The 57671-nt window shown below is 61.9% G+C and carries 51 protein-coding genes (2 of these 51 running past the window's edge); 32 read left to right on the plus strand and 19 right to left on the minus strand.

Features of this window, described 5'->3' with window-relative positions; translation table 11 throughout:
- The 3 genes from AC4PTT_RS04980 to AC4PTT_RS04990 form a co-directional block, all read right to left on the minus strand.
- Positions 1-500, minus strand: partial view of a carbohydrate ABC transporter permease gene (locus AC4PTT_RS04980; protein WP_113153017.1) — the 5' portion only. The gene continues 340 nt to the left of window position 1, outside the view; the window shows 500 of its 840 coding nt (coding positions 1-500); the start codon lies at positions 498-500; its stop codon lies off the left edge, out of view.
- 16 nt (positions 501-516) lie between these two features.
- On the minus strand, positions 517-1440 hold the full coding sequence (locus AC4PTT_RS04985; RefSeq protein WP_206544242.1) for a carbohydrate ABC transporter permease: 924 nt from the start codon (positions 1438-1440) through the stop codon (positions 517-519).
- Positions 1441-1623: 183 nt separating this feature from the next.
- Complete coding sequence (locus AC4PTT_RS04990; protein WP_492162216.1) at positions 1624-2880, minus strand: ABC transporter substrate-binding protein; 1257 nt, start codon at positions 2878-2880, stop codon at positions 1624-1626.
- 395 nt (positions 2881-3275) lie between these two features.
- On the opposite strand from AC4PTT_RS04990, the gene AC4PTT_RS04995 reads away from it, so the two are divergent.
- The 6 genes from AC4PTT_RS04995 to AC4PTT_RS05020 all read left to right on the plus strand — a co-directional run bounded on the left by AC4PTT_RS04995 (position 3276) and on the right by AC4PTT_RS05020 (position 10641).
- Entirely contained in the window at positions 3276-4169 is an 894-nt protein-coding gene (locus AC4PTT_RS04995; RefSeq protein ID WP_297561640.1) for a glucosamine kinase nucleotide-binding domain-containing protein, read from the plus strand.
- The gene (locus AC4PTT_RS05000) at positions 4166-4924 is read left to right on the plus strand and encodes a GntR family transcriptional regulator (RefSeq protein WP_206547859.1); all 759 of its coding nucleotides are present in this window, start codon (positions 4166-4168) and stop codon (positions 4922-4924) included. The genes AC4PTT_RS04995 and AC4PTT_RS05000 overlap by 4 nt, the downstream gene beginning before the upstream one ends.
- A gap of 27 nt (positions 4925-4951) precedes the next feature.
- Positions 4952-6112, plus strand: coding sequence for an N-acetylglucosamine-6-phosphate deacetylase (gene nagA / locus AC4PTT_RS05005; protein ID WP_492162217.1), 1161 nt, complete (start codon positions 4952-4954; stop codon positions 6110-6112).
- Positions 6113-6198: 86 nt separating this feature from the next.
- Positions 6199-8451 (plus strand): heavy metal translocating P-type ATPase, encoded by a 2253-nt coding sequence (locus AC4PTT_RS05010; RefSeq protein ID WP_492162218.1) that lies wholly within the window; start codon positions 6199-6201, stop codon positions 8449-8451.
- Positions 8452-9087: 636 nt separating this feature from the next.
- Positions 9088-9990, plus strand: a complete 903-nt coding sequence (locus AC4PTT_RS05015; protein ID WP_222473985.1) for a LysR family transcriptional regulator — start codon at positions 9088-9090, stop codon at positions 9988-9990.
- Positions 9991-10383: 393 nt separating this feature from the next.
- Complete coding sequence (locus AC4PTT_RS05020) at positions 10384-10641, plus strand: hypothetical protein (protein WP_113153011.1); 258 nt, start codon at positions 10384-10386, stop codon at positions 10639-10641.
- 32 nt (positions 10642-10673) lie between these two features.
- Here AC4PTT_RS05020 and AC4PTT_RS05025 read toward each other — a convergent pair whose 3' ends face one another.
- The gene (locus AC4PTT_RS05025) at positions 10674-11480 is read right to left on the minus strand and encodes an IclR family transcriptional regulator domain-containing protein (protein WP_492162219.1); all 807 of its coding nucleotides are present in this window, start codon (positions 11478-11480) and stop codon (positions 10674-10676) included.
- A 56-nt stretch (positions 11481-11536) separates the two neighbouring features.
- On the opposite strand from AC4PTT_RS05025, the gene AC4PTT_RS05030 reads away from it, so the two are divergent.
- The 3 genes from AC4PTT_RS05030 (at position 11537) to pcaF (ending at position 14441) form a co-directional block, all read left to right on the plus strand.
- Positions 11537-12394, plus strand: coding sequence for a CoA transferase subunit A (locus AC4PTT_RS05030; RefSeq protein ID WP_113153009.1), 858 nt, complete (start codon positions 11537-11539; stop codon positions 12392-12394).
- Positions 12391-13167, plus strand: a complete 777-nt coding sequence (locus AC4PTT_RS05035; protein WP_113153008.1) for a CoA-transferase subunit beta — start codon at positions 12391-12393, stop codon at positions 13165-13167. Before AC4PTT_RS05030 ends, AC4PTT_RS05035 begins: the two co-directional genes overlap by 4 nt.
- A gap of 68 nt (positions 13168-13235) precedes the next feature.
- Positions 13236-14441: a 3-oxoadipyl-CoA thiolase gene (pcaF, locus tag AC4PTT_RS05040; protein WP_283799815.1), complete on the plus strand. Its 1206-nt coding sequence runs from the start codon at positions 13236-13238 to the stop codon at positions 14439-14441.
- A gap of 511 nt (positions 14442-14952) precedes the next feature.
- On the opposite strand, the gene AC4PTT_RS05045 is transcribed toward pcaF, so the two are convergent.
- The 4 genes from AC4PTT_RS05045 to puuE are packed head-to-tail and all read right to left on the minus strand — an operon-like array spanning position 14953 to position 18336.
- A complete protein-coding gene (locus AC4PTT_RS05045) occupies positions 14953-15552 on the minus strand; it encodes a nucleoside deaminase (protein WP_206547852.1) in 600 nt (199 codons plus the stop codon).
- Positions 15549-16049 carry an ureidoglycolate lyase gene (locus tag AC4PTT_RS05050; RefSeq protein WP_492162220.1) on the minus strand — a complete coding sequence of 167 codons (501 nt, stop codon included), beginning with the start codon at positions 16047-16049 and terminating at the stop codon, positions 15549-15551. Before AC4PTT_RS05050 ends, AC4PTT_RS05045 begins: the two co-directional genes overlap by 4 nt.
- The gene (locus AC4PTT_RS05055; protein ID WP_206547850.1) at positions 16046-16882 is read right to left on the minus strand and encodes a bifunctional allantoicase/(S)-ureidoglycine aminohydrolase; all 837 of its coding nucleotides are present in this window, start codon (positions 16880-16882) and stop codon (positions 16046-16048) included. Before AC4PTT_RS05055 ends, AC4PTT_RS05050 begins: the two co-directional genes overlap by 4 nt.
- A gap of 17 nt (positions 16883-16899) precedes the next feature.
- Positions 16900-18336, minus strand: a complete 1437-nt coding sequence (gene puuE / locus AC4PTT_RS05060) for an allantoinase PuuE (RefSeq protein WP_206553759.1) — start codon at positions 18334-18336, stop codon at positions 16900-16902.
- Positions 18337-18521: 185 nt separating this feature from the next.
- On the opposite strand from puuE, the gene uraH reads away from it, so the two are divergent.
- From uraH to AC4PTT_RS05090, 6 genes are all read left to right on the plus strand, one after another.
- Entirely contained in the window at positions 18522-18887 is a 366-nt protein-coding gene (gene uraH, locus AC4PTT_RS05065) for a hydroxyisourate hydrolase (protein WP_206544231.1), read from the plus strand.
- The gene (gene xdhA / locus AC4PTT_RS05070) at positions 18887-20353 is read left to right on the plus strand and encodes a xanthine dehydrogenase small subunit (protein ID WP_492162221.1); all 1467 of its coding nucleotides are present in this window, start codon (positions 18887-18889) and stop codon (positions 20351-20353) included. Before uraH ends, xdhA begins: the two co-directional genes overlap by 1 nt.
- 2 nt (positions 20354-20355) lie before the next feature.
- Entirely contained in the window at positions 20356-22698 is a 2343-nt protein-coding gene (gene xdhB, locus AC4PTT_RS05075) for a xanthine dehydrogenase molybdopterin binding subunit (protein WP_492162222.1), read from the plus strand.
- A gap of 362 nt (positions 22699-23060) precedes the next feature.
- Positions 23061-23864, plus strand: a complete 804-nt coding sequence (xdhC, locus tag AC4PTT_RS05080; protein ID WP_492162223.1) for a xanthine dehydrogenase accessory protein XdhC — start codon at positions 23061-23063, stop codon at positions 23862-23864.
- Between the two features lie 38 nt (positions 23865-23902).
- Positions 23903-24208, plus strand: a complete 306-nt coding sequence (locus AC4PTT_RS05085) for a BrnT family toxin (protein ID WP_113152997.1) — start codon at positions 23903-23905, stop codon at positions 24206-24208.
- The gene (locus AC4PTT_RS05090) at positions 24177-24434 is read left to right on the plus strand and encodes a CopG family antitoxin (protein WP_065815836.1); all 258 of its coding nucleotides are present in this window, start codon (positions 24177-24179) and stop codon (positions 24432-24434) included. The genes AC4PTT_RS05085 and AC4PTT_RS05090 overlap by 32 nt, the downstream gene beginning before the upstream one ends.
- Positions 24435-24437: 3 nt before the next feature.
- Here the strand turns inward: AC4PTT_RS05090 and AC4PTT_RS05095 are convergent, their stop codons facing one another.
- Entirely contained in the window at positions 24438-25358 is a 921-nt protein-coding gene (locus AC4PTT_RS05095; protein ID WP_206544227.1) for a LysR family transcriptional regulator, read from the minus strand.
- Positions 25359-25639: 281 nt separating this feature from the next.
- On the opposite strand from AC4PTT_RS05095, the gene AC4PTT_RS05100 reads away from it, so the two are divergent.
- Genes AC4PTT_RS05100 through AC4PTT_RS05110 form a run of 3 tightly spaced genes read left to right on the plus strand, consistent with a single transcriptional unit; the run spans position 25640 to position 29466 of the window.
- Complete coding sequence (locus tag AC4PTT_RS05100) at positions 25640-26854, plus strand: urate hydroxylase PuuD (RefSeq protein WP_113152996.1); 1215 nt, start codon at positions 25640-25642, stop codon at positions 26852-26854.
- A 3-nt stretch (positions 26855-26857) separates the two neighbouring features.
- Positions 26858-28165, plus strand: a complete 1308-nt coding sequence (gene guaD, locus AC4PTT_RS05105) for a guanine deaminase (protein WP_492162224.1) — start codon at positions 26858-26860, stop codon at positions 28163-28165.
- A gap of 29 nt (positions 28166-28194) precedes the next feature.
- Positions 28195-29466 (plus strand): glycerate kinase type-2 family protein, encoded by a 1272-nt coding sequence (locus tag AC4PTT_RS05110; RefSeq protein WP_492162225.1) that lies wholly within the window; start codon positions 28195-28197, stop codon positions 29464-29466.
- A gap of 3 nt (positions 29467-29469) precedes the next feature.
- Here AC4PTT_RS05110 and AC4PTT_RS05115 read toward each other — a convergent pair whose 3' ends face one another.
- The 5 genes from AC4PTT_RS05115 to AC4PTT_RS05135 all read right to left on the minus strand — a co-directional run bounded on the left by AC4PTT_RS05115 (position 29470) and on the right by AC4PTT_RS05135 (position 33618).
- Complete coding sequence (locus AC4PTT_RS05115) at positions 29470-29859, minus strand: VOC family protein (RefSeq protein WP_113152993.1); 390 nt, start codon at positions 29857-29859, stop codon at positions 29470-29472.
- A gap of 15 nt (positions 29860-29874) precedes the next feature.
- Positions 29875-30546, minus strand: a complete 672-nt coding sequence (locus AC4PTT_RS05120) for an RNA polymerase sigma factor (RefSeq protein WP_492162226.1) — start codon at positions 30544-30546, stop codon at positions 29875-29877.
- 89 nt (positions 30547-30635) lie between these two features.
- Positions 30636-31610, minus strand: coding sequence for a WD40 repeat domain-containing protein (locus tag AC4PTT_RS05125; RefSeq protein ID WP_113152991.1), 975 nt, complete (start codon positions 31608-31610; stop codon positions 30636-30638).
- Between the two features lie 70 nt (positions 31611-31680).
- The gene (locus tag AC4PTT_RS05130; RefSeq protein WP_206547841.1) at positions 31681-32790 is read right to left on the minus strand and encodes a CobW family GTP-binding protein; all 1110 of its coding nucleotides are present in this window, start codon (positions 32788-32790) and stop codon (positions 31681-31683) included.
- 63 nt (positions 32791-32853) lie between these two features.
- Entirely contained in the window at positions 32854-33618 is a 765-nt protein-coding gene (locus AC4PTT_RS05135) for a creatininase family protein (protein ID WP_492162227.1), read from the minus strand.
- 174 nt (positions 33619-33792) lie between these two features.
- Here AC4PTT_RS05135 and AC4PTT_RS05140 point away from each other — a divergent pair, with 174 nt between their 5' ends.
- From AC4PTT_RS05140 to AC4PTT_RS05155, 4 genes are all read left to right on the plus strand, one after another.
- Positions 33793-34269: a MarR family winged helix-turn-helix transcriptional regulator gene (locus AC4PTT_RS05140; RefSeq protein WP_113152988.1), complete on the plus strand. Its 477-nt coding sequence runs from the start codon at positions 33793-33795 to the stop codon at positions 34267-34269.
- Positions 34270-34492: 223 nt separating this feature from the next.
- Positions 34493-35512 carry a LacI family DNA-binding transcriptional regulator gene (locus AC4PTT_RS05145; RefSeq protein ID WP_113152987.1) on the plus strand — a complete coding sequence of 340 codons (1020 nt, stop codon included), beginning with the start codon at positions 34493-34495 and terminating at the stop codon, positions 35510-35512.
- A gap of 47 nt (positions 35513-35559) precedes the next feature.
- Positions 35560-36528, plus strand: coding sequence for a 2-hydroxyacid dehydrogenase (locus AC4PTT_RS05150; RefSeq protein WP_283799825.1), 969 nt, complete (start codon positions 35560-35562; stop codon positions 36526-36528).
- A gap of 76 nt (positions 36529-36604) precedes the next feature.
- A complete protein-coding gene (locus tag AC4PTT_RS05155; RefSeq protein WP_492162228.1) occupies positions 36605-37012 on the plus strand; it encodes a hypothetical protein in 408 nt (135 codons plus the stop codon).
- Between the two features lie 2 nt (positions 37013-37014).
- On the opposite strand, the gene AC4PTT_RS05160 is transcribed toward AC4PTT_RS05155, so the two are convergent.
- A complete protein-coding gene (locus tag AC4PTT_RS05160; protein ID WP_283799827.1) occupies positions 37015-37788 on the minus strand; it encodes a gamma-glutamyl-gamma-aminobutyrate hydrolase family protein in 774 nt (257 codons plus the stop codon).
- Positions 37789-38056: 268 nt separating this feature from the next.
- Here AC4PTT_RS05160 and AC4PTT_RS05165 point away from each other — a divergent pair, with 268 nt between their 5' ends.
- Positions 38057-39163 (plus strand): TRAP transporter substrate-binding protein, encoded by a 1107-nt coding sequence (locus AC4PTT_RS05165; protein WP_206544218.1) that lies wholly within the window; start codon positions 38057-38059, stop codon positions 39161-39163.
- A gap of 73 nt (positions 39164-39236) precedes the next feature.
- On the opposite strand, the gene AC4PTT_RS05170 is transcribed toward AC4PTT_RS05165, so the two are convergent.
- On the minus strand, positions 39237-41093 hold the full coding sequence (locus tag AC4PTT_RS05170) for a TRAP transporter large permease (protein ID WP_492162229.1): 1857 nt from the start codon (positions 41091-41093) through the stop codon (positions 39237-39239).
- Positions 41086-41694: a TRAP transporter small permease subunit gene (locus tag AC4PTT_RS05175; RefSeq protein WP_317088809.1), complete on the minus strand. Its 609-nt coding sequence runs from the start codon at positions 41692-41694 to the stop codon at positions 41086-41088. Before AC4PTT_RS05175 ends, AC4PTT_RS05170 begins: the two co-directional genes overlap by 8 nt.
- Positions 41695-42127: 433 nt before the next feature.
- Between AC4PTT_RS05175 and AC4PTT_RS05180 the strand changes: the two genes are divergently transcribed.
- Positions 42128-43222 carry a TRAP transporter substrate-binding protein gene (locus AC4PTT_RS05180; RefSeq protein WP_113152980.1) on the plus strand — a complete coding sequence of 365 codons (1095 nt, stop codon included), beginning with the start codon at positions 42128-42130 and terminating at the stop codon, positions 43220-43222.
- Positions 43223-43352: 130 nt separating this feature from the next.
- Here the strand turns inward: AC4PTT_RS05180 and AC4PTT_RS05185 are convergent, their stop codons facing one another.
- Together AC4PTT_RS05185 and AC4PTT_RS05190 are read right to left on the minus strand one after the other, a co-directional pair.
- Positions 43353-44744: a TRAP transporter large permease gene (locus AC4PTT_RS05185; RefSeq protein WP_113152979.1), complete on the minus strand. Its 1392-nt coding sequence runs from the start codon at positions 44742-44744 to the stop codon at positions 43353-43355.
- Positions 44744-45316: a TRAP transporter small permease subunit gene (locus AC4PTT_RS05190; protein ID WP_113152978.1), complete on the minus strand. Its 573-nt coding sequence runs from the start codon at positions 45314-45316 to the stop codon at positions 44744-44746. Before AC4PTT_RS05190 ends, AC4PTT_RS05185 begins: the two co-directional genes overlap by 1 nt.
- A gap of 454 nt (positions 45317-45770) precedes the next feature.
- On the opposite strand from AC4PTT_RS05190, the gene AC4PTT_RS05195 reads away from it, so the two are divergent.
- The 8 genes from AC4PTT_RS05195 to AC4PTT_RS05230 all read left to right on the plus strand — a co-directional run.
- Positions 45771-49250 carry an indolepyruvate ferredoxin oxidoreductase family protein gene (locus AC4PTT_RS05195; RefSeq protein WP_475082322.1) on the plus strand — a complete coding sequence of 1160 codons (3480 nt, stop codon included), beginning with the start codon at positions 45771-45773 and terminating at the stop codon, positions 49248-49250.
- A 91-nt stretch (positions 49251-49341) separates the two neighbouring features.
- Complete coding sequence (locus tag AC4PTT_RS05200; RefSeq protein ID WP_206544214.1) at positions 49342-51648, plus strand: putative bifunctional diguanylate cyclase/phosphodiesterase; 2307 nt, start codon at positions 49342-49344, stop codon at positions 51646-51648.
- A gap of 165 nt (positions 51649-51813) precedes the next feature.
- Positions 51814-52599, plus strand: a complete 786-nt coding sequence (locus AC4PTT_RS05205) for an N-acyl amino acid synthase FeeM domain-containing protein (protein ID WP_206544213.1) — start codon at positions 51814-51816, stop codon at positions 52597-52599.
- A gap of 63 nt (positions 52600-52662) precedes the next feature.
- Complete coding sequence (locus tag AC4PTT_RS05210; protein ID WP_113152975.1) at positions 52663-53337, plus strand: Crp/Fnr family transcriptional regulator; 675 nt, start codon at positions 52663-52665, stop codon at positions 53335-53337.
- 319 nt (positions 53338-53656) lie between these two features.
- Positions 53657-55633, plus strand: coding sequence for an AMP-dependent synthetase/ligase (locus AC4PTT_RS05215; protein ID WP_492162230.1), 1977 nt, complete (start codon positions 53657-53659; stop codon positions 55631-55633).
- Positions 55630-56454: an ABC transporter ATP-binding protein gene (locus AC4PTT_RS05220; protein ID WP_113152973.1), complete on the plus strand. Its 825-nt coding sequence runs from the start codon at positions 55630-55632 to the stop codon at positions 56452-56454. Before AC4PTT_RS05215 ends, AC4PTT_RS05220 begins: the two co-directional genes overlap by 4 nt.
- 19 nt (positions 56455-56473) lie before the next feature.
- Positions 56474-57433 (plus strand): branched-chain amino acid ABC transporter permease, encoded by a 960-nt coding sequence (locus AC4PTT_RS05225; RefSeq protein WP_206544211.1) that lies wholly within the window; start codon positions 56474-56476, stop codon positions 57431-57433.
- A 3-nt stretch (positions 57434-57436) separates the two neighbouring features.
- A protein-coding gene (locus AC4PTT_RS05230) for a branched-chain amino acid ABC transporter permease (RefSeq protein WP_113152971.1) crosses the window boundary here: on the plus strand, positions 57437-57671 show its 5' end (the start). 842 nt of this gene lie beyond the right edge of the window; 235 of the gene's 1077 nt are visible here — the first part of the coding sequence; its start codon is at positions 57437-57439; its stop codon lies off the right edge, out of view.

Raw genomic sequence — 57671 nt, forward strand, 5'->3', positions numbered from 1 at the left:
TGTCGCATGAACTCCGACAGGATGAAGACGGCCAGCGGCAGGCCCTGCGCCGTGTAGACGAGGATCAGCGAGGTCAGTGTGTTGACGAGGCCGGAGGCGGCCATCATCTGCAGGATCGCCACGGTGCCGAGCCGGATCGGGATCATGATGCCGAGCGCCAGGTAAAGGCCCATCAGCGAATTGCCCTTGAAGCGGTATTCGGCAAGCGCGAAGGCGGCCATGGCGCCGAACAGCAGCACCATGAACAGCGACACGACGGTGACGATGAAGCTGTTCTGGAAATAGAGCAGGAAGTCGCCCTGTTTCAGAACGGTTTCGAAGCCGACCAGGCTGAAGCTTTCCGCATTGGGCAGCTCCAGCGGCGTGCGGAAGATGGCCTTGCGCGACTTGAAGGCGTTGATGACGATCACGAACACCGGGAACAGTGCGATGATCGTGTAGGTGGCCAGCACCGCATGGGCGGCGATGGAGCGGGCGGGGGAGTGTCTTGCCATGCTCATGTCTGTGTCCTCCCGCTCAGAACTGGTAGCGGCGCAGTCGCCGCTGGATGCCGAACAGATAGATCGACACGCCGATGAGAATGATGACGAACATGGCGGTGGCGATGGCCGCGCCCAGGTTCGGGTCACCCAGCTGAAGCTGGAAGCCGAAGAAGGTGCGGAACATGAACGTGCCCAGAATGTCGGTCGAGAAATCCGGTCCCGCCAGCGCGCCCTGCGTGGCGTAGATCAGGTCGAATGCGTTGAAATTGCCGACAAAGGTGAGGATCGAGATGATGCCGATGGCGGGCAGGATAAGCGGCAGTTTGACCTTCCAGAACTGGGACATGCCGGTGATGCCGTCGCATTCGGCGGCTTCCAGAAGCTCGTCCGGGATGGAGAGCAGCGCGGCATAGATCAGCATCATCGGAATGCCGACGAACTGCCACACCGAAATCAGCGCCAGCGTCGTCAGCGCGTAGGCTTCCTTGCCGAGCCAGGGCTGGAAAAGGCTTTTCAGGCCGACCATGTCGAGCAGGTTGGGGGCCACGCCCCATAACGGGCTCAGGATGAGTTTCCACGCAAAGCCTGCAATGACGAAGGAAAGGATCGTCGGGATGAAGATGGCCGTGCGATAGAAGGAGCGCATGCGCAGGCGCGGGCTTGAAAGCAGCGCAGCCAGAAGAATGCCGATCGGGTTCTGCACGATCATGTGAACGATGAAGAACCAGGTGTTGTTCTTGAGCGCGTTCCAGAACTGATCCGACCATTGCGGATCGCCGAACAGGGCGCGGAAGTTTTGCAGGCCCACATAGACCTGGCTGTTTTCCACGTCGCTGTACATGGCCAGCTGCAGTGTGCTGAACAGCGGGATGATCATGATGGCCGTGTAGATCAGCACGGCGGGCGCCAGAAACACGGCGATATGCCAGCGTATGGGCTTCTTGGTGGCTTGGGCCATGGAACGTCTCTCTGGAGCATTTCCCGTTCGGAATGAACCAATGCGAATGAAAAGGAATTGCTCAACTTATTGAATCTGGAGCCATTTCTTGCCGATCAGGTGATTTCATCTGATCGGAAAAGGCTCTATGGCGCCGGGCCCGCGCAGGTGGCGGACCCGGCTTCCTGTTCAAAGGATCAGGATTTACTGCTGCGGCTCGTACCAGCCTGCCAGGCCGTCCTGAAGCTGCTTCGCGCCATCCTCGGGCGACTGTGCGCCGCGCAGAACATTGGCCGAGACGTTCCACATCTCGTTCCAGAGGTTCGGCGTGCCGCGCGAGATGATCTGATGCGCGGGACGGATGGTGGATTTGCAGTTTTCGCGCCAGGAAACGAATTCCTGCGCCAGCGGATCTTCCATCTCGACCGTTTCGCTGGAGAGCGAGAAGAAGCCCGGCAGCGAGTTGGCGTAGAGCGAGGCGAACTCAGCCGAACCGACCCAGTTCAGGAAGGTGCGGGCGGCTTCCGCATTCTCGGTCTTGGCGTTCATGCCGATGCCGATATCCGTGTGATCGGAGATGTAGCACTCGTCGCCGGCGTTCTGCACTGGCGGTGCGAATGCGCCCAGCTTGAAGTCGGCCTGGTCGTTGAAGATCGAGATTTCCCACGAACCGGCGGGGAAGATCGCCGCGCGGCCGAGCGTGAACAGGTTCTGGCTGTCGGGATAGGCCTGCGCCTCATAGCCGTCGCCCAGATAGGGCGCCCATGCGGCGAGCTGGCGGAAGGGCTCGACCCACTGGTCGTCGGTGAGCTTCTGCTCGCCGCTGATCAGCGCCAGACGGCCTTCTTCGCCTTTCCAGTAGTTCGGGCCGATATTGGTGTAGCCCATCGTGGCGGCTTCCCACTGGTCCTTGGCGCCCATGGCCATGGGAATGTAGGTGCCGTCTTCCTTGATCTTCTCGAGAACGGCGAAGAACTCTTCATTGGTCTTCGGCGGCTCGATGCCCAGCTCTTCGAAAGCGTCGGCATTGTAGATGAAGCCGTGGATCACGGACGCCATCGGCACGCAGAAGGTTTCCGCGCCGTCATCCGTGCTCCACGCGGCCTTCGCCACGTCGGAGAAGTTCGCCATGTTCTCCAGATCCTGGATCGCCGACAGGTGACCCTTCTGGTAGAGGCTGAGCGATGCGTCGAACGGACGGCAGGTGATCAGGTCGCCAGCCGTGCCGGCGTCCAGCTTGGAATTGAGGACCGCGTTGTACTCGGTCGGCGCGCTCGGCGCGAACTTGACCTTGATGCCGGGATTCTTGGCTTCGAAAGCCGGGATGAGCTTTTCCTGCCAGATGGTCAGGTCGTCATTGCGCCAGCTTTCGATGATGAGCTCGGCATCCTGCGCCATCGCCACGCCGGACGCGCCGAGCATGGTTGCGGCGAGTAACGCCAGTTTGGTGGATTTCATCATGGTCTTCTCCCTGGTTTGCCCCGGGGCATCGCAGCCGCGCCTGCACGACAGGTCGCAACGGCGCCCGGAGCGCTGCTGAACTGTTCCTATGGAGGTTCTTTTTGGTAGCCGGCTCTTGAGCCCGGCCGGCATTTCCGGTTTTCTGGTCACGCACTGGCGCTTCTTTGTGTGCCTTGTGCGCTCCGCTCCCCGGACCCCTCTGCTCCTCCAATGGAGAAATTAAAGGCCAAAAAAATACCATTTGTCCAGAGGTGAATCGTTGCTTTCCCGACGGGTTTTTATGATGTCAGGAATTTTTGATATAAAAAACAAGGTGATGCGTTTAATTTTCGGCGTCACGTTTTTTCTTGTTTCCTAGAGGTATCTTTTTGGTATCATGATTGCGAGGAGTGATCATGAGCGAATTTGTCATTGCAATCGATGGTGGGGGAACAAGCTGCCGGGCCGCATTGGCCGACCGGCATGGCAATGTTCTCGGGCGCGGAAAACGCGGCTCCGCCAATATTTTTACCGCGTCGGACGCGATTGGCGAGAACATCGTGATGGCCGCCCGTGAGGCACTCCACGATGCAGGGCTCGATGCGCTCGATCTTTCCGGCATTCCGGCCTATCTGGGGCTTGCGGGCATCAATGTGGGTGAGCGTCAGCGGGCGCTTGCCCGGGCGCTGCCCTTTGCCGACACACAATTCGTGCATGACGGTCTGATCGCGCTTCAGGGCGCGCTGGGCGACAATGACGGCGTCATGGCCATTCTGGGCACCGGCTCCGCCTATGTGTCGCGCTCCGGCGGCGTGTTGCGCAATGTGGGCGGCTGGGGTTTCGCCATCGGCGATCAGGGCAGTGGCGCGGTTCTTGGCCGTACACTGCTACAGCAGACCCTGCTCGCCCATGACGGCATTCGCGAGCACACGCCGCTCAGCCGCGCCGTGATGGCGCATTTCCAGAACAATCCGGAAGCGATGGTGGAGTTCGCGCAGCAGAATGCGCGACCGGCCGATTATGGTTCCTTCGCGCCGATGGTTTTCGAGTACGACGATCAGGGCGACCCTCTGGCCGGGCGCATTCTGCGCGACACGGTGCGCGATATCACCGAGACGCTCGACACGGTTGTTTTTGACGGATGCGAACGCCTCTGCCTCCTGGGTGGTCTCGGGGCGCTCTATGCCGGGCGGCTTGAGCCGCGGCACCAGGCGATCCTGAAAGAGCCACTGGCCGACGCGCTGGGTGGTGCGGTGCAGCTTGCGCTGCGCGCGTTCCCGCCGGCCATGGAAGGGGAGGTGCGACGATGAGCGTATCGAAACTCTTCACCGAAGAGAGCGTTGCGGCCATGGGGTCCGGCCCGCTTTATGTGCGCCTGCGTCGCCTTCTTGAAGATGCGATCAGCGGCGGCGTGCTGGGCGAGGGCGCGGCCCTGCCGACCGAGCGCGACATTGCCGAACTGACGGGCTTGAGCCGTGTCACGGTGCGCCGCGCCGTCGATGATCTGGTGAAGCAGGGGCGTCTCATTCGCCGCCATGGTTCCGGCACGTTCGTTGCGCCCTCGGTGTCGCGCGTCGAGCAGTCTCTCTCGCTGCTGACCTCGTTCACCGAGGACATGGCGCGGCGCGGACTGTCTGCCCGCTCCGAGTGGCTGGAGCGGGTGGTTGTCGCGCCGTCTCCCGACGAAATGATGGTGCTGGGGCTTTCGGTGGGGGATACGGTTTCCCGGCTGGAGCGCCTGCGCATCGCCGACGATGTGCCCATGGCCATCGAGCGGGCATCCATCATCGGCAGCTTCCTTCCCGATCCGGCATCGGTCACGGATTCGCTCTATGATGCGCTGGACATGCGTTCTGCCCGGCCGTGCCGCGCCACGCAGCGCATTTCCGCGCGCAATGTGGATGAGCGCGAGGCCAAGCTTCTCAAGGTCGCGCCCGGTGAGGCCGCGCTTTATATCGAGCGCGTTTCCTACCTGCCCAATGGCCGGGTCATTGAATTCACCCGTTCGATCTATCGCGGCGACGCCTATGATTTCGTCGCCGAGCTGAAGATTCCGGAACGTTGATGTAATCCAGAAAATCGGAACCGAGACATGTCTTCTTTCGCACTCGTCGGCGCGCGCATCTTTGATGGAGACGCCTGGCAGGATAATCGGGCGCTGATCGTCGAGAACGGCCGGATTGCCGGGGTCGAGCCGCTGGACGCGCTTGCTCCCGGCTGCGAACGGCGCGAGGCGGGCGGTGCGATGGTCGTGCCGGGCTTCATCGATCTGCAGGTCAATGGCGGCGGCGGCGTGATGTTCGACGGCGATTGCGGGGTCGGGGGACTGCAGAAAATCTGCAGCGCGCATGCGAAATTCGGCACGACCGGGCTTCTGCCGACGCTGATCACCGATACGCGTGAATCGACCGTAGCGTCGATTGCCGCCGGTGTTGAAGCGGCGCGGATGAAGATGCCCGGCTTTCTCGGCCTGCATCTGGAAGGACCGCACCTTTCCATCGCGCGCAAGGGCGCGCATGACCCGGCGCTGATCCGTCCGCTGGAGGATGGCGATCTCGCCGCCATGATCGAGGCGCGCCGGGAGCTGCCGGCGCTGATGGTGACGCTGGCGCCCGAAAATGCGACGGCTGAACAGGTGAAGGCGCTGGTCGGGGGCGGTGTGAAGGTGAGCCTCGGGCACACGGACACGACCTGCCGCACGGCGCTGGCCTATGCCGAGGCGGGGGCATCGCTGGTAACCCATCTCTTCAATGCCATGAGCCCGCTTGCCCATCGCGAGCCGGGTGTCGTGGGCGCTGCGCTCGACAGTGGCCGTCTGTGGGTTGGCATCATTGCCGATGGTGTTCACGTCGATCCGGTGGCGATTGGCGTTGCCCTGCGCGGCAAGAATGGCCCGGCCCGCATTTTCGCAGTGACGGACGCCATGTCGACCATCGGCACCGATCTGAAATCCTTTACGCTGAACGGCCGCACGATCATGCGTGAGAATGGCCGGCTGACGCTGGAGGACGGGACGCTGGCTGGCGCGGATATCGACATGATTGCGACGGTTGCCTATCTGCACCGCACGGTCGGGCTACCGCTCGAAGAGGCCCTTCGCATGGTAAGCGTCTATCCGGCGCAGGCCATCGGGCTCGATCACGCCAAGGGCCGCCTTGGCGCTGGCAGGGACGCCGATTTCGTGGTTCTGAACGATGATCTCGGCGTTGTCTCCACCTGGATCGGCGGCGAACCCGTGCATCAGGCCGGTTGATCGAATTCGCGCATTTTTCCTCTTGAAGCTCTAGTGACTAGAGATCCTATCCTTGCAGGCGTTGAAAGTCTGTAAGGAGAATCATCGTGTCCTTGAAACAGGATGATAGCGCCGCAAACCCCTATTCCTGGAAGGTGGGCGGCATGGATTGTGGAAGCTGTGCGAACAAGATCCGCACAGCCGTGGAGCGTTTTCCCGGTGTGAGTGATGTCAGTGTTTCGGTGATGTCCGAGACGCTGGCCCTGTCGCTGGATGAAAACAAGACCGGGCGCGACAAGGTGGAGCGTGCGGTCAAGAAACTCGGCTATTCGATTGCGCCGCGTCAGCGCGGGGAAGCGGCCGAAACGGGCGCGGTTACGCAGAGCTCCTGTTGTAGTGGGCATGACCACACGCATGGGCAGGGTTCTAAAGTTGAGCGCGCCGATCCGGGACATGGCGTTGCCGGTCATGTGCACGGCGCGGATGATGGCGACCGCAGCTGGTATCAGACCGGCAAGGGGCGTCTGGTGATCCTGACCGGACTTCTTCTGGTCGCCGCCTGGGGTGCGGAATTCCTGCTGCCGGGTGAACTCGGCATGTGGGCATTCGTGGCGGCCTGTCTGATCGGCGTTGCGCCCATCGCCCGCCGGGCCTTTGCCGCGCTGAGTGCAGGCATGCCCTTCACCATCGAGATGCTGATGACGGTGGCCGCCGCCGGTGCCCTGTTCATTGGCGCTGCCGAGGAGGCGGCGCTTGTCGTCTTCCTGTTCGCGGTGGGCGAAGTGCTGGAAGGTGTGGCGGCCAACCGCGCGCGCGCCGGCATCCGGGCGCTGGGCGATCTGGTGCCCAAGACCGCGCTGCTTGAGGAAAACGGCAAGACCCGCAAGGTGCAGGCCGCAGAGCTGAAAATCGGCCAGATCGTCATGGTGCGGCCGGGTGACCGGATTCCCGCCGATGGCGAGATCGTTGATGGCATTGCCGGCATCGACGAAGCGCCGGTGACGGGCGAATCCGTGCCGCGCACGAAGGGCGAGGGCGAAGACGTTTTCGCCGGTTCGATCAGCACCGATGCGGCGATCCGTGTGCGCGTGACGCGCGCGCCGGAGGACAACACCATTGCGCGCATCATTCGTCTGGTCGAGGAGGCGCAGGATGCGCGTGCGCCAACAGAGCGTTTCATCGACCGGTTCAGCCGTTACTACATGCCGGCAGTGGTGGGGTTCGCCCTGCTGGTCGCCATCGTGCCGCCGCTTGCGGCGGGGGCTGCCTGGGATGTCTGGATCTATCGCGCGCTGGCGCTGCTCCTGATCGGCTGCCCCTGTGCGCTGGTGATCTCCGTTCCTGCTTCCATCGCCTCCGCACTCTCCACCGGTGCGCGGCGTGGCCTGCTTCTGAAGGGCGGGGCCGTTATCGAGGCTGCCGCCCGGACCGATCTCGTGACCTTCGACAAGACCGGCACGCTCACGGTCGGCCGTCCGGCGGTGACGGATGTGTGGGCGGCCGATGGCGATGAGGCGCGTGTTCTGGCGCTGGCTGCCGGCGTTGAAGCCGGTTCCAGCCATCCGCTGGCCGAAGCCGTTCTGGCCCATGCCGAGAGCCTTGGCGTTTCCTATGAGGCGGGCAGGGATGCGCGCGCCATTCCCGGCCGCGGTGTGGAAGCGCGCGTGGGTGGTGAGACCGTGTTCGTTGGTTCGCCGCGCCATGCCGAGGAAGAAGGCGCGATGACCGCGCCGGCAAGGAGCCGCATTGAGGCTCTCGAGGCCGAGGGCAAGACGGTTGCCGCCGTTTTCCGCGCCGGTGCGCTTTCAGGCGTGATCGCCCTGCGCGACGAGCCGCGCGAGGATGCCGCCGCCGCCATGCAGGAGCTCAAGGCGCTCGGCGTGCGCACCATGATGCTCACCGGTGACAATGCGCGCACGGCGGAAGCCATCGCCGGACGTCTTTCGATGGAGTATCGCGCCGAGCTTCTGCCCGATGACAAGGTGTCCGCGATCCGTGAGCTGACCGGTCGGAACACGGTGATGATGGTTGGCGACGGCATCAACGACGCGCCGGCGCTGGCCACCGCGAATGTTGGCGTGGCCATGGGCTCGGGCACCGATGTGGCGCTCGAATCGGCCGATGGCGCGCTTCTGCGCAACCGTGTGGGTGATGTCGCCGGCATGGTGCGGCTGGCGCGTGCGACGATGGCCAATATCCATCAGAATATCGCCATCGCGCTGGGGCTCAAGGCCGTGTTCCTGGTCACGACGGTGCTGGGCGTCACGGGGCTCTGGATCGCAATCCTTGCAGACACCGGCGCGACCGTTCTGGTGACGCTGAATGCGCTGAGGCTTCTGGGCTTCCGCATGGAGCGTTAGATCGTCCTGCGAGCGACCGGATGCTCAAGAGGCGGTCTGGAATATTGGTGGAGCAGCCGTCGGTTTCGACGTTTTTTCGCTCCCTTCAGAATCGGCAAAAGCCGGCCCTCGTGGCCGGCTTTTTTACGGGGTTGTATACGCATAATTATACGTGGAATTTAGCGTATAAGTTGTATTTCTTGTTTATCACTTATCGATGTTGATAACCGAGTATCCTTATGAAAAATATGGATTTTCCCGATATTGACTCCTCAAAGGTTGCATAGATATCCACATAATCCATTACAGGTTGTATATGTAATCTGAATCCGATATCGTTCAGAAGTTGTATCGAGCAGGGTACGTCGGAATTCCGGGGGTACTTATGTTTCAGCGGACATGTTTGTAGCGCCGCTTTGATCGGTTTTCCGGGCCATTCGGGTCCGGGCTGATGAGTTGGCGTCGCATCGGCAGCGCTTGGCGTGGCTGATGCAGAACGGTGCAGAGCGCATCGTGAAACTGCATTGCGCGGGTGAACCGTGTGATGCGGACGGACGGTTATTGCCGTCTTGCAGGAGCGTTGTGTGCCGCGTTCGCGGCAGCGTCTTTCGGGTCAGATTCCCACCTCTTATGAAGCGAGGCGTAGAGCATATGGGCATGCACAGACAGGATGGACTTTCATTTGCAACTTTGCGGGCTGCCGAGGCGGTCATCGACACGCGCAGCCTGACCGGCGCGGCGCAGAAGCTGGGCATCAGCCAGCCGGCAGTGAGTATGCATCTGGGGCGTCTTGAGAAGGCGATCGGCACGCCGCTGATCAAGAAACTCGGCAACCGGATCATCGTGAAGGAAGAGATTTCCCGGCTTATCCGCCAGATGCTCGATCTTGAGCGGCGGCTGCGCACGGTGGGCTATGAAAAGAATGTTTCCAAGCTGAAGGTCGGTATCTGCACCTACACCGCGCCGCTGCTGCTTGCCGGGCTCGGGCGGCTTGGCAAGATCAAGGAAAGCGTGAGTTGGCGCATCGCCGATTCCAGGCGGCTTGAAGAGATGTACGATCTGGGGCAGGTGGATGCCGTTTTCCGCGCGCTCTACCCGAATGAAATGGGGCCGGATCTGATCAGCGAATATGCGATGCGGTGGATGGGCTCGCGCGAGCTGGCCGAACAGACCAAGCGAAACAGCGGCTCCATACCGGTGGTGCTGACCAATCCGCAGTCGCCGCTCGGCATCGTCGCCCGCGAATGGCTTCGCCATCGCCGCGTTTCCTATGACGTGATCGGCGAGGTGGATGACATCACCAACGCGATGAAGCTGGTCGCCAACGGGGCTGCGGTCTCACCGCTGCCGGGTTTCGTTTTCGATGGCAATCCGGCGCTGCATGAAGACTGTGTCGAGGTCATTCCGGGCGGGCTCGAGATCCGCTACGGCATGTTCTTCGACGACAAGCGTTTCAACCTGCGGCTCGCAATGGACATTTTCGAGCTTCTGCAGGGTGAGTTGCATCGCATGACACCCCCGCCTTCTGCCTATCAGGGGCAGGGCCTGGCCCATCAATAGATAGCGCCCGCCAAATCGGCATGCCGCCGCGCAGGTCTCTGCGCGGCGCTGTTATGCCTAGGGCCAGGACCCATTAATATGACCGCAATGGCGTTCGATAGACCAAGAGATGCCAGGAGAAGCCCGCAGAGCGGGGTCTTCCCCCGGTCAAGGGATTTGACGCCGCAGGTCGCCGGTCTAACGAGCGTCCTTCGGATCGGCCTGATTTGCACGGGCTACTTTGTCGCAAGTCCTTGAAAGACGTGAAGTCTTCCTGCGGCCTTGCTTCGCGTATCCGCACAAATCAGGCCGACCATTGCGGCCATATTAATGGGGCCTGACCCTAGAAACTGTCGTCAAAATTTCACCCAGCCGCCGCTTTGCCGTCAGGTTCGGCGCGCAAGATTCCAAATTATGAGAAGACTGATTCAAAACGCCCGTTCGGACGCGCAGACTGATGCGCAAATCGATGCCCTCCTGTCTCCGCAGGATGAGGTGTCCATCGTGGATTCGCTTTTCACCATGTCAAAGGGGCATGGCCATGCCGGCGCGCGCGACGTGCTGGAGCGTGTGCTGGAGGCGCGGCTCGAAGCGCGCCTTGCACGCCGTATGCGCCAGACCATCGAGCAATCTCCAGGCAATGACGACAAACGTCCAAGGAGTGCCGCATGAACCGCTGTGTCATTCCGCTTGAGGGCGGCCGCCTATTGCAGGGCGAGAAAGTCTTCGATTTCGCGCGCGGCAGCCAGCAGGGTGGGCAGGATGGACTGCTCCATCTCGGTGCAGGTGTAGCGCGCCGACTGCGTGGAGACGTTGAGGGCGGCGGTGATGCGCCCCGCCCTGTTGCGTATCGGCACCGCAATCGAGCGCAGTCCGAGCTCCAGCTCCTGGTCGACGATGGCGTAACCGCGCGCGCCGGCCAGGGTCACCGTTTCGGCGAGTTCGGCCCGGTCCGTCACCGTTCGTTCGGTCTTGGCGCTGATCGACGCCTTCGCGAGAAAACCGGTGAGTTCGGACGCTTCCAGATCTGACAGAAGAACCCGGCCCATCGACGTGCAATAGGCCGGAAGCCGCGTGCCGACATTGAGCCTCACGGACACGATGCGCCGGCCGGCCACACGGGCCACATAGACGACATCCTCGCCCTCCAGAACGGCTGCGGAGCAGGATTCGCCAAGCGTTGCGGACACACGTCGCATGACGGGCTCTGCATAGCGCCAGAGCGCGGCGTCGCCCATCCATGTCCGGGCGAGCCCCAGCAGTTTCGCGGAAAGCAGGAAGCGCCGGTCCGTCTGGCGCGCATAGCCGCTCGCCACCAGTGTGAGGAGCAGCCGCCGCGCGCCTGCGCGTGTCAGCCCGGCCTCCGTCGCCACTTCCGTCAGCGTCATGCCGTCCGGCGCATTTGCCAGAATTTCCAGAACGCCCAGCCCCTTCTGCAGCGATCCCACGAGAACGCGCGAAGCCTGGGCTTCAGCTGTGGCAGGGGCATTTGACTCAGTTTCATTCTCCATCTACAAAGTATCGCATATAAAACTTTTGTTCGCAATACGAACTTACGAGGAGTGCCATGGCGCGTTTCGTTCCGCTGCCCCAGGCGGTTGCGGAGAACCTGAACAATGGCGACAGCGTCGCTTTTGAAGGCTTCACCCATCTCATCCCCACCGCCGCCGCCCATGAGGCGATCCGCCAGGGTTTCCGTGATCTCACGCTGATCCGCATGACCCCCGATGTGGTCTACGACCAGATGATCGGCATGGGCCTCGCCCGCAAGCTGGTCTTTTCCTATGCCGGCAATCCGGGAGTGGGGCTTCTGCGTCGCCTGCGCGATGCGGTGGAAAACGGTTTTCCGCACAAGATCGAGATCGAGGAACACTCCCACGCCGCCATGGCCAATGCCTATGAGGCGGGTGCGGCCGGGCTTCCCTGCGCGATTTTCCGTGGCTATCGCGGCGCGGAGCTCGCCCGTGTGAACCCGAACATCAAGTTCATCGAGTGCCCCTTCACGGGCGAGAGCCTGGCCGCCGTGCCGGCGCTGCGGCCCGATGTCGTCTTTATTCATGCGCAGAAGGCGGACCGGAAGGGCAATGTTCTGGTCGAGGGCATTGTCGGCATTCAGAAAGAGGCGGTGCTTGCAGCGAAACGCGCTGTCGTGACCGTCGAAGAAGTCGTCGACGATTTCTCCGACCTGCACCCCAATCTGACCATTCTGCCCCACTGGACGGTGACCGACATCGCCGTGGTGCCGGGTGGCGCGCACCCCTCCTACACGCATGGCTATTACGCGCGTGACAACGCCGAATATCTGAAATGGGACAAGATCGCCGCAGACCGCGACCTGTTCCGTGACTGGATGCAGAAGAATGTGCTTGATGCGACGCCCGAGGATTTCGCAGGCCGCGTTGAGAAGCTGAGGGACGCAGGATGAGCAAGCCCGAATTCACTCCCAATGAAATGATGACGATTGCGGCCTCACGCGCGCTGAAGAACGACGATGTGTGTTTCGTCGGCATCGGCGCGCCCTCGGCTGCGTGCAACATTGCGCGCCTGACGCATGCGCCCGACATCACGCTGATCTACGAATCCGGCACCATCGGCACCGCGCCGGACGTTCTGCCGCTCTCGATTGGCGATGGCGAGCTGTGCGACACCGCGCTGACCACGGTGCCGGTGCCGGAAATGTTCCGCTACTGGCTGCAGGGCGGGCGCATCACCATCGGCTTTCTGGGCGCGGCCCAGATCGACAAATATGGCAACATCAACACCACCGTCATCGGTGACTATGACAGCCCGAAGACGCGGCTTCCCGGCGGCGGCGGTGCTCCGGAAATCGCGACCTCCTCGCAGGAAGTCTACATCACGCTCGCCCAGTCGAAGCGGGGCATGGTGGAGAAGATCGACTTCTACACCTCCTTTGGACATGGCGATGGCGGCGACCACCGCCAGAAGCTCGGCATCGACACCAAGGGGCCGACGTTGCTCATCACCGATCTTGCGATCTGGAAGCCGGATCCGGTGACGAAGGAGTTCACCGTTGTGTCGCTGCATCCCGGCGTTACGCGCGATCAGGTGCAGGAAACCTGCGGCTGGACCGTGACGTTTGCTGACGGTGTCGAAGAGACGCCGCCGCCCACCGAACTCGAGCTTGCGACATTGCGCGACTTGAAAGCCCGCACCGAAGCGGCCCATAAGGGCGCATGATCTTTCCGTCGCGTGGCGCACGCGGCGGCCGGGCGCTGCCCGGCATTGATGGTTAGGAGACCTCACTCATGGCTGAAGCTTTCATCTGCGACTACATCCGCACGCCGATCGGCCGTTTCGGCGGCGCGCTTTCCTCCGTTCGCGCCGACGATCTGGCTGCCCTGCCGATCAAGGCGCTGATGGAGCGCAACCCGAAGGTCGACTGGGCGGCGCTGGACGATGTGTTCTATGGCTGCGCCAACCAGGCCGGTGAGGACAACCGCAACGTGGCGCGCATGGCCGTGCTTCTTGCGGGCCTGCCCATCGAGGTGCCGGGCTCCACGGTGAACCGCCTGTGCGGTTCGGGCATGGATGCGATCACCATTGCCGCGCGCGCCATCAAGGCGGGTGAGGCGGAGATCATGATCGCCGGCGGAGTGGAATCCATGAGCCGTGCGCCCTTCGTCATGCCGAAGGCCGAAACGGCCTTCTCGCGTCATGCGGAAATCTACGACACCACCATTGGCTGGCGCTTCGTCAACAAGCTGCTCAAGAAGCAGTATGGCGTCGATTCCATGCCGGAGACGGGTGAGAACGTGGCGGCTGATTTCTCTGTCAGCCGCGCCGATCAGGACGCCTTTGCCGTGCGCAGCCAGAACAAGGCTGTTGCCGCGCAGGAAAACGGGCGTCTCGCCAGGGAAATCATCCCTGTCACCATTCCCCAGCGCAAGGGCGATCCGGTGGTGGTCGACAGGGACGAGCATCCGCGTCCGGGCACCACGGTTGAAAAGCTCGGCAAGCTGCCGACGCCTTTCCGCGAGGGCGGCAGCGTGACCGCCGGCAACGCCTCCGGCGTCAATGACGGTGCGGCTGCGCTCATCATCGCTTCGGAAGCAGCGGCGAAGAAATACGGCCTGACGCCGATCGCCCGCATTCTCGGCGGCGCGACGGCGGGCGTTCCGCCGCGCATCATGGGCATCGGTCCGGCTCCGGCAACGCAGCGCCTTTGTGCGCGGCTTGGCCTGAAACCTTCGGATTTCGACGTCATCGAGCTCAACGAGGCGTTCGCCTCGCAGGGCATCGCCGTGCTGCGCGAACTGGGGCTTGCCGAGGATGCGCCGCAGGTGAACCCGAATGGCGGCGCAATCGCGCTTGGCCATCCGCTCGGCATGTCGGGCGCGCGCATTTCCGGCACCGCTGCGCTTGAGTTGCAGGCCGGCGGCGGCAAGCGCGCGCTCGCCACCATGTGCATCGGCGTTGGCCAGGGCATCGCACTGGCGATGGAACGCGTTTAATCACGATGGCGATGGGGCGGGGTAACCCGCCCTTGTGTTATTGGGCGCGCTCATTGCGGTGGGGGCCTTTATCCTCGCAGGGTGACAACATGAGCCCTCACAGCACAGTAGCGCCAACACAGCCCTCATCCTGAGCCTGTCGAAGGGCGAGGGCGGTTTGACGCGCTCAGGCGGTGACGTTGGCGCGTGCCTTCACCTCGCCCTTCGACAGGCTCAGGATGAGGTGAAAGCAGGGAGATGTGGGGCGCTTGCCTTGCCTTGCCTTGTCTCGCGTTGCGTTGCCCCGCCTTGCCTTGGGTAGCTTTGCAGCGCCTTGCAATGCCGTGAGGTGGCTGTTCGCCTCTCACATCACCAGCGCTTCCGCACCGTCTTGGTCTTCGAAGTGTTCATCCCATCGTCTCGCGCGTCGAGCTCGCCACACAGCCCTCATCCTGAGCCTGTCGAAGGGCGAGGGCGACATGACGGGCTCAGGCGGTGACGTTGGCGCGTTCCTCCACCCCGGCCATCCCCGTCAGTTCAGCGGAATGTCGTTCTCTGCCTTGCTGTCCTGATAGCGTTCGGAAAGGGCGGCATAGGCTGTGGCGAGCTTTGCGATCCGCGCTTTCACGGCTTCCACATCAGCCGCAGGCAGTGCGGTTGCCAGAGCGGGCAGGGCGTAGCTTTTCCAGAAGGCGTTTTCGGCATTGTAGCCGCCGGGCTCCAGCGTGAAGACTTCCTTGAGAATCTTCAGATCGTGCGGGATCGCGAAGGCGTCGCGCGAATCTTCGTGGCTGAACAGATAGTAGAAATTGTCGAAGCCGGTCCAGGTGATCGCCGAAAGACACAGCGAGCAGGGCTCGTGCGTGGACAGGAAAATGCAGTCTTTCGTGTCCGGGCGCGCATCCTTCGGCAGCTCGTAGAACCGCTTCAGCGTATGAACCTCACCATGCCAGAGCGGGTTTTCCAGCTCATTGTTGGTTTCGGCAAGCACCAGCGACAGGTCGCTTTTCTTCAGGATGGCCGCGCCGAAGAGCTTGTTGCCATGGGCGACGCCCGCGGCGGTTTTCGGCAGGATGTCCTGTTCGATAACGTCGAGCAGCCGGTTGATGAGGTGAAGGTCGGGAGCGGTCATGGGAGGGATGGCACTGTGATTTCATAGGGTTCCTGAAAGTGGAATTCTTCCAGATTGTTGCCGTCTCCGCCACGGTCGACCACCAGGAAATCCTGGGGTGCGGCAATGGGCGTCAAAACGCCATGCCAGGTGCCGCGCGCATAGTTCACGCCCTGTCCGGGATGCGTGATGAAGGCGCGGGGGTAGCCGGGCCGCCCGTCTTCATCCGGGCACACGATCACCAGAAAGGGGGCCGGTGAAAGCGGCATGAAGGCCTGGCTTCCAAGCGGGTGCCGCTCCACCATGGAAAGCCGCAGCGGCAGCGCATAGGGCGTGCCGCGAAAGATGTTGATCAGAACACGCGCGTTCTCACCCGCCGTTTCGACCGTCGCCAGATCGTGAAAGCGGCGGCACTTGTCGGCATTGATGAGGAAGCTTTCCGCGCCTTCGGTTTCGATCACGTCGCCGAAGGGCGCGAAGGCTGCGCGTGTCAGCTTCTCGGCTTCGATCCGCTTCATCGCGCGAAGCTGCCACCCAGCCGGGCGTGCCGGTTGACGTCCTTGTAGAGCAGGTAGCGGAAATTGCCCGGCCCGCCCGCATAGCAGGCCTGCGGACAGAAGGCGCGCAGCCACATGAAGTCGCCGGCTTCCACCTCCACCCAGTCCTGGTTGAGCCGGTAGACGGCCTTGCCTTCCAGCACATAGAGACCGTGCTCCATGACATGCGTTTCGGCGAAGGGGATCACCGCGCCGGGCTGCAGCGTGACGATGGTCACATGCATGTCGTGGCGCAGATCGGCCGGATCGACAAAGCGCGTCGTTGCCCATTTGCCATCCGTTCCCGGCATGGGAGAGGGCGCGACATCGGCCTCGTTCAGAAACAGCGGATCGGGCGTGTCGAGGCCGGCAACGGGCTCATAGGCCTTGCGGACCCAGTGGAAGCGCGCGGGCGCGTCGCCCCGATTGTGCGCGGTCCAGCCGCTCGATGGCGGCAGATAGGCGTAGCCGCCGGGCGTCATCTTGTGCGTCTCGCCTGCGATCTCGACGGTCAGCTCGCCCTCGACGATGAAAAGCACGCCTTCCGCGGTCTCATCAAGTTCGGCCCGGTCGCTGCCGCCGCCGGGCTCCACTTCCATGATGTATTGCGAAAAGGTCTCGGCAAAGCCGGAAAGGGGACGCGCAATGATCCAGCAGCGGGTTTTTTCCCAGAACGGCAGCAGGCTGGTGACGATGTCCTGCATGACGCCTTTCGGCATCAGTGCATAGGCGTCCGTCAGAACCGCGCGGTCGGTCAGGAGCTGGGTCTGCGGCGGATGCCCGCCATGCGGGGCGTAATAGGTGCGGGCGTTCATCTGGTCTCGTCCTGATTTCACACGGGGAGGATGTCGTTGAGCCGCAGCCGGGCGATCCGCTCCACCTGCCGGCAGGCGGTGGCGAATTCCTCGTCGCGGCTGTTCTCCAAGCGGGCTTCGAAGGCCTTCAGAATGCTGTCCCTGGTGTTGTCCTTGACGGCGATGATGAAGGGAAACCCGAATTTTTGCGTATAGGCGGTGTTGAGTTCGGTAAAGCGTGCGCGTTCGCTGTCGGTCAGCGCATCAAGCCCTGCCGAAGCCTGCTCTTTGCTCGATTCCTCGGTCAGCCTTTTGGCTGCCGCCAGCTTGCCCGCAAGGTCCGGATGGGCTTTCAGAACGCCAAGGCGTTCGTCTTCGCTGGCCGAACGGAAGGCGCGGGCGAGCGCATTGGCGAGGCCCCCGGCCGTGTCATGTGCGGGGCCGAGTTCCAGCTTTGCCGCGCGTTCGGCGATCCATGGCGAATGCTCATAGATGCTGCCGAACCGCTCGATGAATTCCGGTTCGCTCATGCGGCTCGGGCGCAGGGCGGGGGCTTCATAAGGGTGCTTTTCGCGCCAGTGCCGGGCGATCTCGCCGCGTGTCGCAAGCCACACATGGTCGTGGCTCTTCACATAGTCGATGAAGCGCTGGAGGGCTGCAGCGCGTCCCGGCCGGCCGATGAGACGGCAATGAAGACCGATGCTCATCATGGCCGGCCGCCCCGAGCCCCCCTCGGTATAGAGTGTGTCGAAAGCGTCCTTTAGATAGCTGAAGAACTGATCGCCGGAATTGAAGCCCTGCGCCGTGGCAAAGCGCATGTCGTTTGCATCAAGCGTGTAGGGGACGACCAGTTGCGCGCGCGTGCCGTGCCCGTGGCCGTCATGGTCGATCCAGTAGGGCAGGTCGTCGTCATAGGTGTCGGAAATCCAGTCGAACCCGCCTTCCTCGATGGCCAGTTTGACCGAATTGACCGAGGTGCGTCCGAGATACAGGCCGCGCGGGCGTTCGCCCACCACTTCGGTGTGCAGCCGGATGGCTTCCAGAAGGTCGGCGCGCTCGCTTTCTTCCGAATGGGCGCGGTAGTCGATCCATTTCAGGCCGTGCGACGCGATTTCCCAGCCGGCGTCCTGCATGGCGGCAAGCTGGTCGGGGCTTCGGGCAAGCGCTGAAGCGACGCCGAAAACGGTGACCGGCACGCCGGCTGCCGTGAACATGCGGTGGAGCCGCCAGAACCCGGCGCGCGAGCCGTACTCATAAATGGATTCCATGTTCCAGTGGCGCATGCCCTGCCAGGGCGCTGCGCCCACCACTTCCGACAGGAAGGCTTCGGAGGCCTCGTCGCCGTGCAGGATACAGTTTTCGCCGCCTTCCTCGTAATTGACGACGAACTGCACGGCTACGCGCGCGCCATCGGGCCAGTCGGCATTCGGCGGGTTCTGGCCGTAGCCGGTCATGTTTCTGAGGTAGCGGGTCATGCAAACTTTCCGATATTCTTTATTGGCAAGGATAATCGATGGAATGGGGTGTGAACTTTCCCGAAAAATTTGAAAGAGTTTAGTTGTCGATCCTTCGCCGGGGCTCTTATGCTCGCTGCGGATTTGTCCCACAATCAACCCTATATATAGGGCAAGTGGCTTTAGTGAATTTAAAGGGAGGCCGCATGAGCAATGCGGGTGAGGGCCGTCTGACGACCCATGTGCTGGACACGGCCAGCGGAAAACCGGCCGGAGGACTGGAGATTGCGCTCTATCGCCTGGAGGGGGAGGCGCGCACTCATGTGAAGACGGTCACGACCAACAGCGATGGCCGCTGCGATGCGCCGCTGCTTGCCGGCGATGCGTTTCGCACCGGCTTCTATGAACTGGTGTTTGAAGCCGGCGCCTATCTGCGTGCGCAGGGCGTTGATCTGCCGGCTCCGGCCTTTCTCGATCAGGTGCCGATCCGCTTCGGCATGGCTGAAAACACGCATTATCACGTGCCGCTTCTCATCTCGCCCTATGGCTATTCCACCTACAGGGGGAGCTGATGGGCGCGCGCGGTGAAATCCGTTTTCTTCTGAACGGCGCGCCGGTGGCGCTGGGCAATGTCCGCCCGGACGAAACCCTGCTTGACTATCTGCGCCTGCGGCAGCGCCTGACCGGCACCAAGGAAGGCTGCGCGGAAGGCGATTGCGGCGCGTGCACCGTGCTCGTCGGTCGGTTGCGCAATGGCGCGCTTTCCTATGAGAGCGTCAATGCCTGCATCCGCTTCCTGGGATCGCTGGATGCCTGTCACGTGGTGACGGTGGAGCATTTGAAGCGGGCCGATGGCAGCCTGCATCCGGTTCAGCAGGCGATGGTCGATTATCACGGCTCGCAATGCGGTTTCTGCACGCCGGGCTTCGTCATGTCGCTTTACGCGCTCTGGATGCGCGAGGCGCAGCCCTCCGACAGGGCCATCGAAAAGGCGTTGCAGGGCAATCTGTGCCGCTGCACCGGCTATGAACCCATCGTGCGGGCTGCGCGCGCGGTCTCCGACTATGGCAATGCCGCGTCTGATCCGCTGGCGCTGGAGCGCGCTGCGGTCATCGCCGCGCTGCAAGGCATGAAGGATGGCGCGCGGGTGGAGATCGGTTCCGGCCGCGAGCGTCTGCTCATCCCGGCGGATGTCGATGATTTTGCCGCGATCCTTGAAGCCGAGCCCGAGGCCACAATCGTCGCCGGTGCAACGGATGTGGGCTTATGGGTCACCAAGTTCATGCGCGACATCGCGCCGGTGGTCTTCATCGGCGGGCTCGACGGCCTGCAGGAAATCCGTGAGCAGGATGGCGTCATCAGCATTGGCGCGGGCGTGAGCTACACCGGGGCATTTGAACTTCTGGCGAAACGCATTCCCGCGCTGGGCGCACTGATCGACCGCATTGGCGGCGAGCAGGTGCGCAATATGGGCACGATTGGCGGCAACATCGCCAATGGCTCGCCCATCGGTGACACGCCGCCGCCACTGATCGCGCTTGGCGCAACGCTCACACTGCGCAGGGGCAGCGCGCGCCGCACCATTCCGCTGGAAGATTTCTTCATCGACTATGGCAAGCAGGATCGCGCGCCCGGCGAGTTCGTCGAGGCGGTGCATGTTCCGGTGCCCGATGCGGCCTCCCGTTTCTCGGTCTGGAAAATCTCCAAGCGTCGGGATGAAGACATCACGGCGGTTCTCGGCGCGTTCGATCTGCGGATCGCCGATGGCCGGGTCGAAGCCGCCCGCATCGCCTATGGCGGCATGGCCGCGACGCCGAAACGCGCAAAATCCGTCGAGGCGGCGCTGACCGGCAAGGCATGGACGCAGGAAACCGTCGAGGCAGCACTTTCGGCCTATGACGAGGACTTCCAGCCCATCTCCGACATGCGCGCATCCGCCGACTATCGCATGATGGCGGCGAAGAACCTGCTGCGCCGCTATTTCCTTGAAAGCACCGGCGCTGGCGCGGTGGACCTCTCCAGACATGAGGCGGCCTGACCATGACGCGGCATGAACCACGCACGCAGGGCAAGGCGAAGATCGATGGCGGCGTCGCCAGCGACGAGAAGCACGATTCCGCCCGCAAACATGTGAGCGGCGAGGCCATCTATATCGATGACATGGCCGAACCCGCCGGCACGCTGCATGCCTGTCTCGGTCTTTCCGAGGTGGCGCATGGCGCGATCACCGGCTTTGACCTTTCCGATGTGCGGGCAGCGCCCGGCGTTGTCGCCGTTCTGACGGCGAACGATGTGCCCGGCGACAACGATATGAGCCCGACCGGGCTGCATGACGAGCCCATTCTGGCAGACGGGCGTGTGCAGTTTTTCGGCCAGCCGGTTTTCGCCGTCATTGCCGAAACGCGCGAAGCGGCGCGGCGCGCCTGCCGTCTGGCGAAGATCGACTATGCGGAAGAACCCGCACTGATCGATGTCGCCGATGCCGCGGATGACGCGAAGCTCGTTACCGCACCGCTGAAGCTCGAGCGCGGTGACAGCGCTGCGGCGATTGCCGCTGCGCCGCACACGGTCCGCGGTCAGATGCGGGTTGGCGGGCAGGACCATTTCTATCTTGAAGGCCAGATCGCTTTCGCGCTTCCGGGCGAAGACGGCGATGTGACCGTGTTTTCCTCCACCCAGCACCCAAGCGAGGTGCAGCACATGGTGGCGCATGCGCTGGGCGTTCCCTCCCATGCCGTCACCATCGAGGTGCGGCGCATGGGTGGCGGCTTCGGCGGCAAGGAAACGCAGGCCAATCTGTTCGCCACCATTGCGGCCATTGCCGCCAAGAAGCTGAACCGGCCGGTCAAGCTGCGTCCCGACCGGGATGACGACATGACCGCGACCGGCAAGCGTCACGACTTCCTGATCGATTACACGGTCGGTTTCGATGATGAGGGCGGCATTCTCGGCGTCGATTTCACCTATGCCGCGCGCTGCGGCTATGCGGCGGATCTCTCCGGTCCGGTGACAGACCGGGCGCTGTTTCACTGCGACAACACCTATTTCTACCCGGCTGCGCGGGCCGTCTCGCGCCCGCTCTACACGAACACCGTTTCCAACACCGCGTTTCGCGGTTTCGGTGGGCCGCAGGGCATGATTGGCGCAGAGCGCATCATCGATGAGGTGGCCTTCGCGCTGGGCAGGGACCCGCTCGAAATCCGCAAGAAAAACCTCTACGGCACGGACGACCGCAACGTCACGCCCTATCACCAGACGGTGGAGGACAATGTTGCAGAACGGGTCATCGCCGAACTGGAGGAAAGTGCGGATTATGCCGCGCGTCGGCGTGAAATCGCGGCCTTCAACGCAAAAAGCCCGGTCATCAAGCGTGGTCTGGCGCTGACGCCGGTCAAGTTCGGCATCTCCTTCACGGCCACGCATTTCAATCAGGCCGGCGCGCTGGTGCATGTCTACACGGATGGCTCCGTGCATCTGAACCATGGCGGCACCGAAATGGGGCAGGGGCTGCACACCAAGGTGGCGCAGATCGTTGCCGAGGAATTCCAGATCGACATCGATCAGGTGAAGATCACCGCCACGACCACGGGCAAGGTGCCCAACACCTCCGCAACGGCGGCTTCCTCCGGCACGGATTTGAACGGCATGGCCGCGCAGGACGCGGCGCGCCAGATCAAGAACCGGCTGATCGCCTTCGCCGCCGAGGCGCATGACGTGCCGAAGGATCAGGTGGTGTTCCTCCCGGGCCGGGTGCGCATCGGCAACCGTGAAATCCCCTTCGCCGAGCTGATCGGCGAGGCCTATATGGCCCGCATCCAGCTTTCCGCAGCCGGTTTCTACAAGACGCCGAAGATCCACTGGGATCGCGACAAGGGGCAGGGGCGGCCGTTCTACTACTTCGCCTATGGCGCAGCCTGCGCCGAGGTCTCCGTGGACACGCTGACCGGCGAATACATGGTCGAGCGCGTTGATATTCTGCACGAGACGGGCCGTTCGCTGAACCGCGCCATCGACATTGGCCAGATCGAGGGCGGCTTCATTCAGGGCATGGGCTGGTTGACGACGGAAGAGCTGGTCTGGGATGGCAAGGGGCGGCTTCGGACGCATGCGCCTTCAACCTACAAGATCCCGCTCGCGTCCGACCGGCCAAAAGTGTTCAACGTGGCGCTTGCCGACTGGGCGGAAAACGCCGAGCCGACGGTGCACCGTTCCAAGGCCGTGGGCGAGCCGCCCTTCATGCTGGCCATGTGCGTGCTGCACGCGCTGTCCGATGCAGTGGCGAGCGTTGCCGGTCACACGGTCTGCCCGCGTCTCGATGCGCCGGCCACGCCGGAGCGTGTGCTGATGGCGGTGGAACGCATGAAGGCTGAAGGCGCGCGCTAGGGTCAGGACCCATTAATATGACCGCAATGGCGTTCGATAGACCAAGAGATGCCAGGAAAAGCCCCCAGAGCGGGGTTTCCCCCCGGTCAAGGGGTTTGACGCAGCAGGTCGCCGGTCTATCGAGCGTCCTTCGGATCAGCCTGATTTGCACGGGCTACTTTGTCGCAAAGCCTTGAAAGACATGAAGTCTTCCTGCAGCCTTGCTTCGCGTATCCGCACAAATCAGGCAGACCATTGTGGCCATATTAATGAGTCCTGACCCTAGCTTGCGCGCCTTCCTGCCGTTATCGTTCTGACATGCTTCTGCTTCTTCGCACTGGTCTCTGGTTCGCGTCTTCTCACCGTCATGCATGGGGGCGGCAATGAGCCATCCAGCTGAAACCCTTCAGACATTTCTGGATGCCGCGCCGTCCGCCGCTCTCGTCGAGGTGCGCGAGGCGAAAGGCTCCACCCCGCGCGAAGAGGGCGCGTGGATGCTGGTTTCGCCAGAAGCGATTTTTGGAACCATCGGCGGCGGTCAGCTTGAATTCATGGCGATTGCCAGGGCGCGCGAACTCATCTCGGACAATCTTGCAAACGGTGCTCTCGACATTCCGCTGGGACCGGAAATCGGCCAGTGCTGCGGCGGCCGGGTGGCGCTCGACATTCGCCTTCTCGATGAGGCGGAGCGCAGGGCGCTGGTGAAGCGCGTCGGCGATGAGGCGAACGCCTTCCCGCAGGTGATCCTGTTTGGCGGCGGCCATGTCGGCCATGCGCTGGCGGCAGCGCTGACCCCGCTGCCCGTGCGGGTGCTGGTGGTCGAGACCCGTGAGGAAGCGCTGGAGGATTTTCCAAGCGATGTGGAGACGCGCCTTACGGCCCTGCCGGAAGATGCGGTGCGTTCAGCCCCCGCCGGGACGGCCTTCGTGGTCCTGACCCACGATCATGCGCTCGACTTTCTGCTGGTTGCCGAGGCGCTGGCGCGCAATGACGCAGCCTATGTCGGCATGATCGGCTCCAAAACCAAACGCGCGACCTTCCGCAGCTGGTATCTGAAGAATGGCGGAGATGAACGCCGTTTCGCGCAGCTGACCACCCCCATTGGCGGGAACGCCGTCCACGACAAGCGCCCCGCCGTCATCGCAGCCATGGCGGCTGCGGAGATACTGACGGCTTTGCAGTCGTGATGTTGACATTTGTGTGTACAAACTTACATACTTCATAAATGAAGATCGCGGGCTTTGACTGGGACACCGGAAACTGGCCGAAATGCGCAAAGCATGGTGTCTCGAAGGACGAGATCGAACATGCGCTTCTTCATGACCCGTTGATTGCGCCTGATCCAGCACACTCTGGGCCCGAAGATCGCTACATCGTCATCGGACGCAACCGGCAGGGCCGCCCCATGTTCATGGGCGTGACCTTTCGCATGGTTGACGGGAAGCGTCTTATTCGTCCGATCACAGCGCGCTATATGCATGCCAAGGAGGTGAAACGCTATGAAACGCAGCGTTCCCAAACTGAAAACTGATAAGGATGCGGAAGACTTCCTCGATCAGGATCTTTCCGATCTGGATTTTGGTGCATTCAAACCCGCCGGGTTCGAGTTCGAGAACAAGGCGGCAAGGGTGAATATGCGCATGCCGCAAAGCCAGTTGGATGCCGTGAAGGCTGAGGCGAAGAAGCGTGGTGTTCCCTATCAGCGGCTCATGCGCGAGCTTGTTCAGCGCGGTCTGGAAAGTCTGCGTGCAGGCTGACCATTATTGCTCTGACAGGGTCGCGCCAATCATGCGCTGGCAGCGGCCTGCCATGAAGTCCACCAGGAGCCGCACTTTGGGGTCCTGAAACTTCTTGTGCGGGTAGAGCGCGGCGAGCTTTACCGGCACTGGCGGGGTTTCGGGCAGGACCACCTGGAGCCGCCCGTCTCGCAAGAATGGTTCGATCTCGAAGCGGGGCTTGTTGACGATGCCGCGCCCGGCAAGCGCCCAGTCGGTGATCACGTCGCCATCGTCGGAATCGAACGGTCCCCCGACCTCGAACTTTCGCGCGCCCTCCGGCGTTTGCAGCATCCAGAAATGCTCGCGCGCGCCGGGAAAGCGCAACATCAGGCAGTCGTGCCGCTCATCGATCAGCGCTTCGGGCGTCTTCGGTTCGCCGCGCCGTTTCAGATAATCAGGGGCCGCCGCCAGAACACGCTCGCAATCCATGATGCCGCGCATGCGGAAAGAGGAATTCTCCAGAATGCCGAGCTTGAAGGCGACGTCGATGCCCTCGCGCATCATGTCGACCTCATGGTCGGAGAGCCGTAAGCGAACCTCGATTTCGGGATACTGGTCGCGGAATTCGGGAATGCCGCTGGCGATCAGACGCTTGCCGATGCCGAGCGGCGCGGTGACGCGGATCGTGCCGCGCGGCTGGCCGGAAAGATCTGCGACCGAGGCTTCGGCTTCCGCCACCGCTTCGAGAACCTTGCGCGCGCCCTCATAGAAGACGCGGCCCTGCTCGGTGGGGGTGAGCTGGCGCGTGGTGCGGTTGAAGAGCCGCACGCCAAGATGCTTTTCGAGCTCCTTCACCCGGTTCGAGGCAACGGCCGGAGAAAGCCGCATGTCGCGGCCTGCTGAAGACAGATTGCCGAGTTCCACGACGCGGACAAAAACGGCGATATTGTCGAGATAGGCCATGCGGTTCCCCCAAGATTCGCGCGCATTATTTTCCATATTTTTTTGAAAGTCATCGTGATCTTCCCCGCTTTCCGTTTATACCGGGTTCCGTCACCTTGGGCCGCCAGAGCAATTCCAGGAAAAGTGGTTACCGGTTTTCCGTCTGGAATTGCGCAGGAACAATGAATGAGCAATTCCAGGAAAAGTGGTCACCGGTTTTCCGCCCGAAGTTGGGCAAAAGGAAGCGCGCAGGAACAAGGCTGGCTATTGGGGCAGGGCTGACGGGAGTTGAGGGAACGGGCATGAACGATTACGCGGTTTTGTGGGACTGGCTGTCCTTTGGCGTGCGCTGGCTGCATGTGGTCACGGCCATCGCCTGGATTGGCTCATCCTTCTATTTCATCGCGCTGGATCTGGGGCTGGTGAAGCGGCCGGGTCTGCCCGAGGGCGTGCATGGCGAGGAATGGCAGGTCCATGGCGGCGGCTTCTACCATATCCAGAAATACATGGTCGCGCCGGCCTCCATGCCCGAGCACCTGACCTGGTTCAAATGGGAATCCTACTCCACCTGGCTGTCCGGCTTCGCGCTGCTCGCCATCGTCTATTATGCGGGCGCGGATCTTTATCTGGTCGACCGCAATGTGCTCGATGTGCCGGCCTGGGGCGGCATCCTGATCTCGCTTGCTTCCATCGGGCTTGGCTGGCTGCTCTACGACCTTCTGTGCAAATCGCCGCTCGGCAAGAACGACACGGCGCTGATGCTGGTGCTCTATGTGATCCTTGTGGTGATGGCGTGGGGCTATACGCAGCTCTTCACCGGTCGCGCGGCCTTCCTGCATCTGGGCGCGTTCACCGCGACGATCATGACGGCGAATGTCTTCCTGATCATCATCCCCAATCAGAAGATCGTGGTGGCCGATCTGAAGGCGGGGCGCACGCCCGACCCGAAACTTGGCCTGCAGGCGAAGCAGCGTTCACTGCACAACAATTACCTGACGCTGCCCGTCGTCTTCCTGATGCTGTCGAACCATTATCCGCTGGCCTTCGGCACCCAGTTCAACTGGATCATCGCATCGCTCATCTTCATCATCGGCGTGCTGATCCGGCACTATTTCAACACCGTGCACGCCCGCAAGGGCACCCCGCACTGGACCTGGGGGCTGGCCGGCGTTCTCTTCATCATCATCATGTGGCTCTCCACCGTGCCGCAGGTGCTGACGGGTGAGACGAAGCTTTCGGCGACGGGGCAGACCTTCGTCGCCTCGACCCATTTTCCGGCGGTGCGCGACACGGTGATGGGACGTTGCGCCATGTGCCACGCGGTGGTGCCGGGCTATGAGGGCATTCCCTACCCACCGAAGAATGTTGTGCTCGACACGGATGCGGCTATTGCCGAGCACGCGCGTGAAATCTATCTGCAGGCAGGCCGCAGCCACGCCATGCCGCCCGGCAATGTTTCGGGCATCACGGACGAGGAGCGGCAACTGATCGTTACCTGGTTCGAGGAGGCGCGCTAGCGCATGGCACAGAAACTCATCCGCGGGCGGCTCCTGTCGTTCAAAGCCGAACCGCGGAGCATCGACGACCACGACGCCTATCTTTTTGAAGAGGATGGCGCGGTTCTGGTCGAAGATGGCGTTATCCTTGCATCCGGCAGCTTTGCCGAGGTCGCAGCAGGCGCAGAAGCGGGGCACGCGGTGGTGGATCATCGCCCGCACCTCATCCTGCCGGGCTTCATCGACGCCCATGCGCATTTCCCGCAGATGCAGGTGATCGCGAGCTATGGCGCCGAGCTTCTGGACTGGCTGAACAACTACACTTTCCCCGAAGAAACCAGGTTCTCCGACATTCAGCACGGCCGGCACATCGCCCGTCTGTTCTTCGATGAGCTGCTGCGCAACGGCACGACCACGGTTGCCGCCTATTGCTCCGTTCACAAGGAAAGCGCGGAGGCGTTTTTCAGCGAGGCGCTGGCGCGCAACATGTGCGTTGTGGGCGGCAAGGTGATGATGGACCGCAACGCGCCGGCCGCACTCACCGATACGCCGCAATCCTCTTACGACGACACGAAGGCGCTGATCGGCGAATGGCACGGCAGGGGCCGGCTCAATTATGCCGTCACGCCGCGTTTCGCCATCACCTCCAGCCCCGGGCAGCTGGAGATGGCCGCAGCGCTGATGCGCGAATTCCCCGACCTCCACATGCAGACGCATCTCTCCGAAAATCACGACGAGATCGCGCTGACGTCGGAGCTTTATCCCGACGCGCCGGACTATACCGGCATCTACGAGCAGTACGGTCTGCTTGGCCCCAGGGCGCTGCTCGGCCATTGCATTCATCTTTCCGAGCGCGAGGCGGATGTGCTTTCGGACACGGGCTCGGTTGCCGTGTTCTGCCCCACCTCCAACCTCTTCCTCGGCTCCGGCCTGTTCGACTATCTGCGTTATCGCAAGCGTGAGAAGCCGCTGCGTCTGGCCTCGGCGACGGATGTGGGCGGCGGCACCAATTACTCCATGCTGCGCACCATGGATGAGGGCTACAAGGTCATCGCGCTCAATGGCGAAAAGCTGAACCCGCTTGCCTCCTTCTGGCAGATCACACGCGGCAATGCCGAGGCGCTTTCCCTGTCGGAGCGCGTGGGCACGCTGGAACCGGGCACCGACGCCGATATCGTGGTTCTGAACGCGCGCGCAACGCCGGTGATGGCGCTGCGCATGGAGCGCATCGAAACGCTGGCCGAGGAGCTTTTCCTGCTCCAGACGCTTGCCGACGACCGCGCCATCGTGGAAACCTATGTCGCAGGAGAGGCTGCCAAAAGCGCCTTGTAAATTCCGGGGGTAAATCCAGGGGGGCGCATGTGACCGGCAGCATCGATCCGAAGGCGTTTTTCACAAGACTGTTCGACGCTGCCGTCGCCGCCGCCGACCCGGCCAAAACCATTCGCGCATTCCTGCCGGAAAAGCCCCGGGGCCGCACAATCGTGGTCGGGGCCGGCAAGGGAGCGGCCCAGATGGCGGCGGCGCTGGAAGATGCCTGGGACGGACCTCTGGAAGGCGTGGTCGTCACCCGCTACGGCTATGGCGCGCCGACCCGCATGATAGAGGTTCTGGAGGCGGCGCACCCGGTGCCGGATGAGGCCGGCCTTTCCGGCGCAAAGCGTCTCATGGAGAGCGTGAGCGGGCTCGGCCCGCATGATCTGGTGATCGCGCTCGTCTGCGGCGGCGGATCGGCGCTGCTGCCCGCCCCCGCAGGTTCCCTGACGCTCGTCGATGAGATTGCCGTCAACGAGGCGCTTCTGGCGTCCGGCGCGCCGATCTCGGCCATGAACACGGTGCGCAAGCACATCTCCGCAATCAAGGGCGGCAGGCTGGCCGCCGCGGCCCATCCCGCGCGCGTCGTCTCGCTGATTGTTTCGGATATTCCCGGCGATGACCCGGCGCTTGTTTCATCCGGTCCGACCGTGCCCGACATGGCCAGCCGCGCGGACGCGCTTGCCGTGATCGAGACCTATGGCATGCAGCTGCCCGATGCGGTGATGCAGCATCTCGCATCACCGGCGGCAGACGCACCAAAGCCGGATGATCCGCGTTTTGCAGGTCATGAGGTCCATGTCATCGCCTCGGCCGCGCGTTCGCTGGAAGCGGCTTCCGCCGCCGCCGAAGCGCAGGGCGTGCCTGCCGTCATCCTGTCGGATGCGATTGAGGGTGAGGCGCGTGAGGTGGGCCGCGTTCATGCGGCGATTGCCCGTGAGGTGGCGTTGCGCGACCGGCTTTTCAGAAAGCCGGTCGTGCTGCTTTCGGGCGGCGAAACCACGGTGACGCTGCGCAGAAGCGGCGGGCGCGGCGGGCGCAACACCGAATTCCTTCTGGCGCTTGCGCTTGGCATCGAGGGTATTTCCGGCATCTCGGCTTTCGCCGCCGATACGGATGGTATCGACGGGTCTGAGGAGAATGCCGGCGCCTTTGCCGATCACGGCACCGTCGCGCGGCTGCGCTCTGCCGGCCACGACCCGAAGGCGCTGCTTGCCGCGCATGACGCCTGGGGCGCGTTTGATGCTCTGGGCGATCTGTTCGCGCCGGGGCCAACCGGCACGAATGTCAACGATCTGCGAGCGGTTCTGCTGCGCTGATCCTTAGGCGCTTCTGCGCGGGCGCTCTTCCGACTGATAAACGGACAGGACATGCCCGTCCGGATCTGCGAATTCGGCAGACCATCCGCCGGGAGCATGGCTGACGGGCGTCACAATGGTCGCGCCTTTCTCGGCAAGGCCTTCCACGACATTGTCGATGCCACCTTCTGAGAGGTCGAACACCACAATGGGCGTGTTTCCGGGGCGGGATTCCATCTTGAAGAAGATAAGCTCGATATTGTTCTCGGTGCTGGCCAGCAGCCAGTCGCCCGTCTCCTCGTCCCCTTCCATCCTCTGGACATTCAGCCCGGCCACGTCGCGGTAGAACGCTTCCGTGCGGTCGATGTCGTTGACGTAGTAGCAGATGGTGCCGATGCGGACGTTGGAAAGCATGTGTGTCTCCTGATGTTACAATGTTGGTTCTGCTTCTTGATTGCCGCAGGAGCCAGGTTTGTGAGCTTTGGGGTGAGAAAAACTTACCGCAAAGAGGTGTCCGTCCGGATCGTGGCTTGCAAGGAATGCAGAATTGCGACCGGTCAGCGGAAGAAGGTTCTGCCGGATCGTGCCGAAGGCGAGCGTGCCCGCCAGCAACTTTCCGGGAAGGGGAGCTGCATCGGGCGGGGCATCGCGCCAACGCTTGCGAAGGCCGGCAATGCGCTGACGCAGGCTCGCATCGGAAATGCGCAGAAGGTGCCGGATTTCACTGCGCGTATGACCGCCGAGCGCGAGGAGCGCAACAATTCTCTGGCCCCTTGGCAGGCCGGCGAGAAACGCGGTCGGAACATCCCCGTCTTCCGAAGGTTCAAGAAGGCTTGCGGCGCTCTCACGGGTTGACCGACGGGCGGCGGAGCGCCGTTTCGTCGCCGCCACGTTCCGCATGACGCCCTGAAGCCAGGCGCGGCTCTCCACGCATGGCCGGTTGCCGGCATTCAGCGCTGCAATCAGCGTTTCATGCAGCAGGTCTTCCGCTTCAATCTGGTGCGATGCGTGGCGATGCGCCGTTTTCAGAAGATGGCGATAGGTCGCGGGGGTGAGTTCAAGCCGGGCAGGCATCTCCTGCACTGTGCGCCTGCTATCCACCGCTCGCTCCCCCATGCTTCCAGTCAGGTGAGGAAGCTACAGGATGCAGTGCGCGCTGCAAGCAAAGACTGAGGCACAGGGCGTGAAATTCAACCCGCGATATCCACCACGCCGCTTTCACCGGTCTCGGAGCCAAAGGCAAGGCGGCGGCCATCATCGTCCCAGGCCATGGCGGTGATCGCACCCTTGCCCTGCCGGCGCAGAAGCACCTCCTTCTGGTCGGCAAAGCGCCCGGCGAGGATCATGCCGTCGGCATAGCCGATGGCGACGATTTCCTCGGTCGGATGGCAGCAAACCTGCGTCACCATCGTGTCGCCGCGTGTTCCCAGCTCAAGTGGCGCCTTGCCCATCGGGCCGTCCTTGGCCTGGAAGGGCCAGACAATGGCGGCCGGCGCGCCGGACGTGGCGAGCCATTTGCCCTTCGCGCTCCAGGAAAAGCTCTTCACCTTGCCCGGATAGCCGGCCATGCGCATATGCTTGCCATCCGCGAGTTTCCAGCCGTGCAGGGCGTTTTCCTGCATGGTGGTGACAAGGAACTTGCCGTCCGGGGAGAAGGTAATGCCGGTGTGCGCGCCCGCCCATTCCAGCTCTGTCGGCTTGCCGTCGGTGGCCGGAAAATGCAGCGTCGCGCCATTGTAGCGGGCAACCGCAAGCCGCATTCCTTTCGGCGCGAAGGCGATGCCTTCCACCGAGCGCGGGTGCTGGAATTCGCGCTGTTTTCCATCGGCAAAGCGCACATAGGCGTTGCGCCCGACCGCAAAGCCGACCGTGCCCTGCGGACCGGCTGCAACGCTGGTCACCCATTTGCGGCCGATCTCGGCCAGCGTTTCCACCGTGCCGTCAGTCGCGAGTGCTGCGACCCGTCCATCTTCGCCGCCGGTGATAAGGCGTGCATGATCGACGTCGGGGCAGGCGGCCAGCAGCCCGTCATGAACCTCTGCCCATTTGTGGCCATTGTCGAGACGATGCACCACGCCATCGGCCAGCGCGAAATGCGGAATGTCGTTCAGCCAGGCAGTGGCAATGCAATGGCTTTCGAGGTCGAGCGGGGCGACTGTGGGCATGTGGGCAGGTCCTGGGCGATGCCGGTCTATGGATTTTCGTGTGGCGCGGCGCGTGTGGCTCTGTCAGGCCTTATGCCTGACAGGCCTCGAACGTGCGCTGCAGACGCTCGGTGTCGAGGTCGCGACCAATGAAGACGAGCCGCGTCTCACGCTTTTCGTCGTCGCGCCAGGGGCGCTGGTGATCGCCCTCGATGATCATGTGTACGCCCTGCACCACGAACCGGTCCGGATCGTCCGGGAACGCGATGATGCCCTTGAGGCGCAGAATGCTCGGCCCGTCCATCTGGGTGGTCTTCTCGATCCACGGGAAGAACTTTTTCGGGTCCATCTCGCCACCGCGCAGCGACAGTGATTTCACGCCCGCATCGTGGATCGGCGAGGCAGCGCCATGGTCATGCGCATGATCGTGGTGCCCATGCCCATGGTCGTGATCATGCCCGTGGTCATGATGATGATGATCGTGGTCGCAGTCGGGGCCGCACACATGGTCCGGATCGTCGTGATCGAGGAAGTGCGGATCATTGTCGAGCACGCGCTTCAGATCGAATGCGCCACGGTCCAGAACCTCGGTCAGCGAAACGCCGGCGCGTTCGGCGCGGTGAATGCGGGCCATCGGGTTGATCGCGCGGATCGTTGCCTCGACCGCCGCCAGTTCTTCCGGCGTCACGAGATCGGTCTTGTTGACGATCACGACATCGGCGAACGCGATCTGGTCTTCGGCCTCGTTGGAATCCTTCAGGCGCAGCGGCAGGTGCTTGGCGTCGACCAGTGCGACCACCGCATCGAGGCGGGTCTTGGCGCGCACATCGTCATCCATGAAGAAGGTCTGCGCCACGGGGGCGGGATCGGCCAGGCCCGTGGTCTCCACCACGATGGCGTCGAACCGGCCCGGACGCCGGGTCAGCCCTTCGACCACGCGCACCAGGTCGCCGCGCACCGTGCAGCACACGCAGCCATTGTTCATCTCGTAGATTTCCTCGTCGGATTCCACGATCAGGTCGTTGTCGATGCCGATCTCGCCGAATTCGTTGACGATCACCGCATAACGCTTGCCGTGGTCTTCGGTGAGAATGCGGTTCAGAAGCGTCGTCTTGCCGGATCCGAGATAGCCGGTCAGCACCGTGACCGGGATCTGGTTCGGGGTCGTTTCGCTGGGCGTCTCGGTCTGCGCGTCGGACATGGTTTCTCGCATAACTTGAAAGGTTTCTCGACTATATAAGACGGCGTTTTGCCGATTGCACGGTCAGTCTTCGAAATGGGACAGATCGAACCGGTCGACATCGACAAGCAGCTCGACGAAGCCTGCGACTGCGTTGTCGATGATGCGTTCGCCCGCTTCTGCGCTGGAAGCCGCCGCGTTGCCTGTCACGCCCTCCGGCGAGAGGTCGCGCATCATCCAGCCGAAAGCGTGTGGCCCGTAGGCGCGCAGATGCCTGAAGTCACGCCGGAAACCGGCCTGCGCGGACTGGAAGTCGGCGGCCTTCTCCATGTCGACGAGATCGGGCCGCAGCGCCAGCATGACCGAAGTTTCGATGAAGCCGCCATGGATGCCCAGCGCGCGCTCCTCGTCGGAGACCAGATCCTGCGGATAGCCGAAGCGGGTCCAGCTCGTGGCGACCGCCAGCATGCCGAATCGAAGGCGCAATTCCGTCGCCACGATGGTCAAAAGCGGTGAGTTTCCGCCGTGAGCGTTCAAAAGGACCAGTTTTTTTGCGCCGGCTTTGTTCTGCGCCTCACCGATGCCGACCCAGCGCTCAACGGCTTCATCGAAAGAAAGGCTGCGCGTTTTCGGCGAGTCCGAGTGTTCGATAGAATAGCCTATCTTCTCAACCGGAAGACACGTGATGTCGAGATTTGCGGGGCAGGCGCTTTTTGCTTTTGAAGCAATGGCTTGGGCGATGATCCAGTCGGTTTCGGGCGGCAGGTGCGGGCCATGCTGCTCTGTTGCGCCCAGAGGCAAAATGGAAATCTTTTTGCCTTGAGCAGAGGGAACTTCTTGTGTGGTCATTGCTTAATACCGACTGCCTCAAGACGAGATAACGTTGTATGCTTAGCCAAAAGTAGACCATCCCCATTGGTATGAAACTGGTCAATCTTAGGTTGCATTGAGCTTCGTTACGGCTATTTTGACCGCAGGGGCGTTCTAACTCATTCTCGAGGATGTCTAAAGGGGACTAAATATATGGCCAAAGCTGTAAGGGGCGCGACGATAGGGTTGTTGCAGTCGGCCGCCAGGCTTTCACGTACCGCTCTGGCCGAGCGGCTTCTGGCACACGGCTTCTATGCCGGCCAGGACAAGATCATGTTAGCCTTATCCATTGAAAACGGGCAAGCGCCAAGTCAGCTTGCCGGACTGTTAGGCGTCAGGCCGCCAACCATTACGAAAACAATCAATCGACTTGCAAATCAGGGGTTTTTGGAAAAGCGATTATCGGACGAAGACGGACGACGTGCCCATATTTTTCTGACCGAACAGGGCGAGCAGGCCATCAAGGCAATCGAAAAATCGGTTCGCAAAACCGAGAAGCTCGCACTGAAGGGGTTCGATAAAAAAGATCAAAAGGCCCTCGCCACGCTCCTCTTGAAAATCGAAGCCAATCTGAATGGCGAAAGCCACGACATGATTGACGAGGACGAAGATGCGGAGGTCGATGCGTAGTTAGGATCTTCGGCGTTTCCAGCGACGCCCGAGGATCGGCTTGATCAAGCTTTCTACGCAGAATGCGTAACTAGATTGACCTTTTCCCCAGCCATGGCATAAGCAACCTTAAACAGTTTAAGGTGGCTTAATCTGTCACGACCTGATTTTGGGTTGGATACGACGCATCTGTCGTTGTCCGACACCAGATGCGGGTTGGTATTGCGGGTAGGGGAGAGGTCGACTGGCGCAGAAGATCAAGCTTTCAACAATCGCCGAAGCGCTTGGTGTTTCAACGGCGACCGTGTCTCTCGCGCTTCGCGACAGCCCGCTGGTGGCAGATGCCACGCGCCAGCGCATCAAGGAGCATGCGCGGGAGATCGGTTACATCTACAACAGGCGCGCAGCCAGCCTGCGCACCTCGCGATCCGGCATTATCGGGGTTGTGGTGCACGACATCATGAACCCGTTCTTTGCCGAGATTCTCCGCTCCATCGAAAGCGAGCTGGACCGGTCGCGCCAGACCTTTCTGCTGTCGAACCATTACGACCAGCTTGAGAAACAGCGCACCTTCATCGACACGCTTCTGCAGCTTGGCGCAGACGGGGTGATCATGTCGCCGGCCATTGGCACGCCGCCGCAGGACATTCGTCTTGTGGAGGAGAACGGCCTGCCGACGGTGCTCATTGCACGTTCGGTAGAGGGCGCGCGGGTGCCCGTGTTCCGGGGCGACGACGCCTATGGCACGGGGCTGGCCACCAATCATCTGATCTCGCTCGGTCACACGCGCATCGCCATGATCGGTGGCACGGATCAGACCTCTACGGGTCGCGACCGTTATCAGGGCTATGTCGACGCCATGCAGAAGGCGGGGCTGGAGATCAAGCCGCAATGGCGTTTCCCGGGGCCGCGCACCAAGCAGGCGGGCTTCGAGATCGCCGGGGCGTTCCTTGCCCTCAAGGACAAGCCGACGGCCGCCGTCTGCTGGAACGACCTCGTTGCCATTGGCCTGATGAACGGCATTGCGCGCGCCGGTCTCGTGCCGGGCGTGGATGTCTCCGTCACCGGCTATGACGATCTGGAGGAGGCGGCCATCGCCACGCCGGCGCTGACGACGGTCTGGAACGGTCAGCGTGAAGTTGGCCGCCGCGCTGCGCGGGTTCTTCTGGATCGGCTGAACGGCGCCGATGTGAACCTTGCTCAGGAGCTGATCAAGCCGGAGCTGCACATACGCCAGTCGACGGGGAAACCGGTCGAGCGCTGACCGGTTTCGTCCTGGCCTTTACTGTTGATCTTATTGGGAGAGTGGATTTGTCGGAAACGCAGGGGACCGCCATTCTGGTGCCGGGGCGATTGCACCCGCACGCGCTGGAACGCATTGATGCAGAATTTGAACTCCTGACGCTGGAGCAGGCCGACGCCACTCTGGTCACGGAAGAGATGGCCGCGAAAGTGCGTGGCATTGCTTCAATGACGGTGGTGGACGCCGCCTTTATCGATGCGCTGCCCAATCTTGAGATCATCGCGAATTTCGGCGTGGGTTATGATGCGGTCGATGCCGCGCATGCCGCCCGCAAGGGTGTGATGGTGACCAACACGCCCGACGTGCTGACTGACGAAGTTGCCGACACGGCCGTCGGGCTCCTTCTCAACACGGTGCGCGAGCTGCCGCGCGCCGAAGCATGGCTGCGCGAGGGCCGCTGGGTGCGCGAGGGCGCTTACCCATTCTCGCGCGGGTCGCTTCGCGGGCGCACGGTCGGCATTTTCGGCATGGGCCGCATCGGCCGCGCCATTGCACAGCGTCTTGCAGCCTTTGGCCTGCCGATTGCCTATCACAACCGCCGAGCGGTCGATGATGTGCCCTATGCCTATCACGACACGCTTCTGGGGCTCGCTTCTGCCGTCGATACGCTGATCTGCGTCGCGCCCGGCGGCGAGGAAACCAGCAAGGCCATCAATGAAGCGGTGTTGAAGGCGCTGGGCTCCAATGGTGTTTTCGTGAATATCGGTCGCGGCAGCACGGTTGATGAGGCAGCTCTCATCAGGGCGCTTGAGGATGGCACGATCTTCGCTGCCGGGCTTGATGTGTTTGAGGATGAGCCAAACGTGCCCGAGGCGCTGCTTGCCGTGGAGAACGCATCCCTGCTGCCGCATGTCGGCTCTGCCTCGGTGGCCACGCGGCAGGGAATGGCCGATCTGGTGGCGGATAATCTCGTCTCCTGGTTCGTCAAAGGGCAGCCGATTACGCCGGTGCCGGAAACGGCTTCCGTCACGCGCTGAAAGGCGCTTCGTTAGCGATTTGTTAACCAGGAAAGCGGAACTTCCGATTCTACTTTGAGTTGGGGGTTCCGCCTATATGAAACTGTTTGTGTCGGGTGCATTGCTGGCCACGCTTTTGGCCTCGGGCGGCTATTTCTCAGATGCGGTTTCGGCCAGGGATGGCTCCGAAACCCCGCTGACGCAGGAAGCGCTTGCAGGAACGAACGCCTCCGAATTCACCCTGATGCGCATCGGTTTTGAAGATGTGTGCAAGGTGCGCCGCGCGGACACATCCGGCGAGGCGCAACTGACCCTCGACAGCGCCTGCGCGCAGCTTGTGCCCGCCCTTGCCGGTGCGCGGGTCTGGCAGGAACGCGCCGATGGCACGGTCGCGTTCCTCTCTGCTTCCGGGGAAACGCTGGTCGAGTTCTTCCCCGGCGACGGGGTGACATACGAGTCCCTGCGACCCAGCTCGCCCCTTCTCAGCCTCTACCGCGAAGACTGAGCCTATTCCGCCGCAATCCGCGCGCTGATGCGGGCGGTCGCGTGCCGGTGAACGGCCTCGCCGAAAGCCTTGAAGATTCGTGCCGACGCATTGTCATTGTGCGCCCAGTATTCGGGGTGCCATTGCACGCCGAGCGCAAATCCCGGCGCATCCTTCACCGAAACGGCTTCAACGGTTCCGTCATCGGCCATGGCTTCCACCTGAAGGCGCGGCGCGACAGTCGATGCCGCCTGCCGGTGCACCGAGTTCACCGCGATCTCTGACGTATCGAACAGTCCCGCCAGGCACCCGCCCGGCGTGATCTTCACCGACTGGCGGATGGCGAAACGCGCATCGAAGGCGGCTTCCTCGTCGCCGCGATGGTCGAACGCGCCGTCGCGCTCGTGGACCTCCATGGCCAGCGTTCCGCCAAGCGCCACGTTGAGCTCCTGAATGCCGCGGCAGATCGCCAGAAGCGGCACACCCTTTTCGATGGCCCGGCGAATGAGCGGCAGTGTCGTCGCATCGCGCGCATGGTCGTAGGGGCCGTTCTCGTCCGTGGCGTCTCCGCCATAGAGCGCCGGATAGACGTTGGATGCCGATCCCGTCACCAGAACGCCGTTGACCGTCTCGAGCAGGCTGTCGAGGTCGTATTTGTCGCCGAGCGAGGGCACGAGAACCGGCAGCACGCCGGCGGTCGAGATCGCCGCGTCAAGATAGGGCTGCGGCGTTGCGTGCCAGGTGTATTTCTCAAGATCCTTTGCGTCCGTCGTGACGGCGATGAGGGGCGTGGGCATTTGAATTTCCGTAGGTTGGCGGCTGTGTGTGTTGAAGCCGAATGTAGAGATTGCCGAAGCGTTTCCAAAGGGGCGTTTGAGCCTTTTCTTGGGTCTTCGACATTGGTCGTAAACGGGGGGCTCGGCGCTGGACTTAAAAACCCCTGCGTGCATTGATGCGCAAGGCTTTCGGCGCTCAAGAAAAGCAAACATATGGTGCGACGAAACCATAAACGGGTCGAAGTGCATGCGTGCTTCGGCAGACGGTTCCAGAATGGGAGGAAAACATATGGACCGCAGAACCTTCATCAAGAAGGCGGGCATGGCCGGCACGGGTGTCGCTGCCGCTTCAGCCCTGGCAACGCCGGCAATCGCCCAGTCAATGCCAAAGATCACCTGGCGCTGCACCTCGTCTTTTCCCAAGGCGCTCGACACGATTTACGGCGCAGCCGAGACCATGGCCGATTTCGTGAAAGGCGCGACGGACGGGAATTTCGAAATTCAGGTCTTTGCCGCCGGCGAGATCGTGCCCGGTCTGCAGGCAGCCGATGCAGCCGCCACCGGAACGGTCGAGATGGCGCACACGGCCTCCTATTATTACTGGGGCAAGGACCCGACATACGCGCTCGGCACCGCCATCCCTTTCGGCCTCAATTACCGTCAGCAGAATGCCTGGTTCTATTATGGCGACGGCAACACGCTGATGAACGAGTTCTACAATGAGCAGGGTCTCCATGCCCTGCCATGCGGCAACACCGGCGCACAGATGGGCGGCTGGTTCCGCAAGGAGATCAACACGGTCGAGGACCTCAAGGGCCTCAAGATGCGCATTGGCGGCATGGGCGGCAAGATCATCGAGAAACTCGGTGTCGTTCCCCAGCAGATCGCCGGCGGCGACATCTATCCGGCGCTGGAAAAGGGCACGATCGACGCGACGGAGTGGGTCGGCCCCTATGACGATCAGAAGCTCGGCTTCAACAAGGTCGCCCAGTATTATTACTATCCCGGCTGGTGGGAAGGCGGTCCGGTTCTCCACGCCATGTTCAACAAGCAGAAGTGGGACGAACTGCCGGACGCCTACAAGACCGTTGTCGATGCGGCCTGTCGCGCCGCCAATGCCGACATGATGGCGCGCTACGATTACAAGAACCCGGCAGCCCTGCGTCAGCTGGTGGCGGATGGCGCGCAGCTGCGGCCGTTCAGCCAGGAAATCCTGGAAGCCTGCTACAACGCCGCGATGGACACCTATGGCGAGATCAACGGCTCGAACGCGACCTTCAAGAAGATCTACGACAATCAGCAGGCCTTCAAGAAGGACGCCTATCTGTGGGCGCAGCTTTCCGAGTACACGTTCGATACCTTCATGATGATCCAGCAGCGGGCCGGCAAGCTCTAGCCTTCTGATTGGATGCAGATAGTGAAAACCCCGGAGCGGTCGCTCCGGGGTTTTCTTTTGGCTGTCGGTTCGGTCAGTCGAAGCTTGGCGGCTGGCTGAGATCCGGGGTCGCCGGCTTCTGCTCCTGCTCCTGCGGCGCGGCTTCCGGCGCACCGGCGGGTGCGCCGATCGGGGGCAGGCCGCCAAGGCCCGGCAATTGCAGCCCGTTGTTCTGCGCGCCGCCATCGCTGCCGCCGGACTGGCCGGGTGGCGCGCCGAAGGGCGAACTGCCGAGCCCGCCGGGCAGCCCAAATCCGGGTCCGCCATCATTGCCGCTGCCGAAGGAGGGAATGTTGATCTCCACCTCGCTGGGATTGACCGTGCTTTCCTTCTTGTAGTGGGTCACGAGGCCGGGGAAGCTGATCACAAGGATGATCATCAGGAACTGGATGATGATGAACGGGATCGCCCCCTTGTAGATCTCCGTCGTCTTCACCGCCGGCAATATCCGCCCGGACACCTCGTCCTTCCACTCCTTCATCGGCGCAATGGAGCGCAGATAGAAGAGCGAGAAGCCGAAGGGCGGTGTCAGGAACGATGTCTGCAGATTGATGCCGAGGATGACGCCGAACCAGATCAGGTCGATGCCCAGCGTTTCCGCTGCCGGCACCAGAAGCGGCACCATGATGAAGGCGATCTCGAAGAAGTCGAGGAAGCAGCCGAGAATGAACACGATCACCGTGACGGTGAGCAGGAAGCCGATCTCGCCGCCAGGCAGCGCCAGTAGAAGCTCCTCGATCCAGACATTGCCGTTGATGCCGTAGAAGGTCAGGCCGAAGACGCGCGCGCCGATCAGGATGAACATGACGAATGCCGAGAGCTTCGTCGTTGCGTCGAGAGCCTGTTTGAGAACGGTGAAGGTGAGCCTTCTTTTGACGATGGCGAGGAGCAGCGCTCCGGCGGCCCCCATCGCGCCGCCCTCGGTCGGCGTGGCGATGCCCAGGAAGATGGTGCCGAGCACGAGGAAGATCAGCGCCAGCGGCGGGATCAGCACGATCACCACCTGTTCGGCCAGCCGCGAGAGGATGTTCAGTTTGAGATAGCGATTGGCGAGGCTGAACAGCAGCGCGAAGATCGTCGCCGTGGTGGCCGCCCAGACAAGCCGCACCTCGCCGCGCATTTCGGCGAAGACGGTGTGATAGGTGGCGAAATAAATCGCCACGGATGCGGCGATCAGAAGGATGAGAGACATGACGCCGCCGCCGAGCTTGCGGGTCTCCGGCGGCAGTGCGGGCGCCCATTCCGGCTTGAAGATGGTGACCGCGAAAACCAGCAGGCAATAGGCCGCGATGATGACCAGTGCCGGCAGTAACGCGCCCACATACATGTCGCCGACCGAACGGCCGAGCTGATCGGCCATGACGATCAGCACCAGCGACGGCGGCACGATCTGCGCCAGCGTTCCGGAGGCCGCAATGGTGCCGGTCGCAAAGCCGCGATTGTAATTGTAGCGCATCATGATCGGCAGCGAGATCAGCCCCATCGCGATCACCGATGCGGCGACCACGCCGGTCGTCGCCGCCAGAAGCGCGCCGACCAGAACCGCCGCATAGGCAAGCCCGCCGCGCACCGGCCCGAAGAGCTGGCCGATCGTGTCGAGCAGGTCTTCGGCCATGCGCGAACGTTCGAGGATCAGTCCCATGAAGGTGAAGAACGGGATCGCCAGCAGCGTGTCATTGTACATGATCCCGTAAATGCGCTCGGGATGCGATTGCAGGAGCGGCCAGAAGAGGCGGATCTCGCTCGAAATGTGCGAGAGTTCGACACCGATGACGAAGAACAGCAGACCGCCCGCGGCCAGCGTGAACGCGACCGGGTAGCCGATCAGCAGCATCGCCATGACGGTCACGAACATGATGGGCGCGAGGTTGTGGGCGATAAAATCAATCATCGCGCTTTTCCTCCATCTCGATGGCGGCTTCCGCTGCCGGGTGGAGTTCATGCTGCGGATTTGGCTCGTCGATCATGCCGCTCAGAACCGCACAGCGCTTGATGATTTCGGAAACCGCCTGCGCGGTCAGAAGCACGAAGCCGGCGAGCACCATGAATTTCGCCGGCCAGATGATCAGTCCGCTCGCATTGGCCGAAATCTCGCCCGACACGAAGGAGCGCTGAAACCATGGCCAGCTCAGCCAGACGATCAGCGTGACGAAGGGCAGCAGAAAGAAGATGTGGCAGAACAGGTCTATCCAGTCGCGCGTGCGCTTGGAAAACAGGCTCGAAATGATATCGATGCGGATGTGTTCATTGCGCTGCAGCGTGTAGGCGGACGCCAGCAGGAACACGGTTCCGTAGAGATACCACTGAAGTTCCAGAAGACTGTTGGAGGCGCGGGGGATCGGCAGATAGGCGGGCAGCCCGTCGCCGAGAAAGCGCACGATGGCGTTGTAGGCGGAGACCAGCACCGCGAACAGGATGAGCCAGGAAACCTGTTTCCCGATGAAACGATTAATAGCGTCTATGAGGCGCGAAAGGCCAAGGAGCCCCGCCATGCTTTCCTCCCAGCAATGTGTTCCCCCCGGATCGTTTTTTTATGATCCTCGGGTGTTTGCTTTGTGTTGCATATGCAGCGTGGCTTCAAGTGAGCCAAAAGTCGACATTGCGCGGGCCGCCCTGGGTGTGCGTGGACGTTTTCCTGTTGAAAATGAGGGGTAAGGGGGCGTTTTGAGGCGTTTGGGGAAGATTCACCCGGGTTCGAAAAGGGGTATTTTCTTTGAAAGCCGGCTTTCTCTGCGGTTTTTCGCTGGCTAGAGGCACTCACAAAATTTCATCGGGCCAGATTCCGTTCGCGCTAGACACCCACGCGGCTGCGTGTATTGATAACAGTTCGGAACGGGATGATTGTGTTTGCACGCGTCACTGTTCAGTAGAAGAGGCCGTTTAACGGCCATTTTTTTCGCTTTTTGAATACTTGGGAGGTATTTCATGGATCGTCGTTCATTTCTCCGGAAGGCCAGCCTTGCCGGCGCCGGCGCAGGCGCTGCAGCACTGGCCACGCCGGCGATTGCGCAGGGCAACCAGACCTGGCGCATGGTTACGACCTGGCCGAAGAATTTTCCGGGACTGGGTGTTGGCGCGCAGCGTCTCGCCGACCGCATTACCGCCGCATCCGACGGTCGCCTGACCGTACAGGTTTACTCCGCCGGTGAACTCGTGCCGCCGCTTCAGTCGCTCGACGCCGTCATTGACGGTTCGGCCGAGATGAGCCACGGCGCGGCCTATTACTGGCAGAACAAGAGCCCCGCGCTCTCCTTCTTCACCGGCGTTCCCTATGGCATGACCTCGCGCGAGATGGCTGCCTGGGTGCGTTACATGGGCGGTCAGGAAATCTGGGATGAGATTTACGATCAGTTCGGCGTTCAGGGCTTCCTGTCGGGCGACACCGGCACGCAGGCCGGTGGCTGGTTCCGCGATGAGCTTACGGGTCTTGATTCCGTAAAGGGTCTGCGCTTCCGCACCCCCGGCCTCGGTGGCCGCGTGTGGGAGAAGCTTGGCGCAACGGTCACCAACATGGCCGCCGGCGAAATCTTCCAGGCGCTGCAGTCCGGCACGCTGGACGCCGCCGAGTTCGTCGGTCCCTACAACGATCTGGCGCTGGGCTTCTATCAGGTTGCCAAGAACTACTACTTCCCGAGCTTCGTGGAGCCGGGTCTGGCAACCGAGCTGGTGGTCAACAAGGCGAAGTATCAGGAGCTGCCGGCTGATCTGCAGGCAATCGTCCGTGACGTCTGCCAGGCCGAGTACGACCAGGTGGCTTCGGACTTCTATGCCAATGATCCGCGCGCGCTGAAGACGCTTGTCGAAGAGCATGGCGTGAATGTGCGTCAGTTCCCCGACGATATCGTCGAGGCCGGTGCGGTGGCTGCTGCCGAGATCATGGGCGAGCTGCGCGATTCCGGTGATGCGCTCACCAAGAAGACGACCGAGAGCTTCATCGAGTCGCTCAACATCCTGCGCACCCGCACCGAAGGCACGGATGGTCCCTTCATCGAGGCGCGCAAGAAGTACTTCTCGATCTGACCGGTTTCGGCTGAAATGAAAAAAGCCCGGGCATTGGCCCGGGCTTTTTTTGTTGCCGTCAGACTGTCGCCTCTCGAGCGGCAGTCCTTGCATGCGGCAGCCGGAGGAGATCACCCGGCTGCCGGACGCCTTAATTGTAGATCGCCCTTGGCAGCCATGTCGCGATCTCCGGGAACATGAACATAATCGCGATTGCGAGCACCTGCAGTCCCACGAAGGGCAGCACGCCCTTGTAGATCATTGATGTCTTCACATTGGGCGGTGCGACGCCGCGCAGATAGAACAGCGCAAAGCCGAAGGGCGGTGTCAGGAAGCTCGTCTGCAGGTTCACGCCCACCAGAACGCCGAGCCACACCGGGTCCACGTCGAGAGCCAGCAGGATCGGTGCGGTGATCGGGATCACGATGAAGATGATCTCGAACGTATCCAGGATGAAGCCCAGAAGGAACATGATCAGCATCACCACGGCCACGGCCGCCAGCGTGCCGCCCGGCAGGTTGGCGAGGAACTCGTGCACCAAATTGTCGCCGCCCATCAGGCGGAAGACGATGGAGAACACGGACGCGCCGAACAGGATGATGAACACCATGCAGGTGATGGAGGCCGTGGCGATGGCCGTCTCGCGCAGAACCGCGAAGGAAAGCCGCCAGCGGAGCCCCGCCAGCACCATTGCGCCCACCGCGCCCACGGAAGCGGCCTCTGTCGGCGTTGCGATGCCGCCCAGAATGGAGCCCAGAACGGCCATGATCAGAAGCAGCGGCGGCACCAGCGCCACCGCGACTTCGCCAAGCAGCTCTTTCTTCTCTTCAGGCGGCACCGGCGTTGCCGGGCAGGAGGCGGGATCGAAGATGGCCTTGAAGATCGTCCAGCCGAGATAGAGCGCCACCAGCATGACGCCGGGCAGAAGCGCGCCGGCGAACAGATCGCCGACGGAGACGGGCACCGGGGCGAAATTGCCCTTGGCCATCTGCACCTGCGCGTTGATGCCCGAAAGCATGTCGCCCATGAAGATGAGAACGGTGGATGGCGGGATGATCTGGCCGAGCGTGCCCGACGCGCAGATGACGCCGGTTGCCAGCTTCGGATCGTAATTCGCGCGCAGCATGGCCGGCAGCGAAATCAGGCCCATCGTGACGACCGTTGCGCCCACCACGCCGGTGGAAGCGGCAAGAAGCGCGCCGACAATGATGACCGACATGCCAAGGCCGCCGCGCAGATTGCCGAACAGCTTGCCCATCGTAAGCAGCAATTGCTCGGCGATCTTGGAGCGTTCGAGCATCACGCCCATGAAGATGAAGAGCGGCACGGCCACCAGCACTTCATTGGTCATGTAGCCGATATAGCGGTTGGCCAGACTGCCGAAATTGGACGGGTCGAACACGCCGAACCACATGCCAACAAGGCCGAACATGAGCGATACGCCGGCCAGCGTGAAAGCCACCGGGAAGCCCAGGAGCAGAAAGCCGATAATGCCGAAGAACATGAGCCCCGAAAGGAGCTCGCCAATAAGAACCGGATCCATCAGACGCTTGCCTCCGGCTGCTCTTCTTCATCGTTGGTGTAACGGAGTTTCGGGGGCAGGAGGTCTTCTGCGTCATTGAGGACGAGAATGGACCGCAGCGCCATGGCGATGCCCTGCAACGCCAAAAGCACCGCGAAAGCAAGGATGAACCCCTTGAGTATGAAAAGCCCCGGCATGCCGCCCACATTGGCGGACGCTTCGCCCAGCCGCCATGACCGGCTGACAAAGCTCCAGCCGTAATAGACGACGATCCAGCAGAAAGGCAGCAGGAACAGGAACACGCCGATCAGGTCGACCACGGCTTTCCGCCTTGTGCTGGCGGGCCGGTAGAAGATGTCGACGCGGACATGGTCGTTTCTCAACAGCGCAAAGCCGGCCACCGCCGTGAACATTGCGCCGTTCAGCCAGATGTAGAGATCCTGCATCCACACGAAACTGACGGAGAAGACATAACGCTGCACCACGACGGTGAAGCAGACCAGAACGATGGCCAGCGAAAGCCAGGAAAAGACGTTTCCGATAAAGGCGTTCAATCCGCTTATGGCGCGGACGAGAGAAGCGATTGCGCGCACGGGGTCACAAACCTCCGCCGTTTGCGCGCACGGCGAGTTGCGCGGTGTGATCTGCCATATGGGCCCTCTTGCATTTCCCCTTTGGTTGGGCGGCAGTTGTTCCCTGTCCTGCCCTTCCTGCCCGTAAAACGGGTATCGAGTGATTAGCAGCTTTGTTGCGGCTGCAAAAGTAATGGCGCAAGAAAAGTCGCCTTTTTGCGCTGCCCACCTAAATTAATGGATGTGGCTGTTGCACTCGCCGCACGGAACGGGAGAAGTGTAAGTGCGGTGCCGTTAGATTCGTTCGCCGCACGCGTTGCAGGGCTAATAAAATGTCCTTTCAAATCGCTGCTTTGCTGCGGTGTTGCGCATTGTGGCCCGAGCGGCAAATTCGTTTGACGGGATGCCGGCCGAATACAAAACTACCCTTGCGGAAACGTTTCCAACACGTGGTCCGCGGAGGAGGAAATAATTCATGACGCTTCATGATGTTGCGCTCGACGACAAGTATGATCTGACCAAGGAACGCATCTTCGTTTCCGGCGCGCAGGCGGTTGTCCGCATGCTCCTGATGCAGCGCGAGCGTGATCGACGCGCAGGGCTCAACACGGCAGGCTTCGTTTCCGGCTATCGCGGATCGCCCATCGGCGGTCTCGACCTCCAGCTGTGGAAGGCCAAGAAGCAGCTTGAAGCGTCCAATGTGATTTTTCAGCCGGGCCTCAATGAGGAACTGGCCGCCACCGCCTGCTGGGGTTCGCAGCAGACCGAGCTTCTGGGCGAAGGCAAATATGACGGCGTTTTCGGCGTCTGGTACGGCAAGGGGCCGGGCGTCGACCGGTCCGGCGACGTGTTCCGCCACGCCAATCAGGCCGGTTCCTCCAGGCATGGCGGCGTTCTGGCGCTGATGGGCGACGACCACACGGCCGAGTCCTCCACCGTCGCCAACGCCAGCGAATTCGCCTTCGTGGATGCGATGATCCCCATCCTGAACCCGGCCGGGGTTCAGGAGCTCATCGATTACGGGCTTTACGGTTACGCGCTCTCCCGTTTCGCCGGCACCTGGACGGCGATCAAATGCGTGAAGGACAACATCGAGTCGACCGCAGCCGTGGATGTCTCGCTTGAACGGCTGAACATCGTTCGCCCGGAATTCGACATGCCGCCCGGCGGGCTGAACATCCGCAACGAGATCAACATGCTCGGCCAGGAGGCGCGGCTTTACGATTACAAGCGCGCTGCCGCCGCCGCCTTCGTGCAGGCCAACAACCTCAACCGCATCATCTATTCCGGCGGTTCGAAGGCGAAGATCGGCATCGTCACGCTTGGCAAGAGCTATCTCGACACGCGTCAGGCGCTCGACGATCTGGGCATTGACGAGGCGCGCGCCAACCAGCTTGGCATCCGCCTCTTCAAGGTGGCCTGTCCCTGGCCGTTCGACGTGGAGCATATGCGCGACTTCGCGCGCGGTCTCGACATGGTCATCGTCGTTGAGGAGAAACGCTCGCTCATCGAGGTGCAGCTGCGCGAAAACCTGTACGGCACGGCCAACCAGCCGGAGATCATCGGCAAGGTGAACGAGAGGGGCGAGCGCCTGTTTGCGCCCACTGCGGCACTCGATCCCAACGAGATCGCCATCGCCATCGGCGAGCGCATCTTGCGGGTAATCGGCCCGTCCGAAGAGATCGCGGCCCATGTGTCGCGCCTGCGCCAGTTTCAGGCGATGCTTGCCGACACCAAGGATGTCTCCGGTCGCGCACCCTATTTTTGCTCCGGCTGCCCGCACAACACTTCCACCAATGTGCCCGAGGGCTCCATCGCCGGCGGCGGCATTGGCTGCCACTTCATGGCCACCTGGATGGACCGCTCCAATATCGGTTTCACGGCCATGGGCGGGGAGGGCGCGCAGTTCATCGGGCAGGCTCCCTTCTCGAAACGCGAGCACTTCTTCCAGAATCTGGGTGACGGCACCTACAATCATTCCGGCTCCATGGCGATCCGCTTCGCCATCGCGTCCGGTGCGAACATCACCTACAAGATTCTTTACAATGACGCCGTGGCCATGACCGGCGGCCAGCCGCATGAGGGCGGTCTCACCGTCGACATGATTGCCGATCAGGTGCGCGCCGAGGGTGTGGAACGCATCGCCGTGGTCAGCGACGAGCCGGAAAAATATGCCGGCGTGGTGGCGTTCCCGCAGGGCACGACCATCAACCACCGCGACGATCTCGATCAGGTGCAGCGCGATCTGCGCGAGGTGAAGGGCGTTTCGGTCCTGCTTTACGATCAGACCTGCGCCGCCGAAAAACGCCGCCGTCGCAAGCGCGGCACGTTTCCCGATCCCGACAAGCGCGTGTTCATCAATGAACTCGTCTGCGAGGGCTGTGGCGATTGCGGCGTCAAGTCGAACTGCGTTTCGGTACAGCCGCAGGAAACCGAATTCGGCCGCAAGCGCCGCATCGACCAGTCCAGCTGCAACAAGGATTTCTCCTGCGTCAACGGCTTCTGCCCCTCCTTCGTCACCGTTCACGGGGCGAAGCTGAAGAAGGCGAAGGGCGTCACCGGTGCGAACGATCCGCTGGAAGGCGTGCCGGAGCCTGCGCTTTACCAGATGGAGCGCGGCTGGTCGGCCGTGGTGGATGGCATCGGCGGCACCGGCGTCGTCACCATCGGCGCAATCCTCGGCATGGCCGCGCATCTGGAAGGCAAGGGCGCTGGCATCATCGATATGGCCGGCCTTGCGCAGAAGGGCGGGGCGGTGTTCACGCATCTGCGTATCGCGCCGACGCCTGAAGACATTTACGCCATCCGCGTTTCCGCAGGTGAGGCCGATCTGGTTCTGGGCTGCGATCTCGTCGTTTCCGGCGCGAAGAAGGTTCTGGCGTCCGCACGCCACGGGCACACGCTGTTCATGGCCAACACGGCGGAAGTCATGCCGGGCGATTTCGCCCGCTCCGCTGATTTCTCGCTGCCCATCGAACGGCTGAAACAGGCCATTCGCGCTGCGGCAGGCGAGGAGAAGGCGCATTTCTTCGACGCCACGCGCACGGCCAGCGTGCTGTTTGGCAATTCCGTCGGCGCAAACATGTTCATGCTCGGCATGGCCTATCAGTATGGCGGGTTACCCGTATCGGCGGAAGCCATCGAGAAGGCCATCGAACTCAACGGGCAGGCCGTCTCCATGAATGTCTCGGCCTTCCGCTGGGGCCGCCGCGCCGCGCATGATCCCGAGCATGTGCGCCGGCTTGTCGCCAAATCGTCCAATGGCAATGTGCGCCAGCCGCTGTCGCAGACGCTGGACGAGGTCATCGAGCGGCGGGCGACCTTCCTCACCGGCTATCAGAACGCGGCCTATGCGGAACGCTATCGCGCCCGCATCGCCCGCCTGCGCGCGGCCGAGGAAAAGGCGTTACCAGGCTCAACGGCAGTGACGGAAGCTGCCGCCCGCAACCTCTTCAAGCTCATGGCCATCAAGGATGAGTACGAGGTTGCCCGGCTCTACACGGATGGCGCTTTCAAGCGTCAGCTCGCTGCCGAGTTCGAGAGCTACGACCATCTGGAATTCCATCTGGCGCCACCGATCCTCGGTCGTCACGATGCGCAGGGGCATCCAAGGAAGTCGGCTTTCGGTCCGTGGATGATGACCGCTTTCCGCCTGCTTGCGGGCCTGAAGGGCCTGCGCGGAACCGCTCTGGATTTCTTCGGTCGCACCGAAGAGCGCCGCATGGAGCGCAGGCTGCTTGCCGAGTATGAAGGCGATCTGGATCGCATCGAGGCGCTTCTGTCGCCCGAGCGTGCTGAGGCCGCTGTTGCTCTGGCTTCGGTGCCTTCTCTCATTCGCGGCTTCGGCTACATCAAGGAAGGCAACGCCGAAAAGGCTGCCGGCGAGCGGGCGCGGCTCAGGCAGCGTCTTGAGGATGGCGATGAGCCGGGGACGCTTCTGAAGGCTGCGGAATAGCTGGATTTTGCCGGCTGGCATGGTGAAAAGCCGGATAAACTTTTCTTAATGCTGTTGTGTCACAAATGGGCCCGTCAATCGGGCTCATGCAGTGAAAAACTCTAAGAACAGCATACCGGAAGACGTCTACGTTGGGTACATCCGTTCGTTGTTTCAGGACGTCGGAGTACTGCCCGTAGGCGCGGCTTGCTATGGCCTGATTGCGCTTCTTCTCTACTATAAGACCGGCCAGGCCGCGCATCTGTTCTTCGGACCGGCCATGTTTGCCGCCGGCCTGTGGCGTTATTTCAAGATCACGCGCGTCGATCACGATCTGATCTCTGATTACCCCTCGGCGCTTGCCTGGGAAAACCGCTATCTGTGGTGGGGCAGCCTGCACGGCCTTGTGGTTGGTGCGTTCGGCTTCTTTGCAATCGTCTGGTCGAGCGACAATTTCAGTGAACTCGCCGCCGTTTCCGCCATTCTGAGCGGCACAATCACCATTGCCGGGCGCAATTACGGCTCCCACAAAATGGTGTCGATCCTGACGCTCACCATCGTCTTCCCGATGGCGCTCGGCCTGATGCTGAAGGGCGATTTCTATCATTTCGCGCTTGGCCTTTTCATCGCGCCCTTCATGCTGGTGGTCACCAAGATGGCGGATCTGGTGCGCACCGTGCTGTTCACGGCGATCAGCGAGGAAAAGCGCTCAACGCGTCTGGCGCAGCGTTTCGACCGGGCGCTGAACACCATGCACCACGGCCTTCTCATGCTGAACAATGAGGAGCGGGTGGTGGTCAGCAACACCCAGGCCGCCGAAATGCTGGGCTTCAAATCACCGGAGCAGATGCTTGGCCGCACGCTCAAATCGCTGCTGATGCGCGGCGTGGCGAGCGGTCTCCTGTCCCAGCGTGATTACGACTATGCAGAAGAGCACCTTTCGAAGGCCCTGCGCGAGGGCCGTAATCGGAAGGTTCTGCTGCGGATGACCAATGGCCGTCACTTCGAGTTCGCCGCGCGCGAAGGCCATGACGAGGTCGGTGTGCTCACCTTCGAAGAGGTGACGAGCCGTGTGGAGGCGGAAGAGAAGATCCGCTTCATGGCGCGCTATGACAGCCTCACCAGCCTGCCCAACCGGGCCTATTTCCATGAAAAGGTTTCCGAGGCCATGGCTGCGGGCGATCAGGACCGCCTGTGTGGTCTGGCCGTTCTCGACCTCGACGATTTCAAGACGGTGAACGACACGCTGGGTCATCCGGTTGGCGACGGGCTGATCTACGCCATGGCGGAGCGGCTTTCCGCTTTTGAGAGCGCCAATGTGCGCATCAGCCGCTTTGGCGGCGATGAGTTCATGCTCTATTTCAATCAGGTGGAAGACGAGGCGGAGTTCGCCCGTCAGTTCGAGCAGATCTTCTCGTCGCTCAGTGGTGAAGTCGACGTGGCGGGCCACGCGATGCGCATCCAGTCGAGCGGTGGCGCCGTGGTTGTTCCTGTTCGCTCCAGCGATGTGGATTCCATGATCGTCAAGGCCGACCTTGCGCTCTACAAGGCCAAGGAGCTCGGCAAGAACGGCTGGAGCCTGTTCGAGACGGAAATGGATGTTGCCTTCCGCAACCGCCAGGTGATGAAGGCCGACCTCAGAAGCGCCATTGAGGCCCGCAGCCTGCGGGTTGTCTACCAGCCGATCGTGGACGCCCACACGATGCGGATCGCAAGCTGCGAGGCGCTGTGCCGCTGGGACCACCCGGATCTTGGTCTCGTGTCGCCGGCCATCTTTATTCCGCTTGCCGAGGAAATGGGGCTGATCTCCGAAATCAGCACCATCGTGCTGGAAGCGGCCTGCAAGGAATGCGTGACATGGCCCGAACATGTGGGCGTTTCGGTCAACCTGTCGGCCAAGGATTTTCGTTCCAGTGACGTGATCGGCAAGGTGGAGCGCGCGCTCGAGAGGGCAGGGCTGCATCCGGCGCGCCTCGAAATCGAGGTGACAGAGACCGCGCTTCTGAACGACACCGAAGCCACGGTGCGCTACATCAACACGCTCAAGAAGCTCGGCGTGCGGATTGCGCTCGATGATTTCGGCACCGGCTATTCTTCACTCAGCTATTTGCACACCTTACCGCTCGACAAGGTCAAGATCGACGGCAGCTTCGTTGCCAATCTGAAGGAGGGCGAGCGTTCGCTTCACCTGCTTCAGGGCGTTGTGGACCTGTCGCGCAAGCTCGGCCTTGATGTGACCGTCGAAGGTGTCGAGCGTTTCGACCAGCTCCGCCTGCTCGAAAGCCATGTGAAACCCGATCTTTTACAGGGGTTCCTCTTCGGCGCAGCGCTCACGGCTTCCGGCATCGAGACCATGGCGGAAGTGAAGCAGTCCTTCCCCGCCCATTCCCCTTCCGGCACCAACCGCGCATCTGTCTGACAAGGCGTGATTCTTTGCTTTGCAATGACGTTTGACCGAAAACCTTTTGTTAAGGTTAATAAAACCTAAATATAATTCGTACGAATTTCAGCTTTACATAAACCGTGAGGGGTTTACGCTTGAAATGTACGAGAGGTTGTAAAAGTCGACGTGGGGCATGCGGCAATGGTCACGAGTACCGGCCTGGTCGGCCTAAAACCGGGGGCGGAGCGTTTCGTCCGTGAACCGGAAAGAAAATCCTCAAGCTTCATCGATGGTGTGATGGCGCTTCTGGAGCGCACGGAGTATCGCCGTTGCGATACGAGCGAAGATCGGGAAGAGATTTTTCACCTTCGCTATCGCTCCTATCATGCGCATGGTTTCGTGCCGGAGTCGGAGCGGCAGATCGTGAAGGATGATCTGGACGATCTTCCCAACTGCTACAATTTCGCTGTTTACATAGACAAGCGTCTGGTCAGCACTGTGCGTCTGCACCAGATCGACCATGACAATCCGCTTGGCCCCGTCACCAAGGGGTTTGGCGATATCATGTTGCCGCATATCGATGACGGCGAAACCTGCATCAATCCGAGCATGCTTGCGGCCGATCCGGACATCGCGCGCGAATACCGGGCGTTACCCTATGTGTCGCTGCGTCTGGTCATTGCTGCCTATGAGTATTTTCATTCAACCTATTGCGCCTGTCTGATCCGGCAGGAACACACGGCTTTCTACCGCCGCATCTTTGGCGCGCGTCAGATGAGCCCGGAGCGCGCATACCCGCCGATCAGCATCCCCCTGATGCTCTTTGGCGGCATCTGTTCCAAGGAATTCGGCCCGATTGTCGAGCGTTTTCCCTTCTTCCTGTCGACGAAATCCGAACAGCGGCTCCTTTTTGAGCGCCCGGCGCCCGGCCAAGTGGCGCCGCTGACCGTTCTCCCGACCGCGAAATATCTGCTCGACGCTGCCTGATCTATTTGCCATTCGCCGGGATCGCTTCTTGTCGCTCGTCGGCAGGCGGGTTATCGAAAAGACATGAGCATCAAAAAGGACATTGCAGCGGATGCCATCTGGTCTGTCGAACTGAGCGACGACGAGCTGGAGCGTGCGCGGCGCGGCCTGACGGAACGCCTGTTTTCCAAGGGAAGCTATATCTGTCACCGCGGTGACCGGCTGGACCACTGGACCGGCGTCGCCGAGGGGCTCATCAAGATCAGCGCGATTTCGGCTGCCGGCAAGGCAATGACCTTTGCCGGCGTGACCGATGGCGGCTGGTTCGGCGAAGGGTCGGTGCTCAAGGGCGAACCGCGCCAGTATGACGTGGTCGCCATCCGCGACACGCGGCTCACCATGCTGTCGCGCCCGACCTTCATGTGGCTGTTTGAAAACAGCACCGGCTTCAATCGCTTCCTCGTGCGCCAGCTCAACGAGCGTATGGGCCAGTTCATCGCCACCATCGAATATGACCGTATTCTCGGGCCGAACGCCCGTGTGGCGCGCAATCTTTCGTGGTTCTTCAATCGAACGCTCTATCCGCGCGCCGGCAACGCCATTGAGATCAGCCAGGAGGAACTTGGCCTTCTGGCCGGCGTTTCGCGCCAGGTGGTCAATCGCGCCCTGCACGAGCTGGAAGACGAGGGGCTTCTCAAGGCCGAGCACGGGCGCATCACGGTTGTCGATGCCGAGGCGCTGAGCCGCTACGATTCCTGACGGGAAAGTGCCGGACGGGAAGACGCTGATCGGCCGATGTGCAGCATCGTCCGGGCCTGTTCGGCAGGCGCAAAGGCGCGCGCCGTCCGGCTCCAAGATCAGCTTTAGACTTTGGTCTGAAAGATGCTTTTCGCGCTTCGGAAATACTGCCGCCTGCGCATAGACTTCCTCCAGTATAAAGACAAACTGGTGCGGTGTCTGTCAAGGGGCGTGTTGAATGGCTGCGGGTTTCGTGGAACCCTCAACCCAATCAATAGTCCGGTTCGGGGAGGAACCGGAACAACAGCGGATCTACCGCTGACAGTGGGAGGTAAGCGACTTGGCGCATACAGACGCGTCTAAGGATACGTTCGCCAAATATCTGCTCTTGAACGCCGAGCGGTTCCGCGACCGGCCGTCCATGCGTTTCAAGGACTATGGCATCTGGCAGAGCTGGACCTGGGCAGAACAGCTTGAGGAGGTCCGGGCTTTCGCGCTCGGCCTGCAGAAAATCGGCCTGAAGCGCGGCGACAAGATCGCCGTCATCGGCTCCAACCGGCCAAGGCTCTACTGGACCTTTGCCGCCGCCCAGTCTCTGGGCGCGGTTCCCGTGCCGGTCTATGCCGATTCCGTGGCGGAAGAAATGGCCTATGTGCTCAACCATGCCGAGGTCACCTTCGCCGTGGTCGAGGATCAGGAGCAGGTCGACAAGGTTCTCTCCATCTCGGACGAGGTGCCGCTCCTGACCGAGATCGTCTATGACGAGGAGCGCGGCCTCAGGGATTACGACCACACCCATCTTCATGCCTATGACAGCGTGCGCGAAACGGGCATGCGCCGCTTTGCCGGGGAGCCCGAGGCGAATGCCGGCTGGCTGGCCGAGATCGGGAAGGGGCGCGGGGATGACCTGTCGGTCATTCTCTACACCTCCGGCACCACCGGCCGTCCCAAGGGCGTGATGCTGTCGAACGATAATTTCGTGCGCTCGGCCATCAACGGCAACGCCTTCGACAATCTGACCGAGAACGAGACGATCATCGCCTATCTGCCGCTGGCATGGGTGGGCGATCACCTGTTCTCCTACGCCCAGTCTTATACGGCGGGCTTCTGCGTTGCCTGTCCCGAAAGTCCGGAAACGGTGAACGAGGACCGACGCGAGATCGCGCCGACCTATTTCTTCGCGCCGCCGCGTGTCTTCGAGGCCATGCTGACCTCGATCATGGTGCGGATGGAAGATGCCGGAAAGCTCAAGAAGGGCATGTTCGACTATTTCCTCGCCCATGCCGCAAAGGTCGGTGAGCGCATTCTGAATGGCGAGCAGGTCGGGTTCGTGGACCGGCTGAAATACCGGCTCGGCGAATTCATGGTCTATGGCCCGCTGAAAAACCGCATGGGCTTTTCGAACATGCGGGTCGGCTATACGGCCGGTGAGGCCATAGGACCGGAGCTTTTCTCCTTCTACCGCTCGCTCGGGCTGAACCTGAAACAGCTCTATGGCCAGACCGAAGCCACCGTCTACATCACCGCGCAGGAAGACGGAAAGATCCGGCCCGACACGGTGGGGTTGCCATCGCCCGAGGTGGAAATCCGCATCGCCGAGAGCGGCGAGGTGATGTATCGCTCGCCGGGCGTTTTCGTCGGCTACTACAAAAACGACGAGGCAACCCGCGAAACCAAGACCGAGGATGGCTGGGTGCACACCGGCGATGCCGGTTTCTTCGACACCGACGGCCAGCTCAAGATCATCGACCGGGCCAAGGATGTGGGCAAGCTCGCCTCGGGCGCGCTGTTTGCGCCGAAATACATCGAGAACACGCTAAAATTCTTCCCCGACATTCAGGAAGCGGTGGCGTTCGGCCATGGGCGCGAATTCTGCGCAGCCTTCATCAACATTGACCTGCAGGCGGTCGGCAACTGGGCCGAACGCAACAACATCGCCTACGCGTCCTATCAGGAACTGGCCGGGCATCCGCGCGTCTATGAGACCATCGCCGCGCATGTGAACGAGGCCAATCGCAGGCTCGCCCGCGAGCCCCTGATGGCGGCCTCGCAAGTCAAGCGCTTCCTCGTCCTGCACAAGGAGCTGGATGCCGATGACGGCGAGCTGACCCGCACCCAGAAAGTGCGCCGCAAGTTCATCGCCGAGCGTTACGGCGAGCTGATCGAGGCGCTCTACGATGGCTCGACGGAGAAGTTCGTGGAAACCCAGGTCACTTATGAGGATGGCCGCAAGGGCGTCATCCGCGCGACGGTCAAGATCGTCGATGCCGAGATCCATGAGGGTCCGGTCGAAAATGTCCGGGAGGCTGCCGAATGAACCCGCGCCCCGATCCCAATGAGCTCACCGCGCCCGATGACGGCATTGCCAGGGGCGGTGTGCTTCTCGACGTGAAGAATGTCTCGCTTTCCTTCGGCGGCGTGAAGGCGATCACCGACATTTCGCTGAACGTTCTGAAGGGCGAGATCCGCGCCATCATCGGTCCCAATGGCGCCGGCAAGACCTCGATGCTCAACGTCATCAACGGTTTCTACACGCCGCAGGAAGGCACCATCATCTTTCGCGGCAAGGAGCGCCGCTCCATGAAGCCGCATCAGGCGGTGGGGCAGGGCATCGCCCGCACCTTCCAGAACGTGGCTCTCTTCAAGGGCATGTCGACGCTCGACAACATCATGGCCGGGCGTTCGGTCAGGATGAAGCGCAACATTGGCTGGCAGATGCTCTGGCATGGGCCTGCGCTGCGCGAAGAGATCGAGCATCGCGAGAAGGTCGAGGAAATCATCGACTTTCTGGAGATCCAGCACATTCGCCGCACACCGGTGGGCAAATTGCCCTATGGCCTGCAAAAGCGCGTCGAGCTTGGCCGCGCACTCGCCATGGAGCCGACCCTTCTTCTCCTCGACGAGCCCATGGCGGGCATGAACCTCGAGGAAAAGGAAGACATGAGCCGGTTCATCATCGACGTGAACCAGCAGCGCGGCACCACGATTGCGCTGATCGAGCACGATATGGGCGTGGTCATGGACCTGTCCGACCGCGTGGTGGTGCTCGATTACGGCAAGAAGATCGCCGACGGCCCGCCTGACGAGGTGAAAAACAATCAGAACGTGATCGACGCCTATCTGGGCGTCCCGCACTAGGCGGCGAGGGGAGGAACGTATGGAATTCTTGAACGATGTTCTGGTGCAGCCCTTCGCCGATATGGCTGCGGCTCCCGATTTCCTGCTTCAGGTGCTCTGGGAAGGGCTCGTCGGCGGGGTGCTTTACGCGCTGATCGCGCTCGGCTTCGTGCTGATCTACAAATCCTCGCGCATTTTCAATTTTGCCCAAGGCATCATGGTGGTGTTTGCCGCGCTGACGCTGGTGGGCCTCTATGAAAAGGGCGTTCCCGCCCTGTTGGCGCTGCCGCTCACGCTCGTCGTCATGCTGATCCTTGCGATGACCATCGAGCGCGTGGTGCTTCGGCCGCTGGTCAACCAGCCCGACATCATCCTGTTCATGGCGACCATCGGCATCACCCTGTTTTTGATCGGCTTCGGCGAACTGATCTTCGGCGGCGAGAACAAGGTGATGATCACCGAGCAGCTCTTCATCCCGACCGGCAGCATTGTGTTCGAGCCGTTTGGCGGTTTCGTCTCTATCGAGGAAAAGGATTTGACGGCGGTCATCGGAGCCATGGTTCTCGTGGCGGCTCTTCTGGTCTTCCTCAACAAATCCAAGATCGGCCGGGCCATCCGCGCGCTTGGCGATGACCATCAGGCCGCGCTGTCCGTCGGCATTTCGCTGTCCACCATCTGGGTGATCGTCTGGTTCATCGCCGGTGTCATCGCGCTCGCCACGGGCATTGTCTGGGGCGCGCGGGCCGGTGTGTCCTTCGCGCTGGAGGTCATCGCCTTCAAGGCGCTGCCGGTGCTCATGCTCGGCGGTCTGGAAAGCGTGATGGGCGCGATCATCGGCGGGCTGGCCATCGGCATTCTGGAAAAGGTCTTCGAGATCTACTGGGGCCAGCCGCTGCTTGGCGGCAACACCGAAGCGTGGTTCGCCTACATGCTGGCGCTGCTCGTGCTTCTCTTCCGCCCGCAGGGGCTGTTTGGCGAAAAAATCATCGAGCGGGTGTAATCCATGTTTTACCGCACAGCAGGCCAGTTCAAGACCAGCTACGAAGCCGATCACGCGCTGTTTCCGGTGCGTCAGGATGCGATCCTGCTCGGCGTCATCCTGATCTTCGCCTTCGTCATCTTTCCGTTCACCGCAAGCGAGTTCGCGTTTCGTGCGCTCCTGATCCCGGTGCTCATCTACTCACTGGCAGCCCTCGGCCTCAACATCCTCACCGGCTATGCGGGGCAGCTGTCGCTCG

This window comes from Nitratireductor sp. WH36-1 (assembly GCF_058725515.1).

Coding starts and splice junctions, on each gene's coding strand:
- AC4PTT_RS05020 (WP_113153011.1), top strand. CDS start 10,384: ATGAGAAGACTGATTCAAAACGCCCGTTCGGACGCGCAGACTGATGCG.
- AC4PTT_RS05140 (WP_113152988.1), top strand. CDS start 33,793: ATGGCCAAAGCTGTAAGGGGCGCGACGATAGGGTTGTTGCAGTCGGCC.
- AC4PTT_RS05025 (WP_492162219.1), bottom strand. CDS start 11,480: ATGGAGAATGAAACTGAGTCAAATGCCCCTGCCACAGCTGAAGCCCAG.
- xdhB (WP_492162222.1), top strand. CDS start 20,356: ATGACGCGGCATGAACCACGCACGCAGGGCAAGGCGAAGATCGATGGC.
- AC4PTT_RS05170 (WP_492162229.1), bottom strand. CDS start 41,093: ATGATTGATTTTATCGCCCACAACCTCGCGCCCATCATGTTCGTGACC.
- AC4PTT_RS05115 (WP_113152993.1), bottom strand. CDS start 29,859: ATGCTTTCCAACGTCCGCATCGGCACCATCTGCTACTACGTCAACGAC.
- AC4PTT_RS05125 (WP_113152991.1), bottom strand. CDS start 31,610: ATGCCCACAGTCGCCCCGCTCGACCTCGAAAGCCATTGCATTGCCACT.
- AC4PTT_RS05085 (WP_113152997.1), top strand. CDS start 23,903: ATGAAGATCGCGGGCTTTGACTGGGACACCGGAAACTGGCCGAAATGC.
- AC4PTT_RS05155 (WP_492162228.1), top strand. CDS start 36,605: ATGAAACTGTTTGTGTCGGGTGCATTGCTGGCCACGCTTTTGGCCTCG.
- AC4PTT_RS05090 (WP_065815836.1), top strand. CDS start 24,177: ATGAAACGCAGCGTTCCCAAACTGAAAACTGATAAGGATGCGGAAGAC.
- AC4PTT_RS05135 (WP_492162227.1), bottom strand. CDS start 33,618: ATGACCACACAAGAAGTTCCCTCTGCTCAAGGCAAAAAGATTTCCATT.
- AC4PTT_RS05035 (WP_113153008.1), top strand. CDS start 12,391: ATGAGCAAGCCCGAATTCACTCCCAATGAAATGATGACGATTGCGGCC.
- AC4PTT_RS05095 (WP_206544227.1), bottom strand. CDS start 25,358: ATGGCCTATCTCGACAATATCGCCGTTTTTGTCCGCGTCGTGGAACTC.
- AC4PTT_RS05100 (WP_113152996.1), top strand. CDS start 25,640: ATGAACGATTACGCGGTTTTGTGGGACTGGCTGTCCTTTGGCGTGCGC.
- AC4PTT_RS04995 (WP_297561640.1), top strand. CDS start 3,276: ATGAGCGAATTTGTCATTGCAATCGATGGTGGGGGAACAAGCTGCCGG.
- AC4PTT_RS04985 (WP_206544242.1), bottom strand. CDS start 1,440: ATGGCCCAAGCCACCAAGAAGCCCATACGCTGGCATATCGCCGTGTTT.
- AC4PTT_RS05160 (WP_283799827.1), bottom strand. CDS start 37,788: ATGCCCACGCCCCTCATCGCCGTCACGACGGACGCAAAGGATCTTGAG.
- xdhA (WP_492162221.1), top strand. CDS start 18,887: ATGGGCGCGCGCGGTGAAATCCGTTTTCTTCTGAACGGCGCGCCGGTG.
- xdhC (WP_492162223.1), top strand. CDS start 23,061: ATGAGCCATCCAGCTGAAACCCTTCAGACATTTCTGGATGCCGCGCCG.
- AC4PTT_RS05050 (WP_492162220.1), bottom strand. CDS start 16,049: ATGAAGCGGATCGAAGCCGAGAAGCTGACACGCGCAGCCTTCGCGCCC.
- nagA (WP_492162217.1), top strand. CDS start 4,952: ATGTCTTCTTTCGCACTCGTCGGCGCGCGCATCTTTGATGGAGACGCC.
- AC4PTT_RS05130 (WP_206547841.1), bottom strand. CDS start 32,790: ATGTCCGACGCGCAGACCGAGACGCCCAGCGAAACGACCCCGAACCAG.
- AC4PTT_RS04990 (WP_492162216.1), bottom strand. CDS start 2,880: ATGATGAAATCCACCAAACTGGCGTTACTCGCCGCAACCATGCTCGGC.
- AC4PTT_RS05225 (WP_206544211.1), top strand. CDS start 56,474: ATGGAATTCTTGAACGATGTTCTGGTGCAGCCCTTCGCCGATATGGCT.
- AC4PTT_RS05055 (WP_206547850.1), bottom strand. CDS start 16,882: ATGAACGCCCGCACCTATTACGCCCCGCATGGCGGGCATCCGCCGCAG.
- AC4PTT_RS05220 (WP_113152973.1), top strand. CDS start 55,630: ATGAACCCGCGCCCCGATCCCAATGAGCTCACCGCGCCCGATGACGGC.
- AC4PTT_RS05205 (WP_206544213.1), top strand. CDS start 51,814: ATGGTCACGAGTACCGGCCTGGTCGGCCTAAAACCGGGGGCGGAGCGT.
- guaD (WP_492162224.1), top strand. CDS start 26,858: ATGGCACAGAAACTCATCCGCGGGCGGCTCCTGTCGTTCAAAGCCGAA.
- AC4PTT_RS05045 (WP_206547852.1), bottom strand. CDS start 15,552: ATGACCGCTCCCGACCTTCACCTCATCAACCGGCTGCTCGACGTTATC.
- AC4PTT_RS05210 (WP_113152975.1), top strand. CDS start 52,663: ATGAGCATCAAAAAGGACATTGCAGCGGATGCCATCTGGTCTGTCGAA.
- AC4PTT_RS05195 (WP_475082322.1), top strand. CDS start 45,771: ATGACGCTTCATGATGTTGCGCTCGACGACAAGTATGATCTGACCAAG.
- AC4PTT_RS05000 (WP_206547859.1), top strand. CDS start 4,166: ATGAGCGTATCGAAACTCTTCACCGAAGAGAGCGTTGCGGCCATGGGG.
- AC4PTT_RS05165 (WP_206544218.1), top strand. CDS start 38,057: ATGGACCGCAGAACCTTCATCAAGAAGGCGGGCATGGCCGGCACGGGT.
- AC4PTT_RS05175 (WP_317088809.1), bottom strand. CDS start 41,694: ATGGCGGGGCTCCTTGGCCTTTCGCGCCTCATAGACGCTATTAATCGT.
- AC4PTT_RS05185 (WP_113152979.1), bottom strand. CDS start 44,744: ATGGATCCGGTTCTTATTGGCGAGCTCCTTTCGGGGCTCATGTTCTTC.
- uraH (WP_206544231.1), top strand. CDS start 18,522: ATGAGCAATGCGGGTGAGGGCCGTCTGACGACCCATGTGCTGGACACG.
- AC4PTT_RS05180 (WP_113152980.1), top strand. CDS start 42,128: ATGGATCGTCGTTCATTTCTCCGGAAGGCCAGCCTTGCCGGCGCCGGC.
- pcaF (WP_283799815.1), top strand. CDS start 13,236: ATGGCTGAAGCTTTCATCTGCGACTACATCCGCACGCCGATCGGCCGT.
- AC4PTT_RS05015 (WP_222473985.1), top strand. CDS start 9,088: ATGCACAGACAGGATGGACTTTCATTTGCAACTTTGCGGGCTGCCGAG.
- AC4PTT_RS05030 (WP_113153009.1), top strand. CDS start 11,537: ATGGCGCGTTTCGTTCCGCTGCCCCAGGCGGTTGCGGAGAACCTGAAC.
- puuE (WP_206553759.1), bottom strand. CDS start 18,336: ATGACCCGCTACCTCAGAAACATGACCGGCTACGGCCAGAACCCGCCG.